This window comes from Faecalibacterium sp. An122 (assembly GCF_002160895.1).
Lineage (GTDB): Bacteria > Bacillota > Clostridia > Oscillospirales > Ruminococcaceae > Faecalibacterium.
This window is the reverse complement of the sequence record NZ_NFLL01000015.1, coordinates 1-56843: the sequence shown is the minus strand read 5'-3', so window position 1 is coordinate 56843 and position 56843 is coordinate 1. Positions and strand designations below refer to the sequence as shown.

Sequence of the window (56843 nt, the reverse complement as noted above, 5' to 3'; positions counted from 1 at the left end):
CCGCGGCGGACTTTCTGCGGGCTTTTTTCTATTGGACACCAAGGAGGCACCCCATGACTTTGCTGGAACAATGCCAGATCTGGCACACCCATGATCAACACCAGAAGATTTTCGATGCCCTCGAAGCCCTGCCCCCGGAGGAACGGACCGCCGCCACCGACATGGAGCTGGCCCGGGCCTGCAACAACCTGGCCGATCCCCAGACCCCCGAAGGCCAGGCCCTGCTCCGCCGGGCCATCCGGCTGATGGAGGCGCATGCCGATGCGCTGCAGGACACTTACAGCTGGAATTTCCGGCTGGGCTACGCCTACTATTATCTGGACGAGGAGGGCCCGGCCCTGCGGTATTTCACCCGCGCCCTGGAGCTCCACCCCGGCGACAGCCCCGACGTCAACACGGCCGCGGACATTCAGAGCTTCATGCAGGACTGCCGCAGCCGTCTGGCCCTGCCCCGGTTCCAGAAGACCTTCCGGGAGCGGACGGCAGCCGCCTGGGCAGCTTTTGCCCAGGGTGAGGAGCAGCTGCGCCGTCTCCTGGACGCCGGAGACGAAGAAAGCAGCCGCCAGGCCGTGGCCCTGTGCGGGGAGCTTCTCGCCCCTGCTCTGGAGAACACCCAGTTCGCCCTGGGCCGCACCCAGGAAAAGTATTTGTTGATGCTCACCCCCGAGGGCAGCCGCCCCCGGCTGTTCGCCGTGGATTATTTCAAGCGCCACGCGCCCGCCGAAGTTCTGGACCGGTGGGAAATTCTGGCGGGCCGCCAGCCGGAACCCGGCTTTGTGATGGTCTCGGAGAGCTGGGAGATTGCCCCGGCAGAGGTTCAGGTCTGGGTGGAGCAGCTGGGCGAGGACGGCGACCCAAGCGTGGGCCTGACCCTCTACTGCGAAAAACTTCTGCCCCTGCTGCAGCAGGACGAAAACCACGCCTGGTGGATGCTCTCGGTCCTCACCGACCAGATTCTGGGCGAAGTGGCCAGCATCCGGCTGGTGGGCTCCTTCCAGGTGGTGGACGCCCCCATGGATGGGGCAGCCGTCTCTCTGGACCAGCTGCCCGCCGCCCTGCAGGAGATGGGCCTGGACCTCTCCCCCGACCCCAAGACCTGCATCGAAGGCTACAGCAGCTATCACTTTGACCCTGAACCGGACCCCGACGCCGACTGGCGGAGGGATGTGATCGCCGGCTCCACCAACTGCCCGCCCCTCCTGATGGGCTATCTGGAAGAGGACGACCGTGCGATGGACGACTATCACCGTCAGGGCATCGCCGCCGGCTTTTTCTGCTGGCCTCTGGACAGCGCCCAGCCCGATGAGCGCACCCGGCAGTTTTTCGAGTTCCGGGACGCTCTGAAAGAAGCCCTGACCCAACAGGCCGGCCCCGACGCCTTGACCCTGACCGGAGACGCAGTGGGCATCCACTGCGGGTATCTGGACTTTGTGGCCTGGGATCTGCCCGCCGTTCTGGACGCTGCCAAAGCTTTCTTTGCGTCCAGCAACCCCGCCTGGGCCAACTTCCACAGCTTCCGGCGGAACGTCTCCACCATCCGCCTGTTCACCCGGGACGACGGCTCCGCCCTGGACCCCGAGACCGGCTCTCTCCTGAGCCGCCAGGACATCCAGGCACTGGAAGCCTGCTGTGAGTCCACCACCGGCTATTTTTACAAGATGCTGGGCTACCTGCAGGATTTCATCCAGGATGGCATTGAGGCCGGACGGTTCACCCAGCGGCAGGCGGAGCAGGACTTGCAGATCGCCCTCTGGTACGCCTACGCCTGCAACAACATCGGCGAATACGAATACTATTACCGGGCAGCCCAGTGGATGCCCGCCTCTGAAGTCAACGCCGCCGGCTGCGGCACCTGGTACTACCGCTATTCCTGTGCCCTGACCTATTGCGGCCGCCTGGAGGAGGCCCGCCAGTACGCCGAGGCCGGCCTGCGGGAGGAACCCGACTACCCCTGGACCTGGCTTCAAGCGGCCAAGCTGCGGGCCCACTTCGGAGACAAAGCCGGTGCGCTGGAAGCCGTCCGCCAGGGCCTGGAACGGGTGCCTGGAGATTACGAGTTCCTGACCCTGCGGGAGGAAATCCAGACCGGGGCCAGCCTGGAACAGATGGAGTATCACTGGATCGACCCCGGCGCCGACGGCGTTCTGCAGGAAGGCACCGACGCGGAAGCCGACGAAAAGCTCCGCTCCATCTCCTGCATCACCACCAACCCCAAGGGTCTGGCCCAGTTCCACGCCATCTTCCGGCCCGACCCCGACGACTACGAAAAGGACGCGCCCTATTGCAGCTTCCATTACCCGGTCAAGGGCCACCCGGTGGAGCTGGTGTTTGCCATGAACGAGGCCGCCCTCTCCAAGCTGGACCCTGCATGGCTGCGGACCCAGAAACAGCGTCTGGACAGCGGCCGCTGGCTGACCCGGCAGGCCTCCCTGGACGAGACCGGCACCCTGCAGCGGGTTCTGTTCAGTCTGGGCCGGCAGGTGAGCCTGATTTACAAGACCAACCGCAAGGACGCTCCCTATTTCCAGGTATGGCTGGACAACGACGGCAACCTGACCGCCCGCCCTGACAGCGAAAAGGACAGCGAGCCGGACACCGCTCCCCTCTGCTACACCGAGGAACAGATGCGGGCGGTGGAGAACCACATCGCCGCCAGCTTCGGCGCCTTTGAGAACGTGCTCCACGAGGCCGAGTCCCCCGATATTCACATCGACCTGTGCATGGTGCCCCCCACCGAGGACCGGCCCTACTGGACCCTGGTCACCATGGGGATGGGCGCCTACCGGATGAACATTCCCCGGGAGCTGGCCGCCTACCATCTGGAACGGGCCGAGCTGGCCATCTGCCTGCCCCCGGAGTGGAAACTGGACCCCGCCTCCCTTCGGGAGGAGCGGTGGTACTGGCCGGTGCGGCTGCTGAAATCCCTGGCCCGGCTGCCAATCTCGGAGGATACCTGGCTGGGCTGGGGCCACACCACCGACAATCAGGAGCCCTTTGCCCCCGGCACCGACCTGTGCGCCGCCATTCTGGTCGCCCCGCCCCAGCTGGAGGACGGTCAGGAACGGTGCACTCTGCCCGGCGGCGAAACGGTGAATTTCTATCAGGTGATTCCCCTCTACCGCAGCGAGCTGAACTACAAACTGGCCCACGACGCCGACACCCTGCTGAACCGGATGGACTGGGTCAGCTTTGTGGTGGACCCCGCCCGGCCCGACGCCACCACCGTCGATCCTCCCGCCTGGGATCATCCGGTCCTGGACGACGCCCAGATGCACCTGGAAAGCATTCATGAAAAGGCTCTTTTGGTGGATGAAGTCGCCGTATTCAATCACATGGCCATCTACCTGCGCTGGTGCATCGAACACGGCTTGATGTCCACCGTTTTCGCCGAGGACTACGCCGCCGTCATCCACCGCCTCCGGGAGGACCCCGCCCACACCGATCTGCGCGGCTTCATCCGGGACAAGCTGGCCGGACAGCTGCTGTTGAACTTCTTCAGCCCCGAGGGGGCGGCCTTCAGCGCGTTCTATTACGCCGGCGAGGACCCCAGCTATCCCGAGGACATCGACGCCCACGCCCTAGATTATTTCGGCCCCGAGCGCTATGTGTCGGAGGAGTTCCAGAACGAGGCCTATCTCTTTGTCCCCTACGACGAGGCCTACTACCAGGCCATGGCTCAGGTGATCCAGAGCCGGTGGGACCGCTGGGCGCAGGAAATCGCATCGGATGCCGCCCTTTCCGGCTCCTCAAATTGACATTTTCCGGGCGGTGTGCTACCATTTTTTCGATGTGTGAATCTTGAGGTGCAGGAGGTTATTGATTGTATGCGCGCACTCCCCTATGAAAATTACATTTTCGACCTGTACGGAACCCTGGTGGACATCCACACCGACGAGGACAAGCCCGAGGCCTGGGCGGCTCTGGCCCGATTCTACAGCTATTACGGCGCGGTTTACACCCCCGACGAGCTGCAGACCGCCTACAACCGTCTGACCCAAGAGCGGACCGCCAACTGCCGCGGCCTGCGCCGGGACAGCCACGAGGCCTTCCCCGAAATCGAGATCGAGGAGGTTTTTCTGGCGCTTTTCACCGAAAAAGGCGCCAACGTCAGCAAAGACCTGGCCGTTCATGCCGGCCAATTCTTCCGCGCCATGACCACCGAGTACCTCCGTCTGTACGACGGCACCCTGGAGATGCTCCGGATGCTGCGGGAAAGGGGCGCCAAGCTCTACCTGCTGTCCAACGCCCAGGCCATCTTTACCGCCTACGAGATGCGGGCCCTGGGGCTGGACAAGGTCTTTGACGCGGTGTATCTCTCCTCGTCCTGCGGCTGCAAAAAGCCCGATCTCCGTTTCTTTGAGCTGCCGCTGAAAGAGCACCATCTGGACCCTGCCCGCTCCATCATGACCGGCAATGACGCCGCCTGCGACATCGCGGGGGCCAAAGCCGCAGGGCTGGCCACCCTATACGTCCGCTCCAATATCTCCCCCAAGGAGCCCCTGCCCGACGCCGATTTTGTGATGCTCGCCATGGACATGGCCCAGATGGGCGCACTGCTGTCGGGTGAAGCCCAGCCGTAACACTTCCAGACAAAAAAGCTGCCCGGTGACCTGCATCGGGCAGCTTTTTCTTATGCGTTTTCCAGACGGAGGCAGTCTTTCAGATACTGACCGGTGCGGCTGGCCGGTTTTTGGGCCACCTGTTCGGGTGTGCCGGCAGCCACAATCCGCCCGCCAGCCTTTCCGCCGCCGGGGCCCATATCCACCACGTAGTCGGCGTTCAAAATCATATCCAGATCGTGTTCAATGACAACCACCGTGGCCCCCGCCTCAATCAGCCGCTGGAACACCCCCAGCAGCACCCGCACATCCAGGGGATGCAGGCCGATGGTGGGTTCATCAAAGACAAACACGGCGTCGCCCTGGGCTTTGCCCATCTCGGCGGCCAGCTTGAGCCGCTGGGCCTCGCCGCCCGACAGGGCCGGCGTCGCTTCTCCCAGGGTCAGATAGCCCAGGCCCAGATCGTCCAGTACCTGCAGCTTGTCTGTCACCTTTTTGTGGCCCGCCAGCCGCTCCAGGGCCTGCTTCACCGTCATTCCCATCAATTCGGGCAAAGAGACGCCGGGGTCGTCCCCGGCCGCTTTCTTGGGACGGCAGCGGACCGCAGAGGCGGCTTTTCCGTAGCGGCGGCCGCCGCAGTCGGGGCAGACGATCTCCACATCCGGCAAAAACTGGACGTCCATGGTGATCTGACCGGTGCCGTCGCAGCCGGGGCACCGGAGGGAACCGGTGTTATAGGAGAAATCCCCTGCCTTGTACCCCCGGGCCTTTGCCTCGGGCGCGGCGGCAAACAGACGACGCAGATCATCCAGCACTCCACTGTAGGTGGCCACGGTGGACCGCACATTCACCCCGATGGGGGTGGCGTCGATGAGGTCGATCCGCTGGACGCCGGGGGCCTCTGCGGCTCCCACATGACCGGGCAGAGGCTGGCCGGCGGTCTTCGCTTTCAGGGCAGGGATCAGGCTCTCCAGAATCAGGGTGGTCTTGCCTGATCCGGACACTCCCGTCACCGCAATCAGCCGCCCTTTGGGCAGGTCCAAATCCAGCGCCTGGACGGTATGAAGGGGCCGGGTGGACAGCCGGATATGCCCCTGATCGAACATTTCTTCCGCAGATGCCCGCACCCGGGCCGTGGATTTTTCCTGCCCGTTCAGAAAACCGGCAATCAGGGACCCCGGCGTGCTGCCCACCTGCTCCACGGTTCCCTGGGCCAGAACCCGACCGCCGTATTCCCCGGCGCCGGGGCCCATCTCAATGACCCAGTCGGCGGCTTTCAGGACCCGGACGTCGTGGTCCACCAGAACCACCGAATTTCCGTGGTCGATCAGGTCCTTCACCACCCCCAGCAGACCGTCCACATTGGAGGGGTGCAGGCCGATGGAGGGCTCATCCAGCACATACAGCACTCCGGTGGTGCGGTTGCGCACCGCACGGGCCAGCTGGACCCGCTGCCGCTCGCCGGTGGACAGGGTGGCGCCCGCCCGGTCCAGGGACAGATACCCCAGTCCCAGTTCCATCAGCCGCTGGGCGGTGTGGAGGAACTGGCGGCAGATGCTCCCTGCCATCTCCTGCATGGTCTGGGGCATGGCCGCCGGCACTGCCTCCACCCAAGGGATCAGCTCGTCCAGGGTCATGGCGGTGACCTCGGCCAGATTTTTGCCGCAGAGCAGGCTGGACCGGGCCTGTTCGCTCAGCCGGGTCCCGCCGCAGTCGGGACAGTCGGATTGTTTCAGGAACCGTTCCACCCGCTTCATGCCCTTGTCATCCTTCACCTTGGCCAGGGCGTTTTCCACCGTATAGACTGCGTTGAAATAGGTGAAGTCCAACTCCCCCGCCGATGCGCCGTTCTTGGGCCGGTAGAAGATGTGTTTTTTCTCCGCCGGGCCGTGAAACACAGTCTCCCGCTCCTGCGCGGTCAGCTGGGAGAAAGGCACGTCGGTGCGGACCCCCATCTCCCGGCAGACATCGGTCATCAAGGACCACATGAGGGAATTCCAGGGAGCCACCGCCCCCTCATCGATGGTGAGGGATTCGTCCGGCACCAGGGTGGACTCATCCACCGTCCGCACCACGCCGGTTCCCCCGCACCGCTTGCAGGCGCCCTCGCTGTTGAAAGAAAAACTCTCGGCGCTGGGGCCGTCAAAGGACACCCCGCACACCGGGCAGACCAGCGGCCGGCCCGCCGCCACATTCAGAGAGGGCGGCACCCGATGGCCGTTTGGGCAGCAATGGCTCCCCAGGCGGGAGAACATCAGCCGCAGCGGGTTGAGCAGTTCGGTGGAGGTGCCGAAGGTGCTCCGGATGCCCGGCACCGCAGGCCGCTGATGGAGGGCCAGCGCCGCCGGGATGGATTCAATGGAGTCGATGTTGGCCTCCGCCGCCTGGACCAGTCTCCGCCGGGTGTAGGCCGACAGAGCTTCCAGATAGCGGCGGGACCCCTCCGCATACAAAATCCCCAGCGCCAGCGAGGATTTGCCCGAGCCGGACACCCCCGCAATCCCCACCAGCTTGCCCAGAGGAATGTCCAGGTCGATGTTTTTCAGGTTGTGGACCCGCGCGCCCCGTATCTCAATATGATCTGCCATCTTCCAGCCTCCCTTATCCTGTATCGACCCTATTATAGCAGACTTTGCCCCATAAAAACAGCACGGAAACCAGCCCGTGCAAAGGCTCATTTCCGTGCTGTGCGGTTTTATGAAAGAAGGTTTCTCTGCAAAAATTCAGTCCGGGGCCGGCGGGGCGGATCAGATGCCGCTGGTGGCGGCGATCCGGCCTGCCCGGCGGCCAAAGGTCACGGTGCGGCCGCAGGCGGCGCCGGTGGACAGGTTGGGATAGGTGCCCGAGAAGTAGGCGCCCGAGTCATTGCCCACCACGTACAGGCCGGGAATGGGCTGGTTGTTGGTATCCACAGCGTTCATGTTCTGGTCGATCTGGATGCCGTCCATGGTGCAGAGGATGTAGCCGGTGTTCTTTGCACCGTAGAAGGGGGCCTTGCGGACGGCGCTCAGGCGGAAGGACTCCTTGCCGAAGTCCTCGTCCACGCCCTTGTCGTACAGCTCATTGTAGCGCTCCACGGTGGCCTCCAGGGTATCGGCAGGCAGGCCCAGCTTTTCGGCCAGCTCGGCGATGGTGTCGCACTTGAACAGGAAGCCGTCCTCGATCAGGCCGGGCAGCATCCCTTCCACCACCTGATAGGTCATGTTGGGGTCTGCGCCGTTGGGGAAGGCAAACATACGGCTGCAGCCGTGGGTCTTGAAGGACTGGATATAGGTTGTCCAATCGGAGTCAAAAATGGTATAATGGCAGTGATCCTCGTTGAACTCGTCGGCGTGGAGGATGCCCTCATAGGTGCCCGACTCGTTGAAGAACCGCTCACCCTTGGAGTTGACCTTCAGGAAGGGCTGGCTGCCCATCCAGAAGAAGCCGCTCTCGCCGCCCTCGGTCTGGGCGCGGCCGGGCACAGCGTCCGGCTTGAGGGCTGCACGGTCAAACATCATCATGCTGTGGGTCTCGTCGAACTTGCCGCCGGCCCAGATGCAGGCCTTGATGCCGTCGCCGGTGCAGCCGGGAATGGAACCGTTGCGGCCCACAATGGCCAGGTTCTGGGGCTGCAGGGCATCCATCATCTCATAGTTCATGGAGTAGCCGCCGGTGCAGACGATGACGCCCTTGGATGCGTTGATGCGGACGTAGTCCCCGTCCTCATTCTGGGCGATGACGCCGGTGACCCGGCCATCCTCCTTGGTCAGCTTGACCATGGGGGTGTTGTAGCGGAATTCCACGCCCAGGGTCTTGGCGTAGTCGGTCAGGACTTTGGCGCCGTCCAGCTCGTTCCCCTCGCCGTCGTCGCTGCCGGCCCAGCGGGGCGAGTGACCGGTGGCAAAGTGGACGTACCGGGAACCCTCGTCGTCGCCGCCGGCCTCATGCCACAGCTCGACGCCGCGCTCGGCCAGACGGTCGCCGTACCAGTCGATGGCCTCGCCCGACTCCTCGGCCCACAGCTTGACCAGGCGCTGGTCCAGGCGGCCCGCTGCAATCTTGGTCATCTCGGTGATGTAATCAAACTTGTCGATCTTGGTGCCCCATTCCTTCTGGTAGCGGCTGTCGATGGCGCCCAGGTCGTCCCGAACGCCGCCCGAGGTCAGCTTGTCGATGACCAGGGTCTTGGCGCCGTTCTCCCCTGCGCTGCAGGCCGCGAACAGGCCGCCGGTGCCGCCGCCCACCACCAGGACCTCGGTGTCCAGGGTCTCGACGATATCGCTGTCGGCGATCTCCGGCTCATGGCCCAGCCAGGCGGGAGTGCCGTCGTCCACCACCGGCGTTTCCTCTTCCTCGGTGGCCAGGCCCATGGCCTGCTCGATGCAGCTGGCGGCCGCTTTCTTGACGGCGTTGGAGGTGATGGTGGCGCCCGACACGGTGTCAATCTCGGAGCTCTGGGCGGCCATCAGGGCCTCCTGGAACTGCTCGGCCGAATCCACCGCCAGCTGGATGGTCTCCTTGGAGGTATCCACCTTTACCTCGGTGATGGCGCTGTCGCTGAAGGTCATGGTCACCGTCACGGCGCTGGTGCCGGTCTCGGTGGCCGAGTAGGTGCCGGGGGTGTAGATGCCGGCATTGCCGGCGGCAGAGGAAGCTGCGCCCTTGTCATTGGTGCAGGCGGCCAGAGCGCCGACGGTGGCTGCGCTCATGGCGGCGGCAGCCGTCGCCCGCAGAAAGCCCTTGCGGGAAATCTTTTCCATAGTTGTTGCTCCTTCGTTTTTCGTGTTTCCTGTTCGGCCTGTGATCCAGGCCCGGACGGTTTGTTACTTCCTTAACCATCCACTTGCCCTTTATTGTACACTTGACAGCAACCCGCAGGTCAAGAGCCTTGTCACCTTTTGCGCGCAGTCAGGAGGAAAACATGCATTCTGAGTCACATTCTCCCAAATACCGGATCGGCGAATTCGCCAAACGGATGGGTGTGTCGCCCCACTTCCTGAAATACTATGAAGAAACCGGCATCTTGAAGCCCGACACCCAGGAAAACCACTACCGCTTTTACAATTTGTGGGACGCCAGCGTCATTCTGGAGTGCAAGCGGATGAAAAACATGGGTTTCTCTGTGAAGGAAAGCCACAAGATCGTCACCGACAGCACCGCCGCCGACCTGGAGCAGATGCTCCAGATCCACCAGCAGGCCCTGACCGACGAGCTGAAGCAAAAGCAGCTGATCCTGGAAGCCCTACAAAACATGAGGGCAGACCTCAAGTTGTGCCAGGCCGGGGAATGGCATATCCGCACCGTGCCGCCTGTATGGTTTCTGCCCCACACCCTGGAACAGCAATTCGTCAACGACGCCGGCACATACACCCAGCTGGACCGCTGGGTGGAGGCCATGCCGGTGGTGCATTCAGCTCAGCGGGTAACGCTGGACCAGCAAAATCACTGGCAGCCCGAGTGGGGATTCTCGGTCCCGGCGGACAAAGTCGAGGCCGCGGGGCTTATGCCCGAGCCTCCCGCCGTCCTGCTGCCCGCCGGCCGGGTTTTTGAGCAGTATCTTTCCTATCCGGTCCACCGCGAAACGGCCCAGGAGGAGCACAATCAGCAGTACGCCCGGGCTCTGGAGCACATCCGCCATCTGAACCTAATTCCCGGCCGCATCATCCTCAAGGAAATAGTCAGCTACACTTTGCAGAACCACATCCGCCAGTCCTATTGTATCCTCCGTGTCCCGGTGGAGGAGCCCTGAATTTTTGTATAGCAAAACAAACGCCCCTGCGCCTTGTTGTTCAGCGCAGGGGCGTTCTTTTTATAGAGATTCAGCTCTCTCAGGTCATGGATGGAAAAATCCTGCCGGGACTCTTTCAGGGACTGATGCGCCCCGAGCGGCCTGGCTTAAAATCCTGCCAGCGCCGCCGCCAGTTTCAAAACGCCCGCCAGCACCATAACCACAATGGCGTTCATCTTGCCCTTTTGGAGAAGGAAAACGCTGATCCCAAATATAACCACCAGGACCCAGTTGGTGCTCGCCAGACGGATCACCGCTCCCGAGCCCCAAAAGGCAGAAATCAGAATCGAAATTCCCGCGGCGGCAATCATAGCCACCACCGCCGGGCGCAGGGAGGCCAGCACCCCCTGCAGCAGATCCAGACTGCGGTATTTGAGGTACAACCGGGCAATCAGGATGACGATGATGCAGGAGGGCAGAATGCAGCCAAAGGTGGCCGCCAGCGCGCCGGGAATTCCGGCGATTTTGATGCCCACAAAGGTGGCTGCATTGATGGCGATGGGGCCGGGGGTCATCTGGGAAATGGTGATGAGGTCGGTGAACTCCGACATGGCCAGCCAGGCGTGCTGGTCCACAATCTGGCTTTGAATCAGTGGGACGGCGGCGTATCCTCCGCCAAAGCTGAAGGCCCCGATTTGCAGAAAGCTCCAAAACAGCTGCAGCAGAATCATTTGGACCCCTCCTTCCGGCTGAGCAACGTCCGCACCACGCCCAGCAGGGCGCAGACCAGAACCACAATCACCACATTCACTTCAAAGAAACAGGTGGCGGCAAAAGCGGCCATCATAATCAGGACGGAAGATGTATTTTTGCTCTTGACCACGTCGGCCCCCATCTCCCATACCACCGAGGCAATCACCGCGCCCACGCCGGCCTGCATTCCTTCCAGCATCTGGCCGATGATGAAATTGGTGCGGAACAGATCATAAAAGACCGACACCGCCGAGATGATGACAAAGGGCGGGATGATGGTGGCCACAATGGCCACCAGAGCCCCCAGCATTCCATCCAGCTTGTAGCCCACCACAATGGCGCCATTCACCGCAATGGGCCCCGGGGCCGACTGGGCGATGGCCACCAGATCCAACATTTCATCCTCCTCGATCCAGTGGTATTCGTCCACAAACTTTTTCTTCATCAGGGTAACGATGACATACCCGCCCCCAAAGGTAAATGCGCTCAGGTAGAGGGTGGAAACAAACAGCTTGGTGAGCACTTTGACCCGATCCTTCATGCCGTCCTCCTTTTGACCATAGGTTTGTATATCAGCAGACCCATTATAATCATCCCGGCCCGGGCGGACAACCCCCAAAATACGACGTTCTTTGCCTCTGGTGTTTTGGGACGGATCAGTCGGTACAGGTCACCGTCATTTCTGCGATGAGGGCCTCGGTGCCGATATCCACAAAAATCCCCACTGCGCCGTGCTGCCCGCTGCCATGCTTCATATCCCGAACCACCAGCACCGGCTCCTCTGCCCCGTCCAGATAAAACGACGCGGTGCTGTCCTGTATCACCGCCCTGAGGATGAACCATTCATTCAGGGCCACCTCCACCGGCGCCTCATAGGCGGTGATGCCAAACTCCCGGAAATAGTCGAAGGTATACCCCGGATAGGAAAAATACTGGCATCCATGGGCTTTGCGGACGGGGTCGGTGCAGCCGCGGCCATTGGTGGGCCGGACGTAAAATGATTCAAACTCGGCATCCGCCTGGTTGGCCCGGTAGACAATCCCGATGAATCCACGGGCAAAGTCGGGGGCGTCCGGCAAAAGCCGGCTCTTCATCTTTACCTCAATTACACCGTTGTGGAACGAAAGCTCCTTGAGCTTTGCGTAAGTGTTCTGGTCATAGAGGTGGATTTTCTCCCGTTTCACCACCCGCAAAACTGGTACGCCGTCCTCCGATGCTTTATCCACAGCGGTGTGGACAGCGGCAAACGATTCGGGTGACAGAACAATCTGCTGTTTCATTTTGGTTTGCTCCTTTCCGGCGGGGTCCGCCGTGCGTCTTGCTGCCGTGCCTGGTTGGCTCCGGTCGGTTGATGTCCCTTTCATAATACCAGAAACCCGCGCCTCTGTACAGTACGCACAAATTTGCAACCGACTCCTTGCCCCGCCCTTGCAGTCTGTCCCCTTCTAGGCTATAATGAAATTTAGGCGAAAGCCCGCCCAAAAACGGCCCTGTCCGGATTCACTTCGGCTCGGCCCCCTGTGGGCAGTTCAAACCAAATCCATCCATCATCAACCGAAAAGAGGGATTTTTTGGAATATTACGGCACCATCGGCCCGGCCTGCGCCGATTCTGACACCCTGCAGAATATGGTCGAAGCCGGCATGACCGGCATTCGGATGAACCTCTCCCATGGCTCTCTGGCCGAGCATGCCGACTGGCTGGAACTGATTCACCGGGCAGGCATCCCCGAGCTGCTGATTGATCTCCAGGGCCCTGAACTGCGAATCGGTCGCCTGACCGAGCCGGTCTTTTTGAAGGCGGACGGTCCCCTTCTGCTGGGGGCTCAGGGGATTCCCTGCCCTGCCGCTCTGGTGGAGGAGGCGGCGCCGGGCCAGGAACTTCTGCTGGACGACGGCCGGCTGCTGGCCCGGGTGGACGCCGTGTCCGGCGGCACTCTGCACTGTACTGTCCTGCGGGGCGGGCTGCTGGAAAGCCGCAAGAGCATTGCCGCGCCGGGATTGGAAATCCATTCCCCCACCCTCACCGCCGAGGACCTCCAGAATCTGGACATGGCTGTCTCCTGCGGAGTGACGGGGGTGATGCTGCCTTTTGTCCGCGGCGCCGAGGACCTGCAAACCCTGCGCCAGGCTTTGAACCAGGTCGGCGGCGAAAAAATCCGCATTTTTGCCAAAATTGAAAACATGGCCGGCGTCCGGGCGCTGCCCGAGCTGCTGCCCCTGGCCGACCACATCGTGATTGCCCGCGGGGACCTGGGCAACGCCATGCCTCTCTGGGAGCTGCCCGCCTGTCAAAAGCGGCTGGCCGCTGCCTGCCGCCAGGCCGGAGTCCCCTTTATGGTGGTGACCCAGCTGCTGGACAGCATGTGTGCCCGGGCGGTGCCCACCCGCGCCGAGGTCTGCGACATCTACAACGCCGTTCTGGACGGGGCGTCCAGCCTGATGCTCACCGGCGAAACCGCAGCAGGCCGCTGCCCGGTGGAGGCCATGCAGTATCTGGTCCGGACCGCCCGCACCGCGCTCTGAGTTTTCCGGTGGACAAGCCGGAGAACACAGCGTGTATTCCTTCCTCTGCTCTACAACATCAAACGGCCGGGACCAGAAATCTGTCCCGACCGTTTTTCTTTTGATTTTGACTTGATGCCGGGGCAGAAAGCGGTTTATTCGGCCTGCTCCATCTCCCTTTTCCGCCAAATGACAATCCAGGCCCCCGCATACACCGCCAGATACGCCACCGACAGCCCCATGATGAGGGTATATTTCCGCTGCAGGCCTGCGGTGTAGCTCTCCGCGGTCTGATCGGCTTCCACCGTGATGTAGGCGTCCTCCTCGGGGATGGACAGGACCCGCCGCTCCACCGGTCCCTCCTCATATTTCTGCTCTGCCAGAGTCCGGGCTGTGCTGCCCTCCACCTGCCACCGGTAGCCGGAGCCGTCGGTGGTCTTATAGTAAACCATGTAAACAATTTTGGTGGGATGGGTACGCCCATACCGCCCGGTGGCGTTGTTTTTTACCGAGATAGGAAGGATATCGTAGGGCACAAAGGTATGCACCCCTTCATCCACATAGCTGTCCGCCGGGCGGATGGAGGCATAATCCCGGGCTCCGACATAGAGACTGGCGGCCGCCAGAATCAGCAGCGGAATGCTGAGCACTCTCCCGAGGTTTTTCGCCTTCTCCATCCAGGCAGCTGCCCGCTCCAGGCGAGCTGCGGGCACTTTTCCTTTCGCTTTAAGGGCGGCACTGCGGTGCCGAAACAGCTTCACGCAGAGGAATCCCACCCCCACGACGGCCCACACCACCGCCAGAACCATAGTCAGCGGAACCAGAAAAACCAGGATAAACCCATTGGAGAGCAACACGGGGAAACAGGCTATCAGCAGTCCCCAGCCCGCCAGTCCGCCCAGCAGGTTCATTCCCAGCCACAAGTACCATCGGTTCAGCTGCAGCCGCTGGGAAAACAGATTCCCCGCCAGAACAAAATAGACCGCTGCCGCCGCAGGAAACCCATAGAGAAACCACCTCATATCGTTCCCCGCTGCGATCAAAAAACTCGCCAGCAGTGCGCCGGCATACAGCACAGCCGACCCCAAAACAGCCGCGGCTCTTTTCATCTTGTGTTCCTCCTTTTGTCCGCATCTTTTGCCCAAAATCCGCGCCCGTCATCCCACGTCCGCTGGGCGGGCACCCCCACGGCCTGCCTCCATCAAAGAGCGGGCGCTTCGCGCTGATTGGAACCAATATCTGCTCTTGCAGTTATTATACCGTGTCCGCCAAAGCGGACCAAAACCGATCCATGCACAGCATGCACCTCTGGGTCAAATAACCGCTTCTGCGGTTATTATACCATTGCTTTTCTGCATCGTCCATCCTGCGTTCTGTCCCCGGGCATGGGAACCGGCTTTTTCTGTTCTTGCAGGATGGCGCCCCGACCGGTATAATGAACCTGAACACACCGACCCAAAATGGAGGAACCCACTATGACCCCTGCCCGTCAAACCCAAATCGAAGCTTATGCCTGGGCCTGCCGTCAGGAACAGGCCGACCTGCTGCGCACTCTGGGCCGGATTCCTGCCCCCTCCCGCCGGGAAGACCGCCGCGCCGCCTTCTGCCGGGACTGGCTGCAGGCCCAGGGCGCACAGAATGTCACCATCGATTCGGCCAAGAACGTCATCTGCCGTCTGGGCCCCAGAGACTGCACGTCCTTTGTGGTCTTTGCCGCCCACACCGACATTGTTTTCCCTGACCTGGACCCCCTGCCCATGCAGGAGGAGGGCGGCAAGCTGTTTGCCCCCGGCATCGGGGACGACACCGCCAATCTCGTCAATCTCCTGCTGGCCGCCCGGTATCTGATCCAACATCAGGTGCAGCTGCGCCAGGGCGTCCTGATTGTGGCCAACGCCTGCGAGGAAGGGCTGGGCAATCTGGACGGCACCAAAGCCCTGTTCGCCGCCTACGGCGACCGGATTGGGGCGTTCTATTCCTTCGATCTCTACATGCCTCTGTGCTGTGACACGGCCGTGGGTTCCTATCGCTACCGCATCACCTGCAAAACCCAGGGCGGGCATTCCTACGTCGATTTCGGGCGGCCCAGCGCCATCCAGCTGCTGTGCGGCATGGTGGAAGAACTATACCAGATTCAGCCCCCTGCCCAGGCCAAAACCACCTTCAACGTAGGCCGCATCGAGGGCGGCACCACCGTGAACTCCATTGCACAGGAGGCCTCCATGCTGTACGAGTTCCGCTCCACCGACCAGAGCTGTCTGGACCAGATGGAGCAGAAGTTCCGTCAGGCGGTTGCCCACTGGGAGGGCCGCGGCGGTGACTTCGAGGTGGAATTGCTGGGGGTGCGGCCCGGCAACGGCCCCCTGGACCGCGAGGCTCTGGCCCTGTTCACCCGGCAGAGCGACGAAATCATCCGCACCTTCACCGGGCAGGAACCAGACCACACCCCCAACTCCACCGACAGCAACATTCCCCTTTCTCTGGGCATCCCGGCCAACACCATCGGCACCGTGGACGGCGGGCTGCCCCACACCCGCCAGGAATGGGTGGACCTGGACAGTCTGCCCACCGGCCTCAAGATCGTCCTGGCTCTGATGCTGGAATACGCGCAGGAATGAGACTTATCCCGGGCCAGGCGGGCTGTCCCCTTCTGAATAAAAACGCGGAGGAATCGCGCTGCACCTAAGGGGCAGCCGGTTCTTCCGCGCTTTGTTTTGGACGGGACGGCGTCAGGCCGTCAGCCGTGTTCCGGTTCTTTTTTCTGTTCCAGCAGGGCCGGAATGGTGGTCCGCCGCTCCTGCTCCAGCAGCTGGCTGGTATGCAGTTTCCGGTCCAGATTGGCCTCGTAATCCCGGGCAAAATAGCAGGAAAACAGCACATTCAAAATATAGAGAATCGAGTTTTCGGTGGCGAAGGTGGAAATCTTGCTGTACAGCCGCTCCCGGGAGGAGATGCTGAAGGTATACCGGGCCGCGCTGCGCAGCAGGTTTTCCCCCGCGCTGGTGATGGCAATAATCGGCACCCCTGCCCCCTGCAGGATGGGCAGGATAGCCCCCGTCTCCTTGACGCCGCTGTTGCCCGAGTAGGAGATCACGATGGCGCAGTCGGTCTTTTGCAAGGCACTGGCCAGCAGGCCAAAGGTTCCCTGGACCGGGATATCCACCACCCGGCCGATGCTCAGCATTTTGCGGGCAAACAACTCCCCCAGCAGGCTGTTGGGACTGATGCCGAACAGGCCGATCCGCCGGGAACGCTTCAACAGGTCCACCGCTTCATCCAGCGGGGCGTGGTCCAGCAGGTCGGCTGTATCCAGGACGCTTTCCACCTGCAAAGAGCAGATCTGGTTGATGATATCCTGGCGGCTCGACTGGGCGGTAAAGGGAAAGTTGGGGTCGATGTCGGTGTAGTGGGATTCCTGGTATTTTTGTTCCTCCACAAAAGCCTTGAGAAAGGCCCGCCAGCCCGAAAACCCCAACTCTTTGGCAAAGCGGACCAGGGCCGCCTTGGAGGTATAGGTGGCGTCCGCGATCTCCTGGATGGAGTAGCGGTAGAGATGGGACTTCTCCTTTAAAATAAACTCGCCGATGTTCTTCCGGGTGCCGCCGCCATAGAGGACGGCTGCCTCCTCCACCCGCTGGATCAGATTCACACACAACACCTCCTGGCAGAAAGACCGCCCGTTCCGATACGCCTATTGTATCAGGTCCGGGCGGTCTTGTCGATTGGTTTTTCTCAGGCTTCTCCCAGGTCAGCTCCGTTGGTGGCAATCACCTGCTTGTACCAATAGAAACTCTTTTTGGGGATGCGGCGTTTGGTGCCGCGGCCTGCGTCGTCCATGTCCACGTAGATAAAACCGTATCGCTTGCTCATCTCGCCGGTGGAAGCAGACACCAGGTCAATGCAGCCCCAGCTGGTATAGCCCAGCAGCTCGACGCCGTCCTCATTCACCGCCTTCTCCATGGCCTGGATATGGCGGCGCAGGTAGTCGATCCGGTAGTCGTCCCGGACGGTGCCGTCCGGCTCCAGGGTATCCCGGGCGCCCAGACCGTTTTCCACGATGAACAGCGGTTTCTGGTAGCGGTCGTAGAGGTTGTTCAGGACAATCCGCAGGCCGGTGGGGTCGATCTGCCAGCCCCATTCGCTGGACTGCAGATGAGGATTGCGGAGGGTGGTGGCGGCATTGGTGGTGACGGCGGCCCCTGTCCTGGACAGGTCGGCCGCGGTGCACCGGCTGGAATAATAGCTGAAGGAAACAAAATCCACCGTTCCCGCCGCCAGGGTTTCCAGGTCTCCCGGCTCCATCCGGGGCGTCACGCCCAGGCGCTCCATTTTCTTGAGGGCATAGGGGGCGTACCGGCCCCGGACCTGCACGTCGCTGAAAAAGTAGTTGACGTGGTCCTGCTGGATGGCGGCCAGCACGTCCTCGGGATCGCAGCTCCAGGGATAGTACGTACCGCCGGCCAGCATGCAGCCGATTCTGGCCTCGGGGTCGATGGCGTGGCCCAGCTTCACCGCCCGGGCGCTGGCCACCAGTTCATGGTGGGCCACCTGGTATTTGACCCGGTCGGGGTCCTCCCCCGGCCCAAAGCAGACCCCTGCGCCTCCAAAGGGCAGGTGCATCAGCATATTGATCTCGTTGAAGGTGATCCAATATTTCACCCGGCCCTTAAAGTGCCGGAACAGCACCTCGGCGTACCGAACAAAGGCGTCGATGGTCTTGCGGCTGCGCCAGCCGCCGTACTGGTTCAGCAGGTGTACCGGCAGCTCAAAGTGACAGATGGTGATGAGGGGTTCAATGCCGTATTTCCGCAGTTCATCCAACACCTTGTCGTAGAAGGCCAGGCCAGCAGGGTTGGGCTCGGCCTCCTCCCCGGTGGGGAAAAGGCGGGTCCAGCTGATGGAAAAACGGTAGCATTTGAAACCCATCTCTGCAAAGAGAGCGATGTCCTCTTTCCAGTGGTGATAAAAGTCGATGGCCTCATGGCTGGGGTAATACTGTCCGGCCGGCAGGGTGCGGGGGTCCAGCAGTCCTTTGGAGACGGCGGCGCGGTCAGGTCCCCAGGGCACCAGGTCAATGATGCTGGGACCGCGGCCATCGGCATCGTAGCCGCCCTCGCACTGGTTGGCGGCGGTGGCGCCGCCCCAGAGGAATCCATCCGGGAATCGGTTTGCCATCTCAGTTTTCCTCCGTCTTTTCAAATTTCAGGGACAGGATATAGGTGACAATCGCCGTAACCACTGCGGTAATCACCAGAGCAATGATGATGTTGTAGAAATACATCATGGTATCGTCGCCGATGTACAGCAGAATGGCGGGCAGACCGGAGGAACCGGTGGCAAAGCGGTGGGTGTGGGTCAGGCCGGCGTAGAGGCCGCCGCAGGCGCCGCCGATCATAGCGGCGATCAGGGGGTACTTCTTGGGCAGGTTGACGCCGTAGAGCACCGGCTCGGTAATGCCCATCAGGGCGGTGATGCCGCCGGAAGTGGCCACCTGGCGCTCCTTGGTGTTTTTGGTGCGGAGGCTGACCACCAGGGCAGCCACGCCCTGGGCAATGTTGGAGCAGACGCAGCCGGGTCCAAAGATGCTGTCGTAGCCCAGTTCCGCCATCTGCATGACGCCCAGGGGGGCGACGCCGTTGTGGAGGCCAAACATGACCATCAAGGGCAGCAGGCCGCCGATCAGGACGGCGGGGGCCCAGCTGGCGTTTTCGGCCAGGAAGTTAAAGACCAGGGCCAGATACTCGCCCACCACGCTGCCGATGGGGCCCAGAACCGCCAGGGCCAGGGTGCCCATCACCAGGAAGGTGAGCATGGGGACAAAGACCAGGTTGACCGACTTGGGAATGATCCGGTTGAGGGCCTTTTCCACATAGGCCTGCACAAACACTACCAGAATGATGGGGATGACGGTGCCGGTGTAGCTCACCAGGTGGAAGGGGATCAGGTCAAAGAACCGCACCGGCTCCCCTGCTGCCACCATGGCGCCCCAGTTGGGGTGCATCATGATGCCGGCCACAGCGGCGGCCAGAATCGGGTTGCACTTGAGCTTCTGGGCCTCGGTAAAAGCCAGCAGAATGGGCAGGAAGTAAAAGACCGCGTCGGCAAAGAAATTGAAGATGGCGTAGGTCTGGCTGGTGGAATCCACCAGCTTAAAGACCACCAGGAGGGCCAGCAGGGCTTTCAGCATGCCGGCGCCGGACAGGGCCGGGATGATGGGCTGGAACACGCCCGCCACAAAGTCGATCACCCGCTCAAAGGCGCTCTTTTTCTGGGCGGGGGCCGTGTCCGCCTGGGCGGCGGGCTGGTTGGGCAGCAGCGGCTGGATGGCGTCGAACACTTCGGCCACGTCGGTGCCGATGACCACCTGATAGACACCGCCGTTCAGAATCACCTTTTTGACGGCGTCCAGTTTTTCCAGGCCGTCCTTGTCCGCTTTGGATTCGTCCGCAAGGGTAAAGCGAAGGCGGGTCTGGCAGTGATAGAGATTCTTGATGTTTTCTGCGCCGCCGACGCCGGCCACGACGTCCTGGGCGATCTGCTTGTAATTTTTACTCATATGAAACTCCCTTCACATCTCGGTTGGCGGAAGGGATGCGCTCCGGATCGCTCCCTTGTTCTGGGAATATTATACCAAACAGCGCTTGATTTGAGCAATATTCAGACTTTCAGTCTGTTTCACGCCCTCCCCCGTCAGGCAGAAGGAACGGCGTTCTTTTTGAAACAAAGTTTCACTCCCCTGCAACTACGCGTCCCGGACGGTTTCGCCGGGCGTTTTCTGTTTGCACCGCGGCACAACAAAAGGGCGCGCCCGCCGGAAAACCGGTTGGGGCACGCCCTGTTTTATAAAGGATAGAGATTCAGTGTTTGCTGTCCAGGAAATAGCGGACGGCACCTACCAGGCCTGCGTCGTTGGCCAGAGCCGCCGGACGGATCTCCAGACCCTGGGCAAAGGCGGGCATCACCCCTGCCTTCACCTGCCGGGCCAGAGGCTCGATCAGGAGCTCCTGCTGGCTGCTGACGCCGCCGCCAATCAAAATCAGCTGGGGGTTGAACAGATGCACCAGGCCGGCCAGGCCCTCGGCAATCTCGCCGATCCAGTCATCCAGCAGCTGCTGCACCGCAGCATTTCCCTGCTGTGCCGCTGCAAAGATGGCTCGGCCGCTGTCCAGGGCCGGGTCCATTTTCACGGCCCGGCGCACCAGGGCCGAGGTGGAAGCGTGGCGCTCCCAGCAGCCCACTGCGCCGCAGGTGCAGGGTTCGCCGTGGGCCGCATGAATCCGCATATGGCCCAGTTCGCCGCCCAGGCCCCGGGCGCCTTCCAGCAGACGGCCGCCGGTGATGACGCCGCCGCCCAGACCGGTGCCGATGGTGACGCCCAGCACGTCGGTGCAGCCCTTGGCCGCACCCACCCAGGCCTCACCCAGGATCATACAGTTGGCGTCGTTGGCCACCGTCACCGGCAGGCCCAGATCGGCCTCCAGCGCTGCCCGGATGGGGGCGCCGGGCCAGCCGGGCAGGCTCCCGCAGGTGCCTGCCACCACGCCCTGGCTGCTGTCAATCTGACCGGTGGCCGAAACGCCCACGCCCGCCGGCTCATAGCCTTCGGCGCGGCATTCCGCCAGCATCTGGGCGGCAGCTTTCCGCACCGTATCCAGAATGGGGGTCTGGTAATTGTCAAAGCTGACACTGGTTTCGGCCCGTTTCAGCACCTGGCCGTCCTCGGTCACCAGGCCCAGCTTGACCGCCGTGCCTCCAATATCGATTCCAAGATAGGTTTTCATGGTCACTTCAAATCCTCGATGGCCGCAGTAAAGCGGGCGGTGATCTCAGCGGGACGGGTGATGGCTCCGCCCACCACCAGAGCGAAGGCACCGGCTTCCAGCGCCTTGCGGGCCTGCTCGGGGTAGTGGATATGTCCCTCGGCGATGACCTTGGCGGGGCAGTTTTTGGCCAGACGGGCGATGAAGTCAAAGTCGGTCTCATTGATGCCCTGGGTCTCGGGGGTGTAGCCCCGCATGGTGGTGCCTACAAAGTCGGCCCCGGCCTCAGCGCAGGCCATGGCCTCCTCGTCGGTGGCGATGTCCGCCATCACCAGCTGCTGGGGGTACTTTGCCTTGATCTCACGGATGAACTCCGCCGAGGTCTTGCCGTCCGGACGCAGGGCGCTGGTGCCCTGCACCGCCAGAATATCCACACCGCAGGCCACCAGCTCGTCCACCTCTTTCATGGTGACGGTGATGTACATGGGGGTGCCGGGGTAATCCTTTTTGATGATGCCGATGACCGGCAGGTCCACCACCTCTTTGATCTGGGTGATGTCCCGCACCGTATTGGCCCGGATGCCCACGGCGCCGCTCATGGCGGCAGCCTTGGCCATCAGGGGCATGACGCCGCCCTCCTTGGTGTACAGGGGCTCATACTCCAGCGCCTGGCAGGAAACGATCAGGCCGTGCTGAATCTGCTTCAAAATTGCTTCTTTTTCCATCTGGATTTCCTCCTTCTGTGGGGCGGTTCAGCCGCCCATCCGGATCTTAACAACCGCCTTGCGCACCGAGCGTGACACCGGGCTGATGCAGCTGGGCTTGTGGTATTCTCCCGGCAGGAACAGGGCGAACCGCCCCTCCCCCAGCAGGCCGCTGGACTGTTCGGGGCCGGCGGCAAAACCGCAGTCCGCCTTTTCATCAAAGGCCCCGGTGGGCTCGGCCCGGGTGGTCCAGGCCCAGTACTCGCTGCCGGTCAGGTCAATCTGCAAATCGGCATAGAGATGGTGGACCTCAAAGTCTGCACCTTCCGCCGGGCGAAGGTCGGCGTCCATCACGTTGATGAACACGGTCTGGCCCTCCACCTCGGTGCGGCCGTTGGGCAGGCTGGCGAGGTCATGCTCCTCCAGCCAGCGGATGGCGATATCCAGCGCGGGGTGCAGGCCGCGGTAATGGCTCAGGCAGCTGAGGCTGTCGGTAATCATGGCGGGTCCTCCCTTTCGTTTCAGGCAGAACGCCCGGCGCTCCGTGCCCTTTGGGGCCGGCAGCCACCGGGCGTCTGGTTATGCAATGAAGGTATGCAGTTTTTACAGGGCAGCAGCCTTGGCGATGGCTTCGCGGATCATCCGCTCGGCCTCCACCACCACAGCCTCATCCTCGGGGATCAGGTTGGGCAGGGGTGCGCGGACACCGCCCAGCTCCAGGCCGTACATCCGGCGCAGAATCTCCTTCTGGACGGCGTACAGGTTGCCGTGGGCCTCGCACATCTTATAAATGATGCGGTCGGCCTCATACTGGACTTTGCGGGCGGTGGGGATATCGCCCTTTTCGATCAGCTCGTTCATCTTGAGGAACAGCTCGGGCATGACGGCGTAGGTGCCACCGATGCCGCCGTCGGCGCCCATGGCGCGGCCGGAGACAAACTGCTCATCGGGACCGTTGAACACCACGAAGCCGCCCTCGCCCCGCGTGGCAATGCCGGCGTCCTTGAACATCTGGATGTCCTGGGTGGGCATGGAGGAGTTCTTGACCGCCACCACGTTGGGGTTCTTCAGCATGGTTTTCAGCAGGCTCATGGTCAGAGCGGTGCCGGCCAGCTGGGGAATGTTGTAGATCACAAACTCGGTGTTGGGGGCCGCGGCGCTCATGGCGTTCCAGTACTCGGCGATGGCGTACTCGGGCAGGTGGAAGTAGATGGGCGGGATGGCGGCGATGGCGTCCACGCCGCACTTTTCAGCGTGTGCAGCCAGCTCCACCGAGTCGGCGGTGTTGTTGCAGGCCACATGGGCGATGACGGTGATCTTGCCGCGGGCCTCGCTCATGACGGCTTCCAGCACGGCCTTGCGCTCATCGGGATGCTGATAGATGCACTCGCCCGAAGAACCGCCCACATACAGGCCCTTGACGCCCTTGTCGATCAGGTGACGGGTCAGGGCCTTGACACCCTCGGCCGAGATGGTGCCGTCCTGATTGTAGCAGGCATAAAAAGCCGGGATAACGCCCTGGTATTTGGTACAATCTTTCATGATGAAAACACTCCAATCTCGTAGTGGGAAGCCGTCGGGCTCAGCCCTTGACAGCGCCCATGGTAATACCCTGGGTGAAGTACTTCTGGAACATGAGGAAGACTGCCACGATGGGCACTGCGGCCAGGGCAGCGCCGGCCATGATGAGGCCGAAGTCCGAGGAGACTTCGCCCTGCAGACGGGCGATACCGGTGGAAATGGTCAGAACCTCACGGCGCTGCAGCATGATCAACTGCAGGAAGTAGTCGTTCCAGGTGTTGACGAAGGTGAAGATGGCCAGGGCGCCTACGCCGGGTTTGACCATCGGGAACACGATAGAGACAAAGGTGCGCACCTCGCTGGCGCCGTCGATACGGGCAGCCTCCAGCATTTCGGTGGGTATGGTCTCCGAGAACTGCTTCATCAGGAAGATGCCGAAGGGCCAGCCAACGGTGGGCAGGATAACTGCCAGCAGGTTGTTGTTCAGACCCAGGGCACTCATCTCCTGCAGCAGGGGGATGACGATAACCTGTTTGGGCAGAGCCATGGCGCAGACCAGCAGGCTGAACAGCACGGTCTGACCATAGAAGCGCTTTTTGGCCAGAGCGTAGCCGGCCAGCGCTGCCGTGATGCAGGTGAGCGCCATGGCGGCCACCGCGATGATGATGGTGTTGAGCAGCCACTGGATGGCGGGCTGCTTGAACAGCCGCACATAGTTGTCCAGGGTGGGATTCAGGGGGAACCACTGGGGTTTCTGGGCGTTGATGGTGATGGCATCCTTCAGCGAACCGGTCAAAATCCAGTACAGGGGGAAGATGAAGAATACCGCCAGGAGCGCCAGCACGATGATTACAAAAATCTTATAACCGCGGGACTGGCCGTCCAGGCTTGATTTTGTCTTCTTGGACATCCCAATACCTCCCTTTTAACCGTTGTCCGTCTGCGCGACCTTGAACTGGATCGCGGAGAAGATGGCGATGAAGATGGCCAGCACGACGCCCATGGCGTTGGCATAGCCGAACCGCTGATAGTTGTACGCCATATCGAAGATGTAGTACATCAGGGTGCTGGTGCTGCCCAGAGGGCCGCCGCGGGTCAGCAGCTGGATCAGTGCGAAGCACTGGAAGCTGTTGATGGTGGTGATGACCAGCACGTACAGGGTGGTGGGCATGATCTGGGCCCATTTGATCTTCCAGAAAATCTGCAGCCGGGTGGCGCCGTCGATGGCGGCGGCCTCTTCCAGGGAGCGGTCCACGTTGCCCAGGGCCGCCACGTACAGGACGATGGGCTGGCCGATGGAGGTGGTGAAGAGGATCATAATGATACACCAGATGGCGGTGCGGGTATCGCCCAGCCAGTCAAAGCCGACGGTATCGAAAATCTGGTTCAGCAGGCCGTTGTAGGGGTTGAACATCCACTTCCACACCACGGTGACGGCCACCGAGCCGGTAACCACCGGCAGGTAGAACACGCAGCGGAAGAAGGAGCGCATCTTGGAGCGCATGGGATAGATGGCAGAGCCAACCCACAGAGAGAAGGCGGTGACCAGGGGGACCGACACCACCACGATCAGGACGGTGTTCCAGAGCGAACGGATGAAGGTCTTATCCTGGAACATTTCGATATAGTTGCTCAAGCCGGCGAAGGTTGCGGCCGAGGTGTCGATGCCCATGTCCAAAAAGCTGTAGACCAGGCACATTCCCATCGGCACCAGCACGAATCCCACAAAGAAGATCAGACTGGGAAGCATGAACAGATAGGCGGAAATTGTCTCCCGCCGGGCCAGCACGCGGCTGGCGGGACGTCCCTTGGAACCATTTGCTTTTTGTTCCTTAACGGAAGTCTGAGCCACGTTGATTCCCTCCTTTCACAGTTTGCATAAGAGACGGCGATTCACATAAAACGCGCCTGCCCCTGTGGTGACCAGGCGGCAGGCGCGCCGTTTGTTCCTGTCAGGATCATCCGGCTGTCAGCGGCGCGCCGGGGGCGGGCTCTGTACAAGGCCGGAGATGTCCTTTACGGATTGCTTGCTGCGACGAAGGCGTCAGCGGCTTCCTGTGCGGGAGTGCCATTGACCATGATCTCCTGCAGCATGTTGAACCAGTTCTGGCGCTGAGCCGTCCAGTTGGGAGCCACGTTGTAGTAGTCGCCCAGGTACGGCATCAGAGATGCGAACTCGCCCATCTGCTCAGCCTGGTCGGTGCCCTCATAGACATCGCCCAGAGACTCGCGGACCGGGAAGAAACCGGTCAGGCGGACGCTCTCAGCAGCCTGGCTGGCGTCGTCACAGACGAACTGGATGAAGGTCTTGGCGGCCTCGATGCGGGCGTCGTCGCCGCTGTTGAAGATGCCGAAGCCCCAGATACCGCCGCACAGCTCGGGCACACCGTCATCGGAGGGGAATGCCATGGCGTACGGAGTGAAGGTGACCTGAGAGGCATACTGTGCCTTGTTGGAGGCGTTCCAGCAGAAGGTGACGGCGGCGGTGCCGTTGGCGAACTGCTGCAGCTCATCCGATGCCTGGAAGCCGGCGTTGGCGTTCAGGCTGCGGTTGTCCACCATGCTCTTGAGCAGCTCGAGAGCCTTGACGTTCTCGGGGCTGTTGGCGGTGTACTCGGTGTGGTCGGCGTTGGTGTATGTACCGGAGTAGAGGTTGTTCACCAGTGCGCGGGTGCCCTGGTCGCCGCCCTGGCCGCCGCAGTAGATGATGCCGGGCACAGCGGCCAGGCCGGAATCACGGATGGTCTCCATGGCCTTGACGAAATCGTCGGTGGTCCAGGTGCGGGTCTCCTCGTCCAGATACTGGAGAGCGCCGGCCTTCTCAAAGACCTCGTAGTTGATGGCCATGCAGTGGGTGGTCATGCACAGGGGGTACTCATAGTAAGCACCGTTCAGCTGGCAGGCGCTGACCACGGAATCGCTGACTGCGGCGATGTCGTCCTCGGTGTCGGCCCACAGGTCGCTCAGATCCACCATCAGGTTGTTGGCGCCCCAGTTGGAAACCAGACGCTCGGGGCCTTCCATGATGATATCGGGGGTCTCCTTGGCGGTGATGGCCGAGGTGACCAGATTATCGCCGTTCTGGTAGTCCAGAGTCTCGTAGGTGACGGTGATCTCAGGATGGACTTTGTTGAAGGCTGCGATGATGTCGTCCAGCTTGGACTCGGTGCCGCCCCAGGAACCGATGGGGTAGGTCCACAGCGAAATCGACACGCCATCGCCGGAAGCGGTGGAAGCAGCGGTCGAGCTGGCGGTGGAAGCAGCGGTGCTGCTGGAATCCGAACCGCCGCAGGCAGCAAGCAGGCCGGCTGCGCCAACGGCACCCGTGACCTTCAGAAAGTCCCGACGTGAAATTGCTCTCTTCTTCATAGTGTTCTCCTTTTGTCGTGCCGGTTATCAAGCCGGTTGCCCTACCGGTCGGCCAGTGTGCGCCTCCGGTTCTCTTGAGTCCATTTTACAAAGAAGACAAATAAAAGTCAATACATTTTGTGTATTTTTTTGAAAATTTTTTTCAGACAGATTTTTCTGTGATTTATGATTTTCAAACAAGGCTTTTGCTTTCCTTTCAGAGGTGCTTGGCCGCCAGCAGGTCGGCCAGGTTGCTGCGGACGTCCTCCACCGTGTCTTCCTGGCGGCGGCAGACCTCGGTGAACAGGGCATCAATCAGGAACAGCTGGGCCATACGGGCCGGCACCGATCCCAGCTGCAGCGGGCCCTCGTTGGCGCCGCACTGCAGCACCACATCGGCATAGGCGCAGGCCGGCGACTTGGGGAAATGGGTCACCAGCACCACCGGCACCTTCCGCCGGTGGGCCAGCTCCAGCAGTTCCACCGCCTCCCGGGTGGCGCCGGAGTAGGAGAAAAAGAGGATGGCGTCCTGTTCGGTGAGGGTGGCGGTGTAGACAATCTGGGTGTGGGAATCACTCATGGCAAAAAAACTTTTGCCTGCCGTCGAAAAAATGTGGGCCGCCTCCTCCGCCATAATCATGGAGCCGCCCTGGCCCATGCAGAACACCTTGTCGGCCCGGGTCAGCAGATCCGCCGCCCGGCGGATGTTGTCGGGCCGGATGAGGGTCAGGGTCTGGGAGATGGCCTCCACCTCGGCGCCGTACAGCTTATGGCACATTTCCTGAATGTCGTCCTCGGGGGTCACTTCTCCGCTGAGGAAGGGCATCCCCCGGCGGCTGCCCACAACATTGGCCAGTGCCAGCTTGAAGGCATTGTATCCCTTATAGTCCAGCTTGCGGCAAAAGCGGGTGATGGTGGCCTCCGCCACCCCGCAGGCCTCCGCCAGCTCGGAAATGGACAAATTCTGCGCCTCCTGCTGGTGGTCGTTGACATAATCCGCCACCTTGCGCTCCGACGCGGTCAACTGGTAATATTCTGCACTGATCCGTTCCATCACGTTTCGCAGATTGGCAGGCATAGTGGTTTCCTCCTATCATCGCGTTAAAAATATCGGGTTCTGAGTGTATAGTATCATGTATGAAAAAAATTTTCAATCTTTGAAAAATCCCTCTGCTGCTTCCAAAAAAGGCCCCCGGCGGGCTGCGGGGGCAGATGACAACCGCTCCCGAATGTGCTATGATAACATCAGCCGAGGCGGGCCTGCCCTGTAAGGGCAGACGCCGCCTGTCCGACCCGTGTGAAAGGAGCCCTGTGCGATGTTTGGCAGCATATTCAACCCGGAAAACAAGTTCTGGCAGACGCTGGACCATCTGGCCGACCTCTTGATCCTGAGCCTGCTGTGGCTTCTGTGTTCCCTGCCGCTGGTGACGGCGGGCGCCGCCACCACCGCCCTCTACGACGCCGCGGCCCACTGTCTGCGCGGCCCCGAGCCCATGCCCTGGAAGCGGTTTGTGCAGACGTTCCGCCGGGAGCTGCTTCCCGCCAGTCTGGTGACGGTGGTGTGGGGCGCTGTGCTGCTGATGCTGGTGTACGCCCTGCAGATGACCGCCGCTGCGGCTTCTGCGGGGACCTCCGCCGCCTGGGCCGCCCTGATCTTCTGCCTGGTGGTGATGATTCTGCCGGTGGGGGCCGCCTGCTGGATGTTTCCCCTGCTGTCCCGGTTTGCGTTCCGGCCGGTGGACCTGATGCTCACCGCCCTGCGGCTGACGTTGGGCTGTCTGCCCCGCACCATCGGTCTGGTGGCCATTGTGGGGATTTCGGCCCTGCTGGTGCGGGTGCTGCTGATCCCCATCGTCATCCTGCCGGGGGCGGCGGCCTGGCTGTTCACCCTGCTGCTGGAGCCGGTATTCCGCCGCTACCAGCCCGACGACACCCCCGACGAACCCGTCTGCCCGGACGAGGAGGAGTCTGAAACCCAGGAGGAGGAAGTGTAATCCCCTCCCCCCGTATCTTTTATAAATAGGAAGGAGTCTTTCCCTATGGACGAATCGACACAGCTTTACCAGGCCCGCCTGGAGCGGGTCATCCAGCGGATGACCGCCATGGGCCTGACCCAGCTTCTGGTCACCGACCCGGACAGCGTCTGGTATCTGACCGGCTACGACAACGACCCCATCGAGCGGATGCAGGTCTTTTGCGTGCGGCAGGACGGCCGTCACTGCTTTTTCCTGAACCGGCTGTTCCCCGCCCCCGCCGCTCCCTGGGAGCAGGTGTGGTTCACCGACACCGACGACGCCGTGGGCCTTCTGGCCGCCCGGCTGGACCCCGCCGCACCGGTGGGCATCGACAAGACCTGGACCGCCCGCTTCCTGCTGCCCCTGATGGAGCGGCTGCCCGGCGCCCGGCCCGTCCTGGCCTCCGACTGCGTGGATCACTGCCGCGCCTGCAAGGACGAGGCCGAACAGGAACTGATGCGGGCCGCTTCCCGGATCAACGACCAGGTCATGGAGGAAGTGGCCGGCTTCTTCCGCGAGGGAGTCACCGAGCGGGAGGCCGCCCGGTTCATTGAGAGCCGGTACACCGCCCTGGGCTGCAGCAGCCCCTCCTTCCCCACCATTGTCTCCTTTGGCGCCCACGGGGCCGACCCGCATCACGAGCCGGACGACACCCCGCTGGCTCCCGGCGACTCCATCGTCATCGACATGGGCTGCCGCAAGGACCGCTACTGTTCCGACATGACCCGCACCTTCTTCTGGCAGGAGGCCAGCGAGGAGGCCCGGGCCGTCCACGATCTGGTGCGGGAGGCCAACGAGCGGGCCGAGGCACTGGTCCGCCCCGGCGTCCCCCTCTGTGAGCTGGACAAGGCTGCCCGGGACCACATTGCCGCGGCGGGCTACGGCGAATACTTCACCCACCGCCTGGGCCATTTCATCGGCCAGCGGGACCACGAGCAGGGAGACGTCAGCAGTGCCAACACCGCTCTGGCCGAGCCGGGGATGATTTTCTCCATCGAGCCGGGGGTGTACCTGCCGGGCAAGTTCGGCGTCCGGGTGGAGGACCTGGTGCTGGTGACCGAGGATGGCTGCGAAATCCTCAACCGCGTGGACAAGCACGGACGGATTCTGAAATAACCCTTTGGGCCGGGCCTCTCTGCAGGGGCCCGGCTCTTTCTGCGCCCGGCGGCCCGCACCGGGGCAAAAGCGGTGGTTATGCGTGGATCTTATCCGGCGATGCCCGGGACAGCCCTTCCCGCAGGGCAGACGACCCGCGGGGACGCAGGGTCCGCATTTCCATAAAATTTGGCCATTATTGCAATAAAATACAAAAAGTTTTCCAAATTCACTGGCAAAAAATTAGACGTCATGTTATAATAGTGTCAATTCGGGTTTAGGTATTCTGCCCGGTCTGCACCGGGAAATTGCAAATGAAGGAGGGCCCGTCATGGATTATCTTTTACCGCTGGCTGCCGGCGGCCTGACCTTGTTCGACGCCTCGCTGGTGTCCACTAGTCTGGTGCTGGTGTTCGGACTTCTGGTCGCCCTGTGCCTGATTATCACGCTGGAAGGCAAGCTGTTTGACTCGTTCAACGACAAGGACAGCGCCAAAAAGCGTGCCAAAGCAATGGACGAACTCAACAAGAGCGCCCAGAAAAAGCCGGCTGCACCTGCTGCGCGCGCCGCTGTTTCTGCGCCGGCCGCCCCGGCCCCTGTGGTCGAGACCGGCATCCCGGGCGAAGTTGTGGCTGTGATCTCCGCCGCCATCTACTCGATGGAAGGCGGCCACGCTGTGGTCCGTGAGATCCGCCGTATGCCGCAGGCAGGCGGTTCCCGCCGCGGCGCATGGGGCGACGCCGGTGTGGTACAGAGCACCCGGCCCTTTATGTAACTTCATCGGGGAAGGAAGCGTGATACAATGGGCGCAATTATCAACAATCTTCAGGAAATTTTTGCCAATTCCGGCTACGCACAGATTTTCACGGCGGTGGGCGGCTACCGCTATGCGGTCATGCTGCTGGTAGCCTGCATTCTGATCTATCTGGCCATCGTGCATCAGTTTGAACCCCTTCTGCTGCTGCCGATCGGCTTCGGCATGCTGATGGCCAACCTGCCGCTGGATGGCATCATCCATATGGACATCTTCATCAACGAGACCGGCCATATCAACTGGCAGATGCTGGGCAGCTCGGGCGGTCTGGCGGACTATTTGTACTTAGGCGTCAAGCTGGGCATTTATCCGCCGCTGATCTTCCTGGGCATCGGCACCATGACCGACTTTGAACCGCTGATCGCCCGTCCCTCCAGCCTGCTGCTGGGTGCGGCTGCACAGCTGGGTATTTTCGTGGCTTACATCGGCGCCCGCATCCTGGGCTTCAGCCCTGCGGAAGCCGCTTCCATCGGCATCATCGGCGGCGCCGACGGCCCCACCGCGATTCTGACCACCTCCATCCTGGCTCCGGAACTGCTGGGCTCGGTTGCCGTGGCAGCCTACTGCTACATGGCTCTGGTGCCGGTCATTCAGCCCCCCATCATGCGGCTGCTCACCACTGAGAAAGAGCGCCAGATCATCATGGAGGCTCCCCGCAAGGTCAGCCACACCGAAAAGGTCCTGTTCCCCATCATTGTCACCATCCTGGTCAGCCTGCTGCTGCCGGATGCCGCCATCCTGATCGGCTGCCTGATGATGGGCAACCTGATGAAGGAGTGCGGCGTGGTGGAGCGCATCACCAAGACCGCCGGCAATGAACTGATGAACATCATCACCATTTTCCTGGGCTTCTCGGTGGGCTGCACCACCAACGCAGAGACCTTCCTGAACATGCGGACCGTCATGGTCATCTTCCTGGGCGTCTTTGCTTTCGCCTTCGGCACCGCCGGCGGCGTCATCCTGGGCAAGATCATGTGCTTCGTCACCAAGGGCAAGATCAATCCTCTGATCGGCTCGGCCGGCGTCTCCGCCGTTCCCATGGCCGCCCGTGTCTCCCAGAAAGTGGGTCAGGAATTCAACCCCCGCAACTACCTGCTGATGCACGCCATGGGCCCCAATGTGGCCGGCGTTATCGGCAGCGCCGTGGCCGCTGGTATCCTCATCAACATGTGCCGCGGCCTGTAATCCCCAGCTTACCATAAAACGGCAGACGGCCGGGCTTTTGAAGCCCGGCCGTCTTTTTGTGTTTATCGGGTTGGATGCGGGAGCTTTTACAGCAGGCCGAAGTGAACAAAGGCGTTGTACAGGCCGTCCTCCTCCACGGCGGTGGTCACATAGTCGGCCGCCGCCTTGGCTCCATCCCCGCCGCTGCCCATGCAGCAGCTCTGGGCGCAGACCTCAAACATGGGGATATCCACCGCCGCGTCTCCAAAGGCGATGGTGTCTTCCTGCCGGGCGTTCAGGTATTTCAGCAGCACCTCCACGGCGCGGGCCTTGGTGATGCCCTTCACACCCAGGTCACCGAACAGGGCCGTCTCCCCCGCCCCGCCCCAGGTGCCGTTCTGCAGGTCGGGGAACTGCTCCCTGGCGTCCAGAAAGTCCTGATAGCTGTCCAGGATATAGCTGACCTTGTTCACGTCGTCCCGGTAGAGGTCGGCCCCATAGATCATGGTTGGGAACACCGTGTCGGGGCTGGCCTGGTCGGCGTCCGCCTTGCCCTTGCGGCGGCAGTACTCTTTCATCACCGGAACCGCCCGCTGGCGGAAGTTCTCGCTGCCGTACAGGCCGCTGTTGCTCTCCAGGTAGAATTCCAGTTTCCGGCTGTGGAGCCAGTCTACAATCCGCCGGCACTGCCCCGGCGTGACCAGCTGGTGCATCACCACTTCCCCGTCCGACTCCACATAGCTGCCGTTGCCGCCAATGTAGCCGTCCAGGCCGATGTCCCAGATTTCCTGTTTGTTCTCGGCCTTGCTGCGGCCGCTGCACAGGTACACCCGGTGCCCTGCCGCCCGGGCCATCCGGATGGCTTTCACCGCCGAGGCGGGCAGGCGGTTTTCGTAATCCACCAGGGTGCCGTCGATGTCAATGAACAGAATCTTTCCCATGGGTGTTTCTCCTTCTTTCTGGCGTTTTGCGGCCGGGCCGCAGTCCTTTCGGCTTTCATGATACCAGATTTTCGGGGTTTGGTACAGCCTTTTTTGCCCCCATCCAAACAAGAAGCTCCCCCGCAGAAGCCCGGCCGGGCCGCCGCAGGGGAGCTTGTTTCTTTCAGCGCAGATTTTCCCGGGGAAATGCAGGGCCGCTCACAGCTCTGCGCTGCGGGCAATCTGCTCCTGTTTTTCGCACTCGTCCTCCAGCTGGGCTTTCAAAGCGGAGTCCATCCGGTCCAGCTTGTCCAGCAGGCGGTGAATCTGACTTTGGGTCTTTTGGACCTGTTCCTGGGCCTGGACGATATGGTCCCGCACCGCCCAGTCGGTGAAGAAATTGTCGAAGAAGAAGTCCGCAAACCGCAAAAATCCATCCACCGTGACCTGCATCTCCGGGTTGATTTCCACATCCGCCAGCTCGGTCTTGAACCGCCGCAGCTCCATCTGGAGCCGTTCCGCCAGCTCCTGGGCCTGGTCCAGATGCTCATACTTGGCCAGGTCGCTGAAAACGCTCCCTCCCATCAGGTCTATGGTGCTCCATCCCTCGGCGTCGTCCAGGGATTCCTGCATCTGGCGGGCGGTTTCCAGCGCGGTGTGTCCCGCCTGGACCGCCTCCCGGATTTCCTTTTGGCGGAGTTTCATGGCCATGATCCGGGTCTCGCTCTCCACCAGCTCCTGGGCGGCAGGGCTGTTGGTGGCCTTGATTTCCTGCATCCGGGCCACCAGCGCCTCCTGGTAGCGGCGGTCGCAGCCCGACAGCTCTTTCAGCTGGGCCTCCATGCGGCCCAGCTCCCGGTCCAGGGCCGACAGTTCCCGGGCAGCGGCATCGTAGCGGACCCGGGCCGCATAAGCCTCCTGCCGCTCTTTGTCCAGCTTTTCCTCCATCCGGCCCGCCATCTGGTAGAAAAACGCCGCCAGGCCGCCTTTTTCCAAGCGGTCCACATCGGCCTGTTCCTCTGCCTTTGTCTTTTCCAGCTCTTTCAGCCGGGAGGCCACCTCCCCCCGCTGGGACTGCAGCTCATGGTACTTGGCCTGCACAATTTTCTGTTCGGCTACCTGCTGCCAAAGCCTTTTCAATTCCTCCATCTGCGGCTCCTTTCGGCCGGGCTAACCGCCGGCGGTCAATCCATCAGACCATACTTCTTATACCAGGCAAAAATCTGGCTGTAGATCAGCTTGTTGCCAAAATACTGGCGATAGGTGGCGGATTTTTCTTTTCCGGCTGCCTTCAGCTGCTCCATCTGCTGTTTTTCCGCCTCAGCCTGGCGGGTCAGGTCGGCCAGCATGGCCTCGAACGCCTCCAAACGATCCATCTTCACCCCTCCGTCCCGTCACAGATTTCCTTCAGGCGCTGCTTCAAAAGCTGATACCGCAGGCGCTTTTCCTCTTTGGCAAAGTGGACCTCCCGGAACTGCCGGGGATTGTCCTCATAGCAGAGGGTTTCCCCGCCGAACTGCTCGCTGGTCAGGTCAAACACACGGTCATCCACCACGTTGTAGCAGTGGTAGTTCCCGCGGGGGCGGAGAACGCCATACACCTCCCCGCCGAAGATATCCTGCGCCAGGAACGCCGTGATGGAGCACTGACCCAGGGTCTTGTTTTCGGGGGTCCAGGCGGCCTGCAGCCGCGGCGCACAGGTCTCCCGGCACCACACCTGCGACAGTTTGTCGTACAAATCCAGCGGGGTGCGGATGCCCGGATAGCTTGTCTCCCGGGCCGGGACGTCCGCCTGTTCCCAGCCGTAAAAATGATATTGATCCATGGTGCGCCTCCTTTGTTTCATTGTAGCACACTTGCCCGGGGAAGAAAAGGACCAATCCCGCCCCGAACAAAAAGCGGCGAAGGGTCTCCCCCTCGCCGCCGTTGGATTCAGATTTTGCCCTCAGTTGAGGAAATTGAAGGACAGGATAACCACGCCCAGGGTCACCAGAATCACGCCGGTAGCCCGGTTGAGGGTCACGGGGTCCGCCTTGTTGGCAAAGACGGCGGCCACCCGCGCCCACAGGAAGGTGAACACCACGCACAGGGCGAACACCACCCAGTCCGGCTGGCCGCCGATGATAAAGTGAGACACCGCCCCTGTCAGAGCGGTGAAGGTCATGATGAACACACTGGTGCCCACAGCGGTTTTCAGCTCATACCCCAGCACCGAGGTGAGGATCAACAGCATCATCATGCCGCCGCCTGCGCCCATAAAGCCGCAGATAAAGCCGATGCCCACCCCGAACACCAGAGACTGCACCGCCCGCTTGCGGGGGGAGACCGAATCCATGGACTCCTTGGTGGTCATCACCGGCATCACGATGAACTTGACGCCCAGCAGAAAGGTCATGATGACCGAGAAGTTCCCCATGGCGGCCGCCGGCATAAGGCCGGACACATAGCTGCCCACCACCGTAAAGACCAGCACACTGACCATCATAATCAGGCCGTTGCGGACATCCAGATTTTTGTTTTTTCCGTAGGTGTAGGCCGAGACGGCGCTGGCCAGCACGTTGGAGGACAGGGCGATGCCCACCGCCATATAGGGGTCCATCCCCAGAAAGGTCACCAGCATGGGGGTGATGACGGCGGCGGCGCTCATGCCGGCAAAGCCGGTGCCCTTCCCCGCCCAAACAAAAACGCCAGCCCGAAGGCTGGCATCCAACCGGGCTGATGTCAGGAACAGGTTATGTTTTTGATCCGGTCGGCGGAATATTCCGCCAGAAGGCCGCTGTAGATTTCCCGGCTGCCCGAAAGTTCCAGCAGCTCCATGGGCTTGACAATCTCCCCGAAGCTGTCGGGCCGGGTGACATCGTAGCGCACCAGCACGTCCTTCACAAATTCCGAGCAGTAGTAGCAGTTTTTCCGGCGATAGGCCAGGTTGAAAAAGGCCAGCACCAGCCCCAGGTAATTGTAGTGGTAGCGCTGGCGATCCTGATACATGTACTCCAGATGGCGCTTGATCTGCTCATACTGAGCCTGGGTCACCGGAACCCGCAGCACCTTGGCCCGGGTGCGGACAAACCGTCCGAAGGTCCCCGAGACGGGGCTTTCCTGGACAAAGCCGCCCCACACCGGATTATAGGGGTGAAGCCGCCCAAAGGAATACAGGGTCTGAAGCGAAGCATCCACGCTGATGGATGCGTGATTATAGGCATCACCGGTCACCATGCGAAGAATCTGGGAGAGAATGGTGCCGGTCTGGGTAATGACAATAAAAACAGCTGGTCCGTTTTGGACAGTACAGGTCATGAGGGATGTTCCTTTCCTTCTTTGGGGTGAAGCCGCCCTCCGGCTGGCTTCGGAGGCCGCCCGGACTGGCGGGCAGGCCCCTGTCTTTTATACGAATCAGCGGGACCTTTCATCGCAAGGGAATCCCTGGCTGTGGGACGTTTCTTTTCCTCCGGGGGAGCTTTTTCTCATCCCCGCCGGCCGCCGGAGGCGCCCCCAGGGTGCCGCACACCCTGACCGGCTCCTCACAGAACCATGTCTTTCCACCCATTTTTCCTCCTTCACGCTGTTGGTAAACTCGATCTATTGTACCATGTTTCAGGTGTCAAAACTGTGACAGATTCGGGAAAGTTTGGTCCCAAAATCAGGCCGGAACGGGATTTCCGGGCAGAAAAACAGCAGGGCCCCCAAGAGGGAGCCCTGCTTTCGGCGGGATTTACTTCAGCTGATTGAGGCCGGCGCGGCGGATGATGGCGGGATAATCCTTATAGGCAATATCCAGATCCACATTGCCGTTGATCCCCGGAATGCTGCCGGTGCTGCTGTACTGCCACATCCCATAGGGCAGCGGCAGCTTGCCCGGCGTCTTGGTGTAGGACGTGATCCAGAGATCGTAGGCTTTCAGCTGGCTGCTGTCCAGGTTGTTGATCAGCCAGTTGCGGCTGCAGTACAGCCCGGTGTAATATCCGGCCTTTTCCAGCGCCTCACAGAAGGTTTTGACGACATTGGTTCGCTGCTGGACGGTCATATTTTTGGTGGCGGGGTTGTATTCCTGGTCGAACCAGACGGGATACTCCAGCTTCTTGCCCCGGATTGCCGCCAGGCAGGCCCGGGCCTCGGCCTGGGCCGAAGCCGTATCGGAGGCGTAGCTGTACCAGTAGGCCCCCACCGGCAGGCCCACCGACTGACATCCGGCGTAATTGGTCCCGAAGTTGGGGTCCACCACGTCGCCGGAACGGCCCAGCCCTGCCCGCAGAATCACAAAGGACACCTGTCCTGAGGCTTTCACCTGCTGCCAGTTCACCCTCCCCTGCCATTTTGACACATCACAGCCCTTTTTGTTTGCCATAGGGCTCACCTCCTGATGGATTGGTGACGCAGTCTGCCAGGCAGACAGCACTTCTTTGCCCCATCCTATGCCGCCGGGCTGCCCCGCGCCACACAAAAAGACCCGGCCTGCTCCATCCAGGCCGGGGAAAAGATGCAGTTTTCGAATATATCGTTTGTCGGCGGGCGGATCTGCCGGAGCGCGGCGCGTCTTACGGCGCTTTATGGTTATGGAAGGCGGAACAGATGGCTTTCACGCATTCTTCCTCCCCCAGGGTGCCGCTGTTGAGGCACAAATCGTAGTTTTCGGCGTCGCCGAAGCGCTTGCCGGTATAGTGTTTGTAGTAGGTACAGCGGTTTTTCTCCAGTTTTTCCAGGTCGCCGCCCGGCTCATGGTAGGTCCCCTCCACCCGCTTTCTGCGGGAATCGGCGTCGGCGTAGATATACACCCGGAGGGTCTGGTGATGGCCGTACAGGATGGCATCGGCACAGCGCCCCACCATCACGCAGCTGCCCTTGGCCGCCAGTTCCTCGATGATGCCCGCCTGCTGCAAAAACACCTTGTCCATGACAGGCTGGGCAAACTGCCCCCCTGCGGTCAGGTCGCTGAGCAGGCTGGGAACATCTTTGGTCTCGCTGTTCTCAAACAAACGGATATCCATGGAGCTGTTTTGGGTCGCTCTCTCGATGATTTCCCGGTCGTAGAAGGGCAGGCCCAGCTGCTGGGCGACCTTTTTGCCGATTTCCCGGCCGCCGCTGCCATACTGCCGGCTGATGGTGACCACCAGCTGTTCCTGCTGCTCACCGGGCGCTTTGCCGCCGGAACCATTCATCTCGCCGGCCCACTCAAAGCCCTTTTTCGCCGCCAGGACTGCAATCAGCTCATTGATGACCGCGGCCGCCGCAATGGTGCCCTGGACAATCCGGGCGCATTCCGGCGCCGGTTTTGTCAGCACCGACACCGCAATTCCGGTGAACACCAGAGACACGCCCGAGTGGGGCAAAAGGGTCAGGCCCAGGTACTTTTTCACCGTCTCAGGGGATTTTGTGATGGCCGCGCCCAGATAGGCGCCGCCGTATTTTCCGGCGGCACGGGCCAGGATATAGATGGCGGTAAACAGGCCGGCCCCCAGAATCAAGTGGTAATCCAGCGGCGCGCCCAGATTCAGGATCGTCACAATCATGGCCCCGCCCAGAAGGGGGCTGAAGCTCCCCATGATCTGTTCCAGCCGGGTTTCGGAGATCATATTGGAGAAGGTGGCCGAAAAGGACATGCCGATCAGCATAAAGTTCAAAACCGGCCGGGGCAGCATGGCATTGAACACAAAGCCCCCTGCGGCAGCCACCAGAATCATCCCGATCAAAAGCGCCAGGGTCTGGGGTTTGTCCCGCTCTTTTTTCAGCACCACGCCAGCCACCAGACCGACGGCCACGCCGATCAGGATAGGGAGAACAATCACCAGCGCAATCATGGAGGCGGGCAGCGACCCGGCCGAGAGATTGCCTGCCACCAGCCATGACGACAAAGAACACCACACAGCCCACAATATCGTCCAGGGCGGCCATGGGAATCAGGGTCTGGGTCACCGGTCCGCTGGTTTTGAACTCCCGGACGATGGACAGCGCCGGCGCCGGCGCAGTGGCCAGGGCGATGCCGCCGAACACCAGAGCCAGATACACCGGCACATCCGTGAACCAGAACACCACGCCGAACACCAGCGAAACCACCGCAAAGGTGCCCAGCGACTGGGTGAGGGTGGTGATGATGATGGCTTTGCCCGAGCGCTTGATCTTGTTCCAGACCAGCTCGGTGCCGATCATCAGGCCCACGCTGCACTCCAAAACATGGACCAGCGTCTCATACCATGCAGCGTCCAGCATCTCCTGGCTGACCAGGGACAGGGCGTGGGGCCCAGAATCATGCCGGTGAGCAGCCAGCCCAGAATGGCCGGCAGTTTGATCCGGGCCACCAGCTTGCCCATAAAATAAGCGGTTCCTATGGTAAATCCAAACCTCAGCAGCGTTAAAATCATTGCATTTCACCTGACCTTATAAGACAGCCTTCAGGGGCTGTACCGACATTTTTCGCGGGGAATCCGGGGCTTTTCAGGTGCGGCGGCCTCCCGGCGGCTCCTTTGCAATGCCGTAGAGCATGATATCGAAGATGGACGACAGTCTGCCCTCATGGTCCTGGATCAGCTCGCGGAAATCTCCGCCCTGCTCGGCCTTTTTCTGAAAATAGCCGTTGAACATTTCGCTGGTCATCAGGAAATATTCCAGCGCGGCCTCTTTGGTGATGCCGTCCCGCAGGGTCAGGCAGTCCAGCACGTCCAGGCAGCACTGGCTGAAGTAATCGTCCAGACCTTTGCGCATCTGGGCCAGCTCCCGCACCAGGTGCCGGGGAGGCTGGATGACGGTATTGAAAAAGATATTGGCGTAACAGGGATTCTCGGCCAGAAATTTCTGCCGCGCCATCAGAATCTGCTGCATCCCCTCTTTGGCGTCCTGAAATGCCAGGGCCTGACTTTTCAGGGAATCGGTCATGGCGTCGTAACAGATTTTCACGCAGTTCAAGTACAGGTCGTCCTTGCCCTTGAAATTGTGATAGAGCAGACCTTTGGGGATCTGCCCGGCCTCGCAGATGCTGTTGACCGAGGCGGCATCGTAGCTCTTGCTGCCAAATTCCGCCAGGGCCGCGTGAAGAATCCGCTCCCGTGTCTTTTGGGTTTTCTCCTGCTGTTTCATGGTCCAGCCTCCTCAATATAGACTGTTTGGTCTATTATATGAAAAGTAGACCAATCAGTCAACAATAAAGTGTAAACTTTTTCTGAACAAGGCCGGGCTTTTCCGGCACAAAAAAGGCCCCCTGCGGCAGAGCCTGCGCTCTGCTGCGGGAGGTCGGTGGAAGATTTGTTTTTGTGGGAACGACTTTACCAGATGCCGATGACCTGCTGCATTCCCAGGCTGACCACGGCAATGGCCACCCAGCAGCACAGGCCCATCAGAATGGGCTTGCCGCCGGTGCGGACCAGCTTAACCAGATCGGTATTGAGGCCGATGGCCCCCATGGCCATGATGATGAAGAACTTGGACAGCTCCTTAAAGGGCTGGAACACCGAGGCGTCCACTCCGGCGGTGGTGGCGACGGTGGTAATCACCGAGGCCAGCACAAAGAACAGGATGAAGAAGGGGAACACCTTTTTCAGGGAAAAGCTGCTGCCCTGGTTGCCGCCGGCCCGCTTGGCCTTGGCGGTGCGCCAGACGGCCAGTGCCAGGGTGATGGGGATGATGGCCAGAGTGCGGGTCAGTTTGACGATGGTGGCCTGATCCAGGGTATTGGCGCCGGGATGCATTCCATCCCAGGCGGCGGCGGTGGCGGTGACCGACGAGGTATCGTTGACGGCAGTGCCGGCAAACAGGCCGAAGCCCTCGTTGGACAGGCCCAGCACGCTGCCCAAAGTGGGGAAGGTCAGGGCCGCAATGATATTGAACAGGAAAATCACCGAGATGGCCTGGGCGATTTCATCGTCGTCGGCGTCGATGACGGGGGCGGTGGCGGCGATGGCCGAGCCGCCGCAGATGGAGGAGCCCACGCCCACCAGGGTGGAGATATTGGTGGGAATGTGCATCAGTTTGTGCAGGACAAACGAGACAATCAGGGAGGTGGAGATGGTAGCCAGGATGACGGGCAGCGAGGTGGCGCCCACCCGGGCAATCTCGGACAGGTTCAGGCCGAAGCCCAGCAAAATCACCGCATACTGCAAAATTTTCTTGGATGTATAGGCAATGCCCGCCTGGGTGGCCGCCTTGTTGCGGTAAAACAGGGCGATGACCATGCCCAGCAGGATGGCGAACACCGAGCCGCCCACCACCGGGAATGCTTTGCCCAGCAGCCAGCAGGGCACCGCCAGGGCCAGGCAGAGAAGTACGCCGGGGGCCAGTTCTTTCGTTTTTGTCATAAGATTCCTTCCTTTCCAATCAATCACACAACAGCACCAATATACTCCCAATTCAGCATTATGTAAAATGATGCTTCTTTATTTTTCGATAACGTTTTGTTATAATTGATTCAAAGGAGGCTGTACCATGCTGGATTTCCGCGTCGAGACCTTTCTGACGGTCTGCGAAACCATGAACTTCACCCGGGCCGCCCAGCTGCTCCACATCACCCAGCCGGCGGTATCCCAACACATCCACGCCCTGGAAATGCAGTACGGCACCCGGCTGTTTCTCTATGAGGGCAAGCAGCTGCGGCTGACCGAGGCGGGACAGCTGTTTTTGCAGACCGCCGCCACCATGCGCCACGATGTCCGCCGCCTGCAGGAAGCCCTGCAGCAGATGGATTCCCGGCGGCATCTGCGGTTCGGGGCCACCCTCAGCATCGGGGAATACCTGCTGCCCTCTCCCCTGCTGCGGCTGCTGACCGATGATCCCACCCTGCAGCTGCGGATGATTACCGCCAACACCCAGGAACTGCTCCGGCTGATGGATCAGGGCGAGCTGGATTTCGCCATTGTGGAGGGCAGCTTTGACCAGCAGGTCTACGAGGGCCTGGTTTACTGCGCCCAGCGGTTCATCCCGGTGGCGGCGCCGGACTATCCGTTCCCGGGGCCGGTGCGCCGGATGGCCGATCTGCTGGATGCCCGGCTTCTGGTGCGGGAGCCGGGCTCCGGCACCCGCGGCGTCCTGGAACAGGCTCTGGAAGCCCGCAACCTCACGGTGCACAGCTTCCGCTATCTCACCGAGCTGGGCAGCCTCAATCTCATCAAGTCCCTGGTCTGCGCCGGGGCCGGCATCTCCTTCTTTTACCAGCCGGTGGTCCAGGCTGAGCTGGACCGGGGCGATCTGGCGGAAATCCCCCTGGAGGACGGGGAAATCCGCCACGACTTCACCTTTCTGTGGCGGCGGGGCAGCGCCTTCGCCCCCTATTACCGGGAGGTATTCCGCCTGCTGCACCAGGACTGAAACAAAACAATCCCCCATCTCTGCCAAGCGCAGGGACGGGGGATTGTTGAATAACAGGGCGCAGTCAACCCGGAGGGTCAACCCGCAAACTGGACTTTGATGCTTCCGTTGTCCACATGGAACTCAATGGACTTGCCGGCGCCGGTCTTTGTACTGCTGGGCAGGTTGTTGCTGCCCATCCCCACCGAGGTGCGGATGTTGTAGTCCTCTTCCCGGCCGGCCAGGGTCCCGCTGATGGTGCCGTTGGACACCTCGCACTCGTAGTCATCGGCCTGGGCGTTGTCAAAGGCAATGCTACCGTTGCTCAGCTCCAGCTCGATCTTCCGGGCGGAGGTGTCCGACACCTTGACGCCGCCGTTTTTCACTTCGCCCGACAGCTCTCCCACCGTCAGGCCGCTGAGGCTGACGCTGCTGTTGCTGTTTTCCAGCTCCAGGCTCTGCACTTCCACATCCTGGATCTTGACGCCGCTGTTGGTGCCACGGATCTCGATTTCCTGGTACGCACCAGCCGGCAGGGTGATCTTCATGGACGTCTCCACCTCCGAGCGGTTGCCGTTGCTCTGGCCCCGCTTTTCGATCTTGAGGGTGGAACCCTCCACCCAGAATCGGTACAAGGTCTGATCCGACGGCTCCACATATTCCACTTCCACCTGGCTGACGTCCGCCGTCTCGATGCGGATGGCGGCATCCTGACTCTCCACGTCCAGCCCGGTGATATTCTGGCTGGTGGTGTAGGTCCGGCGGGTCAGGCCGGAAATCTGAACCTCCTGGGATGCCTGGATGGAGTCGGCTATATCCTCCAGATCTTGCCCGATGACCTGGTTGCTCTCGTCCAGCACCTTGCTGGCAATCTGGAAAGGCACACAGCTGCACAGCAGCGCCGCCGCCAAAGCCGCCGAACCGGCCGACAACAGGATTTGTTTCATAGGAATTTTCCTCCTTTTCATCAGCTGAGATTGAGGCGGTGTTCGAGGAAATAGACGGTGATGCCGTAATAAATGGCTCCCACCACAGCGGTGCAGCCCGAAATCACCCAGAGGGCCAGATGAAAGGTCGTCACCCAGTTGTGATGGAACTCCACCTCGGGAATGGGCATGACCTCGGTCAAAACGGTGGTGGCCATGCTGAGGAGCACAAAGCAAACCACCGACAGGGCCATTTTATGGCTGCTGAAGCTGTGGCCTGCGGCCAGGGCGGCGTAAAACTGGAGGCAGAGGGTGCATCCCGCCACAAATCCCAGCACCGCCAGTTCCAGCAGGAACAGCCCATTGTCCGGGAAGGACACCGCCACCCCATGGATGCTCACCAGCGGAACGCCCACCTGGATTCCAGCGGCCCCCATGGTAAAGTCGGTTCTGTCCACCAGAATGCACAGGGAGACCAGGCTCATGGCCAGGGTCCCGGCGAACCATACCACCGCCGTCACCAGCTTGGCCCACAGGTGCTGGTGCACCGTCACCGGCAGGGTGAGCATCAGGTAGCCCTCGTCCCCCAGCAGGTTCTGCTTGAACCGCAAAATCATGGCCGCCACATTCACCAGGATGCAGGCCATCACCGCCAGGATGCACAGGGCGGTCAGCAGGTCGCCCAGGTCGCCCAGGTTATCGATGAAAAACCGGGCTCCCACGGCCAGGGCCAGCATCACCAGATACATGGGAATCATCATCCGGGCGGTGGCCCGGAACTCCTGTTTCATCAGTTTGATCAGCATTTGAACACCTCCCGGAACAGCGCGTCCACGCTCATGCCATGTTCTTCCCGCAGCTGGTCCACCTCCGACTGGAGGGCCACCTGCCCGTTTTTCAGAAAAATCACCTGATCCAGCAGTTTCTCCACGTCGGCGATGAGGTGGGTGGAGATAATCACCGCCGCCTCGGGGTTATAGTTGCCGATGATGGTGGAGAGGATGTAGTCCCGGGTGGCGGGGTCCACCCCGCCGATGGGCTCGTCCAGCAGATACAGCATGGCCGCCCGGCTCATCACCAGAATCAGCTGGACTTTTTCCCGGTTGCCCTTGCTCATCTCCCGCACCCGCAGGGCCGGGTCAATGTGCAGGTCGGACAGCATCTGCAGGGCGGCATCCTGGCGGAAGTCTGCATAAAAGTCCTGATAAAACTGCAGAAGATCCCGCACCGACATCCAGGCCGGCACCGCCATCCGCTCGGGCAGATAACTGATCTGGGCATGGCTGGCAGGCTGGCCCGGCTTCAGCCCGCAGGTCTGAATTTCCCCCGAGGTGGGGGTCAGCAGGCCGCAGGCCAGCTTGATGAGGGTGGTTTTGCCGCTGCCGTTGGGCCCCAAAAGCCCCACAATCCGCCCCGGCTCCACCGTCAGGCTGACATCCTCCAGGGCCACCACCCCGCCGTATCGCTTAGTCACATTGGTACACTCCAAAACAGCCATTCAGCTCTCTCCTTTCGTTTCCTGCTCCACCAGCCGGAGGATTTCCTCCCGGCTGTAGCCCAGCTGTTCCATCCCCTCCACAAAGGTCTGGATCTGCCGCCGGGCGCATTGATGGCGCGCCTGCTCGATCCGGGCGCGGTCCTCGGTCACAAACCGCCCCGCCGTCCGCTGACTGTACACCAGGCCCTCCCGCTCCAGCTCGGTCATGGCCCGCTGCATGGTATTGGGGTTGACCCCGGCCTCGGCGGCCAGATCCCGCACCGAGGGCAATCGCTCCCCCGGCGGCAGGCCCCCCGACACAATCGACGTCTGAATCTGCGCGATCAGCTGCGCATAAATCGGCGCGTCACTGGAAAACTGCCATTTCATATGCCGCCTCCCTTTCGCTTCGTGTTGTTGTATTAATATAATAATACAGTTTTCGTCCTTTGTCAACAGGCAAAACAAGCTTTTTTCACCCCGCAAAAAGCAGCTTGCAGACGTGATTTTTCATTTATTGTAAGCAGGCTGCGCGGTCGGCGGCTTCTCCGGGTGTATGCGCCGGATCCTACAGACCGCACACCTCACACAGGAGTGATACACTGTTTGCCGGGGCGGCCGGTTTGGGCTGTGCCCTTGATTTTTCCCGCCCGGTGGCCTATCATGGGAGCAAACCGGCGGGCGCTGCCCCCACACCACAGAAAAGAGGTACCTGCACATGGAATACCGCAAATTTGACAACACCTATTTTCTCCGCATCGACCGCGGGGAGGAAATTCTGGCCAGCCTGGCCGCCCTCTGCGAAAAGGAGCAGATCACGCTGGGCACCATCACCGGCATCGGTGCGGTGGGCGAAGTAACCCTGGGGGTCTTTGACCGCCAGCAGTTCGCCTATCAGTCCCAGACCTACACCGGCGACTTTGAAATCGCCTCCTGCACCGGCACCGTCACCACCATGGAGGGAAAGCCTTATTTCCACCTCCACATGGTGGTGGGCAACCCCACGCTGGACGTCTGCCACGGCGGCCATCTGAACCGGGGCGTCATCAGCCTCACGGGAGAATTCGTCCTGACGGCTCTGTCCGGCCAGGTGGAGCGGAAATACAGCCCTGAAGTGGGCCTGAATCTGTTCCAGTTCGTGGACTGAGGCCCCTGCCTTCCCCATCACCGCCGCCGGCTTCTTCCGCCGGGCGGCGGCTTTTTTCGTCTGGACCCAAAAAGAGGGCGGCAGCCTTTCCGGCTGCCGCCCTGCGCTCCCTCCAGACCCGCTGGTTCTCAATACAGCATTTTCAGCACCTCTACACAGGCATCAATCCCCAGCAGGCCGCTGTCCAGCGAAATCTGATAGTTTTTTGCATAGCCCCATTTCATAGTTGATGGCCGCCATGGCAGCCACCAGAGAAATCTGGGACAAAAAGCTGGTGATTCCCAGCAGCAGTGTGCGGCCGCAGACTGCTCGGCTGAGACGAAAATCCCGCCGGGAGGGCTGTATTTGCCGCATATGAAGGAGATACCATACCGAGAGTGCTGCGGTGATGACCTGGCCTATCACAGTGGCCACTGCAGCCCCCATCATTCCCCACCTGCACCCAAAAATGAAAATCGGGTCCAGAACAATGTTGGCGGCAGCTCCGGCCAGGGTGGCCGCCATGGCAAAGCGGGGATTTCCGTCGGCCCGGATAACCGGATTCATGGCCTGGCCAAACATATAAAAGGGAATGCCCAGACTGATATAGAAGAAATACTCCTGCGAATATTGAAAGGTCTCCTCATTGACCGTGCCGCCGAACAACGCGATGATCTGGTTTTGCAGCAGCAGATACACCGCTGTCAGCACCAGACTTCCGGCCACACTCATGACCACAGCATTCCCCACACTGCGTTTGGCCGCGGCCTGGTCCCCCTGACCCAGGCTGATGCTCACAAAGGCGCAGCAGCCGTCTCCGATCATCACGGCAATGGCCAGCGCCACCACCGTCAGAGGAAAAACCACCGTGTTCGCAGCATTGCCATAGGACCCCAGATAGCTGGCATTGGCGATGAAAATCTGGTCGACGATGTTGTACAATGCGCCTACCAGCAGAGAAATGATGCACGGAACCGCGTACCGTCTCATCAGACGGCCCACCGGTTCGGTGCCCAGAAATTGACTGTTCTATTCCATAAAACGTTTCCCTCTTCCTCACAAAAAGCGCGCAGCCCTCTGTCGCTGGATTTACGCCATAGGCTACGCGCTGGTTCCGTCTATTTCAGTCCAGATAGTTTCCCACCGGGCTGGCATTGTGCTGCCGGATGATTTTGACCAGGATGGACCCATCCGGCTGTTCCTGCTCCTCCACGATCCTGTGGAGAATATGGTATCGCTCCAGGTTTTTCTTGTATTGTTCCACTTCCTGCCGCACCAGGACCGCCGACTCGCTGCGGTTCCATCCCTCCTTCGGCAAAAAGCGCAGCGTCTGGCAGATACAGGCCGCCTGCACACGTTTCATTCAATGACCCTCTCTTTCCAAAAAATAAAACGCGCAGCCTCCACGCAACCGGAATTACGCATGGAAGCTACACGTTGTATCTGTTATTATAGGTCATTCCATCCAAGAAATCAAAGGGATTTTTGTACAAAGAATCCGCTGTCTCTTTTGGAAAAAGTGTCCTGATCCGCCCGGATTCCCCCGCTTGTCCCCTTTCGGCTTTCCCTCCGGCTGCGGTGTTCCAAATAAAAACGACGCTGCCATGCCGCAAAAATAGGCGCCGTCCCATTTTGTCCATTTCTGAATCATTCCGCCCCTCATTTCGTTTGACTTTTCGCGGGTTTCATTGTAACATATTCACTGACGTTTCCGTGGCGCAAAGCAGCCGCTGCGCGCCGGATGAAGGCCCCGTATTCCTTTGGGGGATATGGCGCCACGACCAAGCACATTGCGAGGCCCGCCGGGCCGGAAAGAGAGAGTTGGTATTCCCATGATCTACGCCTTGATCCTATTCGCCGTCACCTATGCGCTGATGCTGATGTTCAGCGCATACCGGCCCTATATTGCCGTGGGGTCGGCCGTTATTTTCATCGCCACCGGCATGCTGCCCTTCAACGAGATTGTGGGCGCCATCGACTTCAATGTCCTGCTGATGATCGCCGGCACCATGGGCCTGGTGCAGCTGTTCATTGACAGCAAGATGCCCGCCCTACTGGCCGACCTCATTATGGAAAAGGTCCCCAACGTCCAGATGGCTGCCGTGGCGCTGGCTCTGTTCGCCGGCGTTATCTCGGCCTTTGTGGACAACGTGGCCACCGTCCTGATGGTGGCCCCCATCGCCATGGAGATCTGCAAGAAGCTCAAGACCAATCCTGTCCCCTTCATCATCGGCGTGGCGGTGTCCGCCAACCTGCAGGGTGCGGCCACCCTGGTGGGCGACACCACCTCCATCATGCTGGGCTCCTACGCCAACATGAACTTCCTGGACTTTTTCTTCTACCGCGGCCGTCCCAGCATCTTCTGGGCCGTGGAGCTGGGCGCCCTGGCCTCTGCCCTGATTCTGGCCTGGCTGTTCCGCAAGGAAAAGAACCCCATCCCCAAGGCTCCCACCCGCACCAAGGTCACCGACTTTGTCCCCACCTATCTGCTGGTGATCATGCTGGCTCTGCTGATCTCGGCCTCCTTCATCCCCAACAAGCCCGACATCACCAACGGTCTGATCTGCACCTCCCTGCTGGTGGTGGGCATGATCTACACCCTGTTCAAGACCCGGGACTTCTCGGTGGCCATCAGCCCCGTCAAGGCCATCGACTTTGAGACCATCGGCCTGCTGTTCGGCCTGTTCCTGGTCATCGGCGGCATCACCCACATGGGCGTGGTGGACGCTGTGGCCAACCTGCTGGCCCAGATGGGCGGCGGCAGCCTGTTCGTCATCTACACCGTCATTGTCTGGGCGTCGGTGCTGTTCTCGGCCTTCATCGACAACATCCCCTATGTGGCCACCATGCTGCCGGTGGTCACCGGCCTGGCCGCTGCCCTGAACGTGGACCCCACCGTCCTCTACTTCGGCCTGCTGTCGGGCGCTACGCTGGGCGGCAACTGCACCCCCATCGGCGCTTCCGCCAACATCACCGGCATCGGCATCCTGCGCCGCGCCGGCTACGAGGTCAAGAGCAGCGACTTCTTCCGCATCGGCATCCCCTTCACCCTGGCCGCTGTCATCCCCGCCTACATCTACATCTGGGTGATGTTCCACTGATTCATAGCCCAACGGCACAAAGAGCGCAGACCTTTTCAGGGCCTGCGCTCTTTTCTTATGCGTTGATTCGCCGGGACGCCCGGCCCCTTCCGGGGCGGATACTGTGCGCGTGCCGGAAGGCACCGGCCGGAGGCGTCTGCACCCGGGCGGCCCCCAGGCCATCCAGCCCCCTGCAGAGGGGATCGCATCACCCGGCAGGCGCTTTCCCTCCGCTGACACCCAGCAAAAAGCGCAGGCCCCGCAAAAGGCCTGCGTTCTGGAAATACTCTTTAGTCCTCGGGGGTGTCGTCCTTGGGGATGATGATGTTCAGCACGAACACAATCAGGAAGGACACCACCAGGCTGCTGCCGAAGATGTTGCGCAGCAGCTGGGGCACAAACTGGAGGATATCGGGGGCGGCGTCAATGCCCAGGCCCAGGGCCAGGGCGATGCCCACGATCATCCGGTTGCGGTAGTTCAGGGGCTGCTCATTCAGCAGCTGGATGCCCGACATGGTGATGGCGGCAAAGACGGTGACGGTGGCGCCGCCCAGAACCGGCTGGGGAATGGTAGCCATCAGGCCGCTGAACTTGGGGAAGATGCCGGCGGCCAGCATGATGACGCCGACCATGGCAAAGACCCGGCGGGCCACCACCTTGGTGGTGCAGATCAGGCCCACGTTCTGGCTGTACGGGTCGGTGGGCAGACCGCCGATGCAGGCGCCGATCATGCCGCAGATGCCCTGGCCCTTGATGGCGCCGCCCAGCTCCTGGTCGGTGCACTGACGGCCAAAGCCGCCGATGGCGGTGGAGGACACGTCGCCGATGGTCTGGACCGCCTGGACCATATACATCAGAATCATCATGATGATGGCGTCCACGTGGAACTCCAGGCCAAAGTAGAAGGGACGGGGCAGTGCAAACCAGGATGCGGTCTGCAGGTCGGTGAAGCTGACCACGCCGCCCATGGCCAGGGCCGCAATGTAGCCCACCACAATGCCGATCAGCATGCCGGAAGCCTTGATGAGGCCCTTGCCGAAGAAGTTGCAGGCCAGGGTCACCACCAGGGTCAGGAGGGCCAGGAACCAGAACTTGCCCGAGCCGAAGGTGCCGTTGACCTGGGCCGCGCTGCCGCCGCCAATGTAGCTGATGGCGGTCTTATACAGGGACAGGCCGATGCTCATAACCACCGTGCCGCTGACGATGGGCGGGAAGAAACGCCGGATTTTGCCGATGAACGCGCCCACAAAGATGGACACGAAGCCTGCCACCAGCTGGGAGCCGAAGATGGCCGCAATGCCGTACTGCTGGCCGATGACGGTCAGGATGGGCATATAGGCGAAGGCCACGCCCATGACGTTGGGCATCTTCATGCCGAAGCCGAACACCGGGAACAGCTGCAGCAGGGTGGTGATGCCGCCGATGATCATGGCGGCCTGGGTCAGCATAATCTTTTCCTCGGCGGACAGCCCGCAGGTCCCTGCAATCAGCATGGGCGGGGTGATGTTGCCGATCAGCATGGCCAGCACGTGCTGCATGGCCTGCGGGAACGCCGCACCCCAGGAGGGTTTGCCGTCGAATTTCATCAGTTCGGCGTTGGTTTGAGTGGAACTGCTCATTTGATATCCTCACTTTCCAAAGTTACTCCAAAAATACCAACAGTGGACAGTATATCCGAAAATACGCAGGAAAGCAAGGTCAAAATAGGTCATACCTATGAGTCATACTTTTTCCAGATCCTGCCAATTTCCGCCTGCCGGGCCGGTTTTCCCCGGGGCGGCGGGGCCGGGATGTATCCCAGATTTTTTCAAAAAAGCCCCGTCCAAAGGCCGGCACGGAAAAAACACGCTGCAAAATCAATTCCCTTCCGGCTGGGTTTTCAGCCAAAAAAATCCGCCCGTTCCGGCCGGAGACGGCACAGACAGGCGGACTCGTTTCAGATTGGGTCGGGTTCGGGGCGGCCCTTCCCCAAGGCCCGGAGCACCTCCAGATCCTCGGGACGGTCCACGTCGGCCAGTTCCTGCGGGCTGCGGGCCGGAACCAGCCGCACACGGTCAGGGTACCTCTGGATCACCGCACCGCCCCCCTTGCCCTGGGGCAGGTGCATCAGGTCCTCGAAGGCCCAGGCCGGGAACAAAACCGGAGCCCCTGGTTTCTCCTGCCAGGCGGCCCGCCAGATGGGGCCGGGGGCGCAGGCCCCGCAAAGGGCCAGGGAGAGTACCGTTTCCCGGGTGAGAAGGGGCTGGTCTCCCGGGCAGAACAGGCAGCCGTCCAGGCCGGAACCGGCCTTCAGGGCTTCCAGACCCAGACGCACCGTGTCGCTGCGGTGGGGCTGGCTGTGCAGAACCACCGGGACCCCCTGGGCCCGGCAGAGGTCTGCCACATCGACGTGGCGGGTCACCACCACCCGCCGGGCAAAGAGGCCGCCGGTGGCGTCCAGGGCGTACTGGACCAGAGGTTTGCCCTCCAGATTCGCCAGCAGCTTGTTGCCGCCGAACCGCCAGCCCAGCCCCGAGGCCATGACCACGCAGCCCAGCTGCCCCAGGGGCTGATCCAGGTCCAGGCAGAACACATCCGGCCGGCGGCAGAGCTCCTGCAGCAGGGGCAGCTCCTGCCGGCGAACCACCGCCAGCACCCGCTTTTGATCCAGCAGGGCCCGCAGGGCGTCACAGTAGGCGGGGGACCCGGTTTCCAGATACCCCACCTCGTCCACCGAGACCCACTCCCCCGGCGCCTGTCCGGCCCGGGCCAGAGCCGCCGCCCCAAATCCATTCAGGGCGTCCGGGTCAGGGCGCATCCCCTCCGGGGCAACGCGCCCGATCTGCACCGTTTCACCGGCGGCGTTTTCCTTTAAAAATACCCCCTGTCCCCGCTGGACCCAGGTGGTCACCCCCGGCAGCCCCTCCGGGGCCAGGGCGTGCAGCAGGGTGGTTTTGCCGATGCCCCGGCTGCCGGTGAGGATCAGGTGGCGTTTACCGCTGCTGCGGAAAGAATTCCAGATACAGCTGGCGGTTTGCACGGATGCAGGCATCCCGATACGCTTCATACTGGGTCAGCCACTCCTTTCCTTCGGGGGTCAGGCAGCTGCCGCCGCCTGCCCGGCCGCCCGCCGTCCGGGCCGTCAGGGCAAACCCCAAGGCCTTCTCGGCGTGCTGGATCAGTTTCAGGGCCTTGGTGTAGGCCATCCCCATGGACTGGGCCGCACCCCGCAGAGACCCCGTCTCCTCCACCGCGTGGAGCAGGCGGCAGGGCCCTTCCCCAAAGAATTTCTCTCCGTCCTCATCCAGAAACAGAATCCGCGTCACCGCTCGCATGGCTGCCTCCCTTTCGCCGGCCCGACGCCCCAAAAAGCACCGCACAGGGTCAAAATCACCCCCCGGGCCGCCGGCTTTGCCGGGGGATCGCCCTCCCTGCGGAAAGGGCGCAGGCCCCGCGCCGTTGTTGTTTTAAAACTACAGCGAAATTATAACAATATCCCTTTCCAAAAGCAAGGCTTACTGTTATAATAAATGAGTATGATCGCTGAAAAACGGCTGTTCTGTCGAAAAAGCGTCAGCCGTCCGTGAAAGATAAGGGAAACTGCATCATGATGAACATTCAAAACTACGTCCAGGCCCAAAGCCTGGAGGAGGCCTATCAGCTCAACCAGAAGCGGAACGCCCGCATTCTGGGCGGGATGCTCTGGACCAAGATGGAGACCGGCAATGTGGGCACCGCCATCGACCTGTGCGGTCTGGGGCTGGATACCATCCAGGAGACCGAGGACCAGTTTTCCATCGGGGCCATGGTCACCCTGCGGCAGATCGAGCAGCACCCCGGCCTGAACGCCTACACCCACGGCATGGCCGCCCGGGCTGTTCAGGACATTGTGGGGGTCCAGTTCCGCAATATGGCCACGGTGGGCGGCAGCGTCTGGGGCCGGTTCGGCTTTTCGGACGTGCTGACCCTGCTGCTGGCCATGGACACCTCAGTGGAGCTGTACAAGGGGGGCATCGTCCCGCTGGAAACCTTTGCCGCCATGCCCTATGACCGGGATCTGCTGGTGCGGGTCATCATCCGGAAAGCGCCGCTGGCCCTGTCGTATCAGGCCATGCGGATGCAGCGCACCGACCTGCCTGTTTTGAACTGCGCTGTGGCAAACGTGAACGGAGCATACCGGGCCGTCATCGGGGCCCGCCCCGGCAAGGCCATGGTCCTGCGGGATGAAACCGGCCTGCTGGCCGGGGGCATCACTGAGGACAGCGCCCGGGCCTTTGGGGCATGGGCCGCCGAACAGGTCCCCACCGGCAGCAATGCCCGGGGCAGCGCGGCCTATCGGACCCATCTTGTCAACGTATTGGTCCGGCGCGGGGCGCTGGAGCTGGGAGGTATGTAAGGCATGGAAATCAAACTGACCCTGAACGGCCGGCCCGTCACCGGCTCCATCGACCCCGACTGCCTGCTGATCGATTTTCTGCGGGATCACGGCTGTCTGAGCGTCAAGCGGGGGTGCGACACCTCCAACTGCGGCCTGTGCACCGTCCTGATGGACGGCAAGCCCATCCTCTCCTGCTCGATGCTGGCGGCCCGGGCCGCCGGCCACAGCGTCCAGACCCTGGAGGGCCTGCAGGAGGAGGCCGCTGATTTTGTGGGCTTCATCGCCGACCAGGGCGCCGACCAGTGCGGCTTCTGCAACCCGGGCCTGGTGATGAACACCATCGCCCTGCTGCGGGAAAACCCCGACCCCACCGACGACGAGATCCGCGCCTTTCTGGCCGGCAATCTCTGCCGCTGCTCCGGCTACGACGGGCAGCTGCGGGGCATCCGCAGTTATCTGGACAGCCGCAGGGAAAAAGGAGACAGCCGCCATGGAGCATAAAGAATATCATTCCATCCACCAGCCCGTCCGCAAAAAGGACGCCATGCAGCTTTTGCTGGGCAAGCCGGTCTACACCGACGACGTCACCCCCCGGGACGCCCTGGTGGTGAAAATCCTCCGCTCGCCCCACGCCAACGCCATCGTCCGGGAGATTGACACCGCCGCCGCCCTGAAAGTGCCCGGCGTGGTGGCTATCTACACCTGGCAGGATGTGCCTCACAACCGCTTTACCATCGCGGGCCAGACCTATCCCGAGCCCTCCCCCTATGACCGCCTGATTCTGGACCGGCACGTCCGGTTCGTGGGGGATGCGGTGGCCATCGTGGCCGCCGAGACCGAGAAGGCCGCCCTGCGGGCCATGAAGATCATCAAGGTGCAGTATGAGGTTCTGGAGGCGGTGCTGGACCCCCACACCGCCCTGGACAACCCCGTCCTGGTTCACCCTGAGGAGGACTGGGTGGCCCCCTGTCCGGTGGGCGGCGACAACCGCCGCAACCTGATCGCCAGCGACACCAACAGCTCGGGCGACATCGACGCGGTGCTGGCCGACTGCGACATCGTGCTGGACCGCACCTATCACACCAAGGCCTACAGCCAGGCCATGATGGAGACCTTCCGCACCTACACCGAGATGGACGCCTACGGGCGGCTCCATGTGGTTTCCTCCACCCAGATCGTGTTCCATGTGCGGCGGATTCTCTCCCGGGCACTGGGCCTGCCCAAGAGCCGCATCCGGGTGGAAAAGCCCCGCATCGGCGGCGGCTTCGGCGCCAAGCAGACCGCCGTCTGTGAGGTCTACCCTGCCTTTGTCACCCTCAAGACCGGCCGGCCCGCCAAGCTGATCTATACCCGTGAGGAAGCCCAGATTGCCGGCAGCCCCCGGCACGAAATGGAGATCCACGTCCGGCTGGGCGCCGACAAGGACGGCCGCATCCGCGGCATCGACCTGTATACCCTGTCCAACTCGGGCGCCTACGGCGAGCACGGCCCCACCACTGTGGGCCTGTCGGGCCACAAGTCCATCCCCCTCTACACCGGCAGCCTGGAGGCCTACCGCTTCAGCTATGACGTGGTCTACACCAACCTGCAGGCCGCGGGCGCTTACCGCGGCTACGGCGCAACCCAGGGCATCTACGCCCTGGAAACCACCGTCAACGAGCTGGCCGAGCGGCTGGGTATCGATCCCACCGTCCTGCGGGACCGGAACATGGTGCGGGAAGGGATGCAGATGCCCGCCTACTACAACGAGACCGCCAGCGCCTGCGCCCTGGACCGCTGCATGGAGCATTGCCGCCAGATCTTCCACTGGGACGAAAAGTACCCGGTGCGGGATATGGGCAACGGCAAAGTCCGGGCGGCGGGCGTCGCTATGGCCATGCAGGGCTCCTGCATCTCCAACGTGGACGTGGGTTCCGCCACCCTCAAGCTGAGCGAGGACGGCACCTATAACCTGATCATCGGCGCGGCCGACATGGGCACCGGCTGCGACACCATTCTGGCCCAGATGGCCGCCGAGTGCATGGACTGCAGCGTGGACGACATCGCCGTCTTTGGCGCCGACACCGACGCATCCCCCTATGACTCGGGCTCCTACGCCTCCTCCACCACCTACATCACCGGCAAGGCCGTGGAACAGGCCTGCGCCCAGCTCAAAACCAAAATCTGCGCCATCGCCGCCGAAATGATGGGCTGCGACGCCGGTGAGATCGTCTTTGAGGGCAAACAGGTGCGCCGCCTCTCCACCGGCCAGACCCTGACTCTGGAGGAAATCGGCTATAAGTCCCAGGTGTTCAACACCCAGGCCGCCGAGGTCACCGCCACCCATTCCTCCCCCGTCTCGCCCCCGCCCTATATGGTGGGCATGGTGGAGATCGAGCTGGACAAGGAGACCGGCCAGGTCACCATCCTGGACTACATGGCGGTGGTGGACTGCGGCATCCCCATCAACCCGGCCCTGGCCCGCATCCAGACCGAGGGCGGCATCGTCCAGGGCATCGGCCACACCCTGATGGAAGACGTCCAGTACGACCACAACGGCCGGCCCATCGGCTCCTCCTTCCTGCAGTACAAGGTTCCCACCCGTCTGGACATGGGCCATCTGCGGGTGGAGTTTGAGCACAGCTATGAGCCCACCGGCCCCTTCGGCGCCAAGTCCATCGGCGAAATCGTCATCAACACCCCCGCCCCTGCTCTGACCCACGCCATCTACCGGGCCACCGGGGTCTGGCACCGGGAAATCCCCATCAGCCCCGAGAAAATCGCTCTCGGACTGGAATAACCCATCCTCAGGCCGGAAGCCGGACGACGGTTTCCGGCCTTTCTGCGTCTGTTTTTTGTTTCTCCACTTTTTTCAAAAAAGTGCTTGACAAATCACCCCCATCTCTGCTATAATAACTGATGTCGCCGGTGCACAGCACTTAAGACAGTCAAAAATATGGGGGTATAGCTCAGCTGGGAGAGCGCTTGAATGGCATTCAAGAGGTCAGCGGTTCGATCCCGCTTATCTCCACCAAGACAAAAAGCCTTGAAAACACGATGTTTTCAAGGCTTTTCTTTTTTCGTAAGCGGCACAAAGCAAAGGGCATTTTTCGGCTGCGCCCGAGCCAGCTATACCCCCTTGCGATATTGATTTTGGCAAAAAGGCCTGTGTTTTCGACTTGTTTTTACAAAATGTGTGCCTGGTTTGTGCATGCCATTCAGCCGCCTGCATCTACACTCAAGCAAGCAGTACCCCCGAAGGTCTATATTGTTTCCCGCATTATCTTACAGGGAAATCCCTTTATATAGGTCAGCAAAGTCCCGTTGCAGTGCCTTACTCTCGTCGGGGTAATTCCACTATAGGTGTTCACATGAATCGCTACTTGGTTGTTGTTAGTGCAGCGTCACTGGAGGGACGCCAGCTCTCAGGCTTCCAACGCTTTGTCCAGTTCCTTTTTCGGGGGGCCGGGTCGACATCGCCGGGGCATTGTTCAGCGAACCATTGATCATGTTGTAGTTCTGTTCGGTAGACAGTGCCACGGTCCTCAGTGGGTCATCCTTGGTATCTCCCCATTGAAGTGCTTACCTGCGTCCTTTGGGGCAAACTGACATGAAGTTTAGATGCCTTGGCAACCGATAGACTTAAGCTAGGGTGTATCTGAGAAGTCGGCTCATATGTGCAAAATGGAGAAAATGACAGCAGAAGCAGCAAGGAAAAGAAAAGCCTGAAAAGAATCCGCTCTCTTATCATAGCGGGTAGCGAT

51 protein-coding genes, 1 tRNA gene and 2 pseudogenes are annotated in these 56843 nt (G+C 61.3%); 16 read left to right on the top strand and 38 right to left on the bottom strand.

The window, feature by feature from the left end:
- Positions 1-53 precede the first annotated feature (53 nt).
- Together B5E67_RS10095 and B5E67_RS10085 are read left to right on the top strand one after the other, a co-directional pair.
- Positions 54-3755 carry a suppressor of fused domain protein gene (locus tag B5E67_RS10095; RefSeq protein WP_204246547.1) on the top strand — a complete coding sequence of 1234 codons (3702 nt, stop codon included), beginning with the start codon at positions 54-56 and terminating at the stop codon, positions 3753-3755.
- Positions 3756-3824: 69 nt separating this feature from the next.
- A complete protein-coding gene (locus tag B5E67_RS10085) occupies positions 3825-4580 on the top strand; it encodes an HAD family hydrolase (protein WP_087385117.1) in 756 nt (251 codons plus the stop codon).
- 50 nt (positions 4581-4630) lie between these two features.
- Here B5E67_RS10085 and B5E67_RS10080 read toward each other — a convergent pair whose 3' ends face one another.
- A complete protein-coding gene (locus B5E67_RS10080) occupies positions 4631-7147 on the bottom strand; it encodes an excinuclease ABC subunit UvrA (protein WP_087385115.1) in 2517 nt (838 codons plus the stop codon).
- Between the two features lie 159 nt (positions 7148-7306).
- Positions 7307-9301, bottom strand: a complete 1995-nt coding sequence (locus B5E67_RS10075; RefSeq protein ID WP_087385113.1) for an FAD-dependent oxidoreductase — start codon at positions 9299-9301, stop codon at positions 7307-7309.
- Positions 9302-9462: 161 nt separating this feature from the next.
- Between B5E67_RS10075 and B5E67_RS10070 the strand changes: the two genes are divergently transcribed.
- Positions 9463-10290 carry a MerR family transcriptional regulator gene (locus B5E67_RS10070; protein WP_087385111.1) on the top strand — a complete coding sequence of 276 codons (828 nt, stop codon included), beginning with the start codon at positions 9463-9465 and terminating at the stop codon, positions 10288-10290.
- Between the two features lie 146 nt (positions 10291-10436).
- Here B5E67_RS10070 and B5E67_RS10065 read toward each other — a convergent pair whose 3' ends face one another.
- The 3 genes from B5E67_RS10065 to B5E67_RS10055 all read right to left on the bottom strand — a co-directional run bounded on the left by B5E67_RS10065 (position 10437) and on the right by B5E67_RS10055 (position 12302).
- Entirely contained in the window at positions 10437-11000 is a 564-nt protein-coding gene (locus B5E67_RS10065; RefSeq protein WP_087385109.1) for a chromate transporter, read from the bottom strand.
- Positions 10997-11563, bottom strand: coding sequence for a chromate transporter (locus tag B5E67_RS10060; protein WP_087385108.1), 567 nt, complete (start codon positions 11561-11563; stop codon positions 10997-10999). Before B5E67_RS10060 ends, B5E67_RS10065 begins: the two co-directional genes overlap by 4 nt.
- A 115-nt stretch (positions 11564-11678) precedes the next feature.
- Positions 11679-12302, bottom strand: a complete 624-nt coding sequence (locus B5E67_RS10055; RefSeq protein WP_204246546.1) for a hypothetical protein — start codon at positions 12300-12302, stop codon at positions 11679-11681.
- 291 nt (positions 12303-12593) lie between these two features.
- On the opposite strand from B5E67_RS10055, the gene B5E67_RS10050 reads away from it, so the two are divergent.
- On the top strand, positions 12594-13547 hold the full coding sequence (locus B5E67_RS10050; protein WP_087385106.1) for a pyruvate kinase: 954 nt from the start codon (positions 12594-12596) through the stop codon (positions 13545-13547).
- A gap of 134 nt (positions 13548-13681) precedes the next feature.
- Here the strand turns inward: B5E67_RS10050 and B5E67_RS10045 are convergent, their stop codons facing one another.
- Entirely contained in the window at positions 13682-14635 is a 954-nt protein-coding gene (locus B5E67_RS10045; RefSeq protein WP_087385103.1) for a hypothetical protein, read from the bottom strand.
- A 366-nt stretch (positions 14636-15001) separates the two neighbouring features.
- Between B5E67_RS10045 and B5E67_RS10040 the strand changes: the two genes are divergently transcribed.
- On the top strand, positions 15002-16144 hold the full coding sequence (locus tag B5E67_RS10040; protein WP_087385101.1) for a M20/M25/M40 family metallo-hydrolase: 1143 nt from the start codon (positions 15002-15004) through the stop codon (positions 16142-16144).
- Positions 16145-16263: 119 nt separating this feature from the next.
- On the opposite strand, the gene B5E67_RS10035 is transcribed toward B5E67_RS10040, so the two are convergent.
- The 11 genes from B5E67_RS10035 to B5E67_RS09985 form a co-directional block, all read right to left on the bottom strand.
- A complete protein-coding gene (locus B5E67_RS10035) occupies positions 16264-17175 on the bottom strand; it encodes a MurR/RpiR family transcriptional regulator (protein ID WP_087385099.1) in 912 nt (303 codons plus the stop codon).
- 83 nt (positions 17176-17258) lie between these two features.
- Positions 17259-18701, bottom strand: coding sequence for a 6-phospho-beta-glucosidase (locus B5E67_RS10030; RefSeq protein WP_087385097.1), 1443 nt, complete (start codon positions 18699-18701; stop codon positions 17259-17261).
- A 1-nt stretch (position 18702) separates the two neighbouring features.
- Positions 18703-20082 carry a PTS transporter subunit EIIC gene (locus B5E67_RS10025; protein ID WP_087385095.1) on the bottom strand — a complete coding sequence of 460 codons (1380 nt, stop codon included), beginning with the start codon at positions 20080-20082 and terminating at the stop codon, positions 18703-18705.
- A gap of 301 nt (positions 20083-20383) precedes the next feature.
- On the bottom strand, positions 20384-21307 hold the full coding sequence (locus tag B5E67_RS10020; RefSeq protein ID WP_087385094.1) for an ROK family protein: 924 nt from the start codon (positions 21305-21307) through the stop codon (positions 20384-20386).
- 2 nt (positions 21308-21309) lie between these two features.
- A complete protein-coding gene (locus B5E67_RS10015; RefSeq protein WP_087385092.1) occupies positions 21310-22011 on the bottom strand; it encodes an N-acetylmannosamine-6-phosphate 2-epimerase in 702 nt (233 codons plus the stop codon).
- Between the two features lie 27 nt (positions 22012-22038).
- Positions 22039-22491: a YhcH/YjgK/YiaL family protein gene (locus B5E67_RS10010; protein ID WP_087246866.1), complete on the bottom strand. Its 453-nt coding sequence runs from the start codon at positions 22489-22491 to the stop codon at positions 22039-22041.
- A gap of 102 nt (positions 22492-22593) precedes the next feature.
- Entirely contained in the window at positions 22594-23532 is a 939-nt protein-coding gene (locus tag B5E67_RS10005; RefSeq protein WP_087385090.1) for a dihydrodipicolinate synthase family protein, read from the bottom strand.
- Positions 23533-23572: 40 nt separating this feature from the next.
- The gene (locus B5E67_RS10000) at positions 23573-24421 is read right to left on the bottom strand and encodes a carbohydrate ABC transporter permease (protein WP_087385088.1); all 849 of its coding nucleotides are present in this window, start codon (positions 24419-24421) and stop codon (positions 23573-23575) included.
- Positions 24422-24436: 15 nt separating this feature from the next.
- Positions 24437-25363, bottom strand: a complete 927-nt coding sequence (locus B5E67_RS09995; RefSeq protein ID WP_242956929.1) for a sugar ABC transporter permease — start codon at positions 25361-25363, stop codon at positions 24437-24439.
- A gap of 164 nt (positions 25364-25527) precedes the next feature.
- Positions 25528-26880 (bottom strand): extracellular solute-binding protein, encoded by a 1353-nt coding sequence (locus tag B5E67_RS09990; protein ID WP_087246872.1) that lies wholly within the window; start codon positions 26878-26880, stop codon positions 25528-25530.
- 196 nt (positions 26881-27076) lie between these two features.
- Positions 27077-27937 (bottom strand): MurR/RpiR family transcriptional regulator, encoded by an 861-nt coding sequence (locus B5E67_RS09985; RefSeq protein WP_087246874.1) that lies wholly within the window; start codon positions 27935-27937, stop codon positions 27077-27079.
- A gap of 238 nt (positions 27938-28175) precedes the next feature.
- On the opposite strand from B5E67_RS09985, the gene B5E67_RS09980 reads away from it, so the two are divergent.
- The 4 genes from B5E67_RS09980 to B5E67_RS09965 all read left to right on the top strand — a co-directional run bounded on the left by B5E67_RS09980 (position 28176) and on the right by B5E67_RS09965 (position 31968).
- On the top strand, positions 28176-28853 hold the full coding sequence (locus B5E67_RS09980; RefSeq protein ID WP_087385086.1) for a DUF624 domain-containing protein: 678 nt from the start codon (positions 28176-28178) through the stop codon (positions 28851-28853).
- Between the two features lie 45 nt (positions 28854-28898).
- On the top strand, positions 28899-29990 hold the full coding sequence (locus B5E67_RS09975; RefSeq protein ID WP_087385084.1) for a Xaa-Pro peptidase family protein: 1092 nt from the start codon (positions 28899-28901) through the stop codon (positions 29988-29990).
- Positions 29991-30300: 310 nt separating this feature from the next.
- Positions 30301-30744, top strand: coding sequence for an OadG family transporter subunit (locus tag B5E67_RS09970; protein ID WP_087385082.1), 444 nt, complete (start codon positions 30301-30303; stop codon positions 30742-30744).
- Between the two features lie 27 nt (positions 30745-30771).
- Positions 30772-31968, top strand: a complete 1197-nt coding sequence (locus B5E67_RS09965) for a sodium ion-translocating decarboxylase subunit beta (protein WP_087246882.1) — start codon at positions 30772-30774, stop codon at positions 31966-31968.
- An 86-nt stretch (positions 31969-32054) separates the two neighbouring features.
- Here B5E67_RS09965 and B5E67_RS09960 read toward each other — a convergent pair whose 3' ends face one another.
- The 11 genes and pseudogenes from B5E67_RS09960 to B5E67_RS09915 form a co-directional block, all read right to left on the bottom strand.
- Entirely contained in the window at positions 32055-32888 is an 834-nt protein-coding gene (locus B5E67_RS09960) for a Cof-type HAD-IIB family hydrolase (protein WP_087385081.1), read from the bottom strand.
- 198 nt (positions 32889-33086) lie between these two features.
- The gene (locus B5E67_RS09955; RefSeq protein WP_087385079.1) at positions 33087-34016 is read right to left on the bottom strand and encodes a hypothetical protein; all 930 of its coding nucleotides are present in this window, start codon (positions 34014-34016) and stop codon (positions 33087-33089) included.
- A 35-nt stretch (positions 34017-34051) separates the two neighbouring features.
- Positions 34052-34243: a hypothetical protein gene (locus B5E67_RS09950; RefSeq protein ID WP_087246888.1), complete on the bottom strand. Its 192-nt coding sequence runs from the start codon at positions 34241-34243 to the stop codon at positions 34052-34054.
- A gap of 2 nt (positions 34244-34245) precedes the next feature.
- Entirely contained in the window at positions 34246-34692 is a 447-nt protein-coding gene (locus tag B5E67_RS09945) for a hypothetical protein (RefSeq protein ID WP_242956928.1), read from the bottom strand.
- A 120-nt stretch (positions 34693-34812) separates the two neighbouring features.
- Positions 34813-35577: a sulfite exporter TauE/SafE family protein gene (locus B5E67_RS09940; protein WP_242956926.1), complete on the bottom strand. Its 765-nt coding sequence runs from the start codon at positions 35575-35577 to the stop codon at positions 34813-34815.
- Positions 35578-35588: 11 nt separating this feature from the next.
- Positions 35589-36164, bottom strand: coding sequence for a hypothetical protein (locus B5E67_RS09935; RefSeq protein WP_087385072.1), 576 nt, complete (start codon positions 36162-36164; stop codon positions 35589-35591).
- 415 nt (positions 36165-36579) lie between these two features.
- The gene (locus B5E67_RS09930; protein ID WP_087385070.1) at positions 36580-37212 is read right to left on the bottom strand and encodes a glycoside hydrolase family 25 protein; all 633 of its coding nucleotides are present in this window, start codon (positions 37210-37212) and stop codon (positions 36580-36582) included.
- A gap of 190 nt (positions 37213-37402) precedes the next feature.
- On the bottom strand, positions 37403-38023 hold the full coding sequence (locus B5E67_RS15935) for a cytidylate kinase-like family protein (RefSeq protein ID WP_242956931.1): 621 nt from the start codon (positions 38021-38023) through the stop codon (positions 37403-37405).
- A pseudogene (locus B5E67_RS09925) lies at positions 38024-39223 on the bottom strand (cation:proton antiporter); the annotation flags it as partial. It abuts the gene before it with no gap.
- A gap of 73 nt (positions 39224-39296) precedes the next feature.
- Positions 39297-39935 carry a TetR/AcrR family transcriptional regulator gene (locus B5E67_RS09920; RefSeq protein ID WP_087246902.1) on the bottom strand — a complete coding sequence of 213 codons (639 nt, stop codon included), beginning with the start codon at positions 39933-39935 and terminating at the stop codon, positions 39297-39299.
- 185 nt (positions 39936-40120) lie between these two features.
- Entirely contained in the window at positions 40121-41149 is a 1029-nt protein-coding gene (locus B5E67_RS09915; protein WP_087246904.1) for a YeiH family protein, read from the bottom strand.
- 127 nt (positions 41150-41276) lie between these two features.
- Here B5E67_RS09915 and B5E67_RS09910 point away from each other — a divergent pair, with 127 nt between their 5' ends.
- Positions 41277-42155 (top strand): LysR family transcriptional regulator, encoded by an 879-nt coding sequence (locus B5E67_RS09910; protein ID WP_087385068.1) that lies wholly within the window; start codon positions 41277-41279, stop codon positions 42153-42155.
- Positions 42156-42232: 77 nt separating this feature from the next.
- Here the strand turns inward: B5E67_RS09910 and B5E67_RS09905 are convergent, their stop codons facing one another.
- The 4 genes from B5E67_RS09905 to B5E67_RS09890 are packed head-to-tail and all read right to left on the bottom strand — an operon-like array spanning position 42233 to position 44927.
- Positions 42233-43081, bottom strand: a complete 849-nt coding sequence (locus B5E67_RS09905; protein ID WP_158098877.1) for a DUF4097 family beta strand repeat-containing protein — start codon at positions 43079-43081, stop codon at positions 42233-42235.
- A 20-nt stretch (positions 43082-43101) separates the two neighbouring features.
- Positions 43102-43866, bottom strand: coding sequence for a hypothetical protein (locus B5E67_RS09900; RefSeq protein ID WP_087385063.1), 765 nt, complete (start codon positions 43864-43866; stop codon positions 43102-43104).
- Positions 43860-44558 carry an ABC transporter ATP-binding protein gene (locus B5E67_RS09895; RefSeq protein ID WP_087385061.1) on the bottom strand — a complete coding sequence of 233 codons (699 nt, stop codon included), beginning with the start codon at positions 44556-44558 and terminating at the stop codon, positions 43860-43862. Before B5E67_RS09895 ends, B5E67_RS09900 begins: the two co-directional genes overlap by 7 nt.
- On the bottom strand, positions 44559-44927 hold the full coding sequence (locus tag B5E67_RS09890; RefSeq protein WP_087246913.1) for a GntR family transcriptional regulator: 369 nt from the start codon (positions 44925-44927) through the stop codon (positions 44559-44561).
- Between the two features lie 328 nt (positions 44928-45255).
- Between B5E67_RS09890 and B5E67_RS09885 the strand changes: the two genes are divergently transcribed.
- Entirely contained in the window at positions 45256-45684 is a 429-nt protein-coding gene (locus B5E67_RS09885) for a PPC domain-containing DNA-binding protein (RefSeq protein WP_087246915.1), read from the top strand.
- 225 nt (positions 45685-45909) lie between these two features.
- On the opposite strand, the pseudogene B5E67_RS09880 reads toward B5E67_RS09885, so the two are convergent.
- From B5E67_RS09880 to B5E67_RS15465, 3 genes and pseudogenes are all read right to left on the bottom strand, one after another.
- Positions 45910-46653 (bottom strand): annotated as a pseudogene (locus B5E67_RS09880) (MATE family efflux transporter); the annotation flags it as partial.
- A 133-nt stretch (positions 46654-46786) separates the two neighbouring features.
- Positions 46787-47026, bottom strand: coding sequence for a hypothetical protein (locus B5E67_RS09875; protein WP_087385057.1), 240 nt, complete (start codon positions 47024-47026; stop codon positions 46787-46789).
- A 93-nt stretch (positions 47027-47119) separates the two neighbouring features.
- A complete protein-coding gene (locus tag B5E67_RS15465; protein WP_143405411.1) occupies positions 47120-47314 on the bottom strand; it encodes a hypothetical protein in 195 nt (64 codons plus the stop codon).
- A gap of 181 nt (positions 47315-47495) precedes the next feature.
- Between B5E67_RS15465 and B5E67_RS09870 the strand changes: the two genes are divergently transcribed.
- A complete protein-coding gene (locus B5E67_RS09870) occupies positions 47496-48764 on the top strand; it encodes an SLC13 family permease (RefSeq protein ID WP_087385055.1) in 1269 nt (422 codons plus the stop codon).
- A 269-nt stretch (positions 48765-49033) separates the two neighbouring features.
- On the opposite strand, the gene B5E67_RS09865 is transcribed toward B5E67_RS09870, so the two are convergent.
- From B5E67_RS09865 to B5E67_RS09855, 3 genes are all read right to left on the bottom strand, one after another.
- Positions 49034-50362: a solute carrier family 23 protein gene (locus B5E67_RS09865; protein ID WP_087385053.1), complete on the bottom strand. Its 1329-nt coding sequence runs from the start codon at positions 50360-50362 to the stop codon at positions 49034-49036.
- A gap of 317 nt (positions 50363-50679) precedes the next feature.
- Complete coding sequence (locus B5E67_RS09860; protein WP_158098876.1) at positions 50680-51774, bottom strand: NTP transferase domain-containing protein; 1095 nt, start codon at positions 51772-51774, stop codon at positions 50680-50682.
- On the bottom strand, positions 51716-52057 hold the full coding sequence (locus B5E67_RS09855) for a LysR family transcriptional regulator (RefSeq protein WP_087246924.1): 342 nt from the start codon (positions 52055-52057) through the stop codon (positions 51716-51718). Before B5E67_RS09855 ends, B5E67_RS09860 begins: the two co-directional genes overlap by 59 nt.
- A 272-nt stretch (positions 52058-52329) precedes the next feature.
- On the opposite strand from B5E67_RS09855, the gene B5E67_RS09850 reads away from it, so the two are divergent.
- From B5E67_RS09850 to B5E67_RS09835, 4 genes are all read left to right on the top strand, one after another.
- Positions 52330-53118 carry an FAD binding domain-containing protein gene (locus B5E67_RS09850; RefSeq protein WP_087385049.1) on the top strand — a complete coding sequence of 263 codons (789 nt, stop codon included), beginning with the start codon at positions 52330-52332 and terminating at the stop codon, positions 53116-53118.
- A gap of 3 nt (positions 53119-53121) precedes the next feature.
- Positions 53122-53601 (top strand): (2Fe-2S)-binding protein, encoded by a 480-nt coding sequence (locus B5E67_RS09845; RefSeq protein ID WP_087246928.1) that lies wholly within the window; start codon positions 53122-53124, stop codon positions 53599-53601.
- Positions 53591-55879: a molybdopterin cofactor-binding domain-containing protein gene (locus tag B5E67_RS09840; protein ID WP_087385046.1), complete on the top strand. Its 2289-nt coding sequence runs from the start codon at positions 53591-53593 to the stop codon at positions 55877-55879. The genes B5E67_RS09845 and B5E67_RS09840 overlap by 11 nt, the downstream gene beginning before the upstream one ends.
- Positions 55880-56037: 158 nt before the next feature.
- Positions 56038-56113 (top strand) — tRNA-Ala (locus tag B5E67_RS09835).
- Positions 56114-56843 lie beyond the last annotated feature (730 nt).

Excerpts from the sequence above, each read along its gene's own strand:
- B5E67_RS10095 (WP_204246547.1), top strand. The coding sequence starts at position 54 with ATGACTTTGCTGGAACAATGCCAGATCTGGCACACCCATGATCAACAC.
- B5E67_RS10085 (WP_087385117.1), top strand. The coding sequence starts at position 3,825 with ATGCGCGCACTCCCCTATGAAAATTACATTTTCGACCTGTACGGAACC.
- B5E67_RS10080 (WP_087385115.1), bottom strand. The coding sequence starts at position 7,147 with ATGGCAGATCATATTGAGATACGGGGCGCGCGGGTCCACAACCTGAAA.
- B5E67_RS10075 (WP_087385113.1), bottom strand. The coding sequence starts at position 9,301 with ATGGAAAAGATTTCCCGCAAGGGCTTTCTGCGGGCGACGGCTGCCGCC.
- B5E67_RS10070 (WP_087385111.1), top strand. The coding sequence starts at position 9,463 with ATGCATTCTGAGTCACATTCTCCCAAATACCGGATCGGCGAATTCGCC.
- B5E67_RS10065 (WP_087385109.1), bottom strand. The coding sequence starts at position 11,000 with ATGATTCTGCTGCAGCTGTTTTGGAGCTTTCTGCAAATCGGGGCCTTC.
- B5E67_RS10060 (WP_087385108.1), bottom strand. The coding sequence starts at position 11,563 with ATGAAGGATCGGGTCAAAGTGCTCACCAAGCTGTTTGTTTCCACCCTC.
- B5E67_RS10055 (WP_204246546.1), bottom strand. The coding sequence starts at position 12,302 with ATGAAACAGCAGATTGTTCTGTCACCCGAATCGTTTGCCGCTGTCCAC.
- B5E67_RS10045 (WP_087385103.1), bottom strand. The coding sequence starts at position 14,635 with ATGAAAAGAGCCGCGGCTGTTTTGGGGTCGGCTGTGCTGTATGCCGGC.
- B5E67_RS10040 (WP_087385101.1), top strand. The coding sequence starts at position 15,002 with ATGACCCCTGCCCGTCAAACCCAAATCGAAGCTTATGCCTGGGCCTGC.
- B5E67_RS10030 (WP_087385097.1), bottom strand. The coding sequence starts at position 18,701 with ATGGCAAACCGATTCCCGGATGGATTCCTCTGGGGCGGCGCCACCGCC.
- B5E67_RS10025 (WP_087385095.1), bottom strand. The coding sequence starts at position 20,082 with ATGAGTAAAAATTACAAGCAGATCGCCCAGGACGTCGTGGCCGGCGTC.
- B5E67_RS10020 (WP_087385094.1), bottom strand. The coding sequence starts at position 21,307 with ATGAAAACCTATCTTGGAATCGATATTGGAGGCACGGCGGTCAAGCTG.
- B5E67_RS10015 (WP_087385092.1), bottom strand. The coding sequence starts at position 22,011 with ATGGAAAAAGAAGCAATTTTGAAGCAGATTCAGCACGGCCTGATCGTT.
- B5E67_RS10010 (WP_087246866.1), bottom strand. The coding sequence starts at position 22,491 with ATGATTACCGACAGCCTCAGCTGCCTGAGCCATTACCGCGGCCTGCAC.
- B5E67_RS10005 (WP_087385090.1), bottom strand. The coding sequence starts at position 23,532 with ATGAAAGATTGTACCAAATACCAGGGCGTTATCCCGGCTTTTTATGCC.
- B5E67_RS10000 (WP_087385088.1), bottom strand. The coding sequence starts at position 24,421 with ATGTCCAAGAAGACAAAATCAAGCCTGGACGGCCAGTCCCGCGGTTAT.
- B5E67_RS09990 (WP_087246872.1), bottom strand. The coding sequence starts at position 26,880 with ATGAAGAAGAGAGCAATTTCACGTCGGGACTTTCTGAAGGTCACGGGT.
- B5E67_RS09985 (WP_087246874.1), bottom strand. The coding sequence starts at position 27,937 with ATGCCTGCCAATCTGCGAAACGTGATGGAACGGATCAGTGCAGAATAT.
- B5E67_RS09980 (WP_087385086.1), top strand. The coding sequence starts at position 28,176 with ATGTTTGGCAGCATATTCAACCCGGAAAACAAGTTCTGGCAGACGCTG.
- B5E67_RS09975 (WP_087385084.1), top strand. The coding sequence starts at position 28,899 with ATGGACGAATCGACACAGCTTTACCAGGCCCGCCTGGAGCGGGTCATC.
- B5E67_RS09970 (WP_087385082.1), top strand. The coding sequence starts at position 30,301 with ATGGATTATCTTTTACCGCTGGCTGCCGGCGGCCTGACCTTGTTCGAC.
- B5E67_RS09965 (WP_087246882.1), top strand. The coding sequence starts at position 30,772 with ATGGGCGCAATTATCAACAATCTTCAGGAAATTTTTGCCAATTCCGGC.
- B5E67_RS09960 (WP_087385081.1), bottom strand. The coding sequence starts at position 32,888 with ATGGGAAAGATTCTGTTCATTGACATCGACGGCACCCTGGTGGATTAC.
- B5E67_RS09955 (WP_087385079.1), bottom strand. The coding sequence starts at position 34,016 with ATGGAGGAATTGAAAAGGCTTTGGCAGCAGGTAGCCGAACAGAAAATT.
- B5E67_RS09950 (WP_087246888.1), bottom strand. The coding sequence starts at position 34,243 with ATGGATCGTTTGGAGGCGTTCGAGGCCATGCTGGCCGACCTGACCCGC.
- B5E67_RS09945 (WP_242956928.1), bottom strand. The coding sequence starts at position 34,692 with ATGGATCAATATCATTTTTACGGCTGGGAACAGGCGGACGTCCCGGCC.
- B5E67_RS09935 (WP_087385072.1), bottom strand. The coding sequence starts at position 36,164 with ATGACCTGTACTGTCCAAAACGGACCAGCTGTTTTTATTGTCATTACC.
- B5E67_RS09930 (WP_087385070.1), bottom strand. The coding sequence starts at position 37,212 with ATGGCAAACAAAAAGGGCTGTGATGTGTCAAAATGGCAGGGGAGGGTG.
- B5E67_RS15935 (WP_242956931.1), bottom strand. The coding sequence starts at position 38,023 with ATGAATGGTTCCGGCGGCAAAGCGCCCGGTGAGCAGCAGGAACAGCTG.
- B5E67_RS09920 (WP_087246902.1), bottom strand. The coding sequence starts at position 39,935 with ATGAAACAGCAGGAGAAAACCCAAAAGACACGGGAGCGGATTCTTCAC.
- B5E67_RS09915 (WP_087246904.1), bottom strand. The coding sequence starts at position 41,149 with ATGACAAAAACGAAAGAACTGGCCCCCGGCGTACTTCTCTGCCTGGCC.
- B5E67_RS09910 (WP_087385068.1), top strand. The coding sequence starts at position 41,277 with ATGCTGGATTTCCGCGTCGAGACCTTTCTGACGGTCTGCGAAACCATG.
- B5E67_RS09905 (WP_158098877.1), bottom strand. The coding sequence starts at position 43,081 with ATGAAACAAATCCTGTTGTCGGCCGGTTCGGCGGCTTTGGCGGCGGCG.
- B5E67_RS09900 (WP_087385063.1), bottom strand. The coding sequence starts at position 43,866 with ATGCTGATCAAACTGATGAAACAGGAGTTCCGGGCCACCGCCCGGATG.
- B5E67_RS09895 (WP_087385061.1), bottom strand. The coding sequence starts at position 44,558 with ATGGCTGTTTTGGAGTGTACCAATGTGACTAAGCGATACGGCGGGGTG.
- B5E67_RS09890 (WP_087246913.1), bottom strand. The coding sequence starts at position 44,927 with ATGAAATGGCAGTTTTCCAGTGACGCGCCGATTTATGCGCAGCTGATC.
- B5E67_RS09885 (WP_087246915.1), top strand. The coding sequence starts at position 45,256 with ATGGAATACCGCAAATTTGACAACACCTATTTTCTCCGCATCGACCGC.
- B5E67_RS09875 (WP_087385057.1), bottom strand. The coding sequence starts at position 47,026 with ATGAAACGTGTGCAGGCGGCCTGTATCTGCCAGACGCTGCGCTTTTTG.
- B5E67_RS15465 (WP_143405411.1), bottom strand. The coding sequence starts at position 47,314 with ATGATTCAGAAATGGACAAAATGGGACGGCGCCTATTTTTGCGGCATG.
- B5E67_RS09870 (WP_087385055.1), top strand. The coding sequence starts at position 47,496 with ATGATCTACGCCTTGATCCTATTCGCCGTCACCTATGCGCTGATGCTG.
- B5E67_RS09865 (WP_087385053.1), bottom strand. The coding sequence starts at position 50,362 with ATGAGCAGTTCCACTCAAACCAACGCCGAACTGATGAAATTCGACGGC.
- B5E67_RS09860 (WP_158098876.1), bottom strand. The coding sequence starts at position 51,774 with ATGCCTGCATCCGTGCAAACCGCCAGCTGTATCTGGAATTCTTTCCGC.
- B5E67_RS09855 (WP_087246924.1), bottom strand. The coding sequence starts at position 52,057 with ATGCGAGCGGTGACGCGGATTCTGTTTCTGGATGAGGACGGAGAGAAA.
- B5E67_RS09850 (WP_087385049.1), top strand. The coding sequence starts at position 52,330 with ATGATGAACATTCAAAACTACGTCCAGGCCCAAAGCCTGGAGGAGGCC.
- B5E67_RS09845 (WP_087246928.1), top strand. The coding sequence starts at position 53,122 with ATGGAAATCAAACTGACCCTGAACGGCCGGCCCGTCACCGGCTCCATC.
- B5E67_RS09840 (WP_087385046.1), top strand. The coding sequence starts at position 53,591 with ATGGAGCATAAAGAATATCATTCCATCCACCAGCCCGTCCGCAAAAAG.